Genomic DNA, 54,113 nt, shown 5'->3' on the forward strand with positions numbered 1-54,113 from the left:
TCTGCAGCCGAGTCTCGGCCAGGGGGTAGTCCTCGTCCACGGCGGGGTCATTGTGCAGCCTTGCCGCCGCAGCGCCCCCGACAAAGCCGTACCACTGCCAGCCGGTCTGCTCGCTCGCCCAGGGGTCGTCGCCCCAGTCGTCGCCGCCCCAGTCGTCCTCCGTCGATTGCGTCCCGGACCAGGTCTGCTGCGCCCATGCCGGTGCCGCCGCAAGCCCCAGGGCTAGGATCAACAGGGCACCGACCATCGGCCGGTAGCCGCGGGTATTGCCAGTCAACCGGACCATCATTCGCTGCGGCGCAGCCAGCGGCGGGGTGGGTTGCGCAGTGACCGCTCGGAGAAAATGTCATCCGGCAGTCCCACATCGTATTGCGAGAAGCGGAACTGGGTAATGGTGTAACCCCCGCTGTCGAGGTCACTCATCCGTACCTCGGTGCCGGTGGGATAACCGTCGATGGTCTCGACCCGGGTGACTTCCATGCGTCGGTAGACCTCGCCGGATTCCCTTTGATACTCGGTTTTCATGGGCAGAAAGCTCTCGCGGTCGATCCAGGTCCGGTAGCGGGCAAAGGCCACCTCGTCCGGTGCCTTGGGTGTGCTTTCGATGATGTAGTGCGCGTCGGTGGTCTCGACAAGGCGGTGGTTATCCTCATCGAGCCCGCGTCCGGAGATATCCTCGTAGAAAAAGTGCGAGCCAACGAAGCTGGTGCGCTTGTCACCGGCAGCAATGCGTTTGACCAGATCCAGTGCCGGCAGATAGAGCCACCGGTCATCGTCTGCGCCGACATGCTTTTCGACACGAAACACCGTGCCGCGGATATCCGCCGGTCGGCTGAAGACCACCAGATAGCGCTGATCCCCGCCATCGCTGACGTCCTTGCGAAGCAACGTAAATTGACGCTGCTGGCGATTGCCGTTGCCATCCTCGATGAGCATGCGGGCCGCGGAGCGGCCGTCGTCACCGGCATAGTACGAGGCGACATTGGCGCGCTCGACGATGGCGCGGGCATCCTCCATGGCCGCGACGGCCACGCTGGCATGGCCCAGCGCGAGCAACACCAGGCCCAGGTGCATGACAAGGCGTTTTTTCATGATCCTTCCTCCTGCGCAGCAGCCGGCGCGGGGGTGCGCTCCGGCATGATGAGTCGGCGGGCGATGTTCATGATCGCCGGCAACAGCATGATCGAGGCCAGGGCCGAGGCCGCCATGATGCTGGCAAGAAAGATGCCGACGGTGTTGTAGGGCACCAGCGGCGCGGCCAGCAGGGGCAGAAAGCCCACGGCAATCACAATGGCATTGCGGCTGATGGCCCGGGCGGGTTCCTGGAACATGGCGCGCATGCTCTCGCCAAAGCGCCCGGTGCGGCGGTAGAACTCGCGGCTTCGTTCGATAAAGTGAATGGCAAAGTCCACCGAGAGCCCCAGTGTCAGCGACGAGAGCACCGCAATGGGCATGTCGTAGTACTTGCCAATCAGCCCGACCACGCCATAGATCAGCGCAATGCTCACAGTCAGCGGCACCATGGCCAGCAGGCCGAAGACCAGCGAGCGGAAGAGGATGAGCATCATCACCGCCACGACCACCCAGGCCACGGCCAGGCTCTGCGCCATGCCCTTGACCATGGCGTCCTGCCAGACAACGTTGATGTAGTTGAGTCCGCCCCAGCTCATGGTCACGCCCTCGGGCAGGGGGTTGGCCTGGACATAGGCCCGGGCCCGATCGACCACGGCCTGCATGTCCTGATTGTCGCCGCTGCTCAGCTGCAACCAGAGATTGGCGGCCTGATAATCCTGGGTGACCATCCGCCAGAGGTCATGGGGCCGGTGCGAGCCCTGAAAGCTCAGCAGGGTCTGGGCAACCGCCCGGCGGCTGTCGGGGATGCGATAATCCTCGGCCTCGCCGCTTCGCAGTTCGCGGTAGACCGTCCGCACCAGATCGGCCAGCGTGTTGACCTTGCCCACCTGGGGGCTGTCGGCCAGGGCCGCCTGGAAATCGGCGATATAGCGCAGGATCTCCGGGCGCTGGAAGAAGTTCAGCTGCCCGCGGATTTCATCGATGACCTCGAGCATCGCCTGCCAATGTGGATAGGCCGCGTCGCTGGCGTTGAAAAGCCGGTCATCCACCGCCAGCGCCAGGTCATCAAGATGGGCGCTGAAATCATCCGGGTCGGCGGCGTTGTCGCGCATCGACTGCCACGCCGTCTGGATGTTGACACCCTCGCTTTCCGCCTCGCGCAACACGTCGTTGGTCCGCTGCTCGAAGGCCGCCGGTGCCGCCGCGGCGACGTCGGACTCAAGCCGCAGATAGGCGCTGTAGGTGCCGGCAAAGTGCTCGTTCAGCACCCGGTCGGCGACGCGGATGCGGTGGTCTTCCTGAAACCAGCGCACCGGATTGTCATTGACCGTGATCTGGCTGATGCCTACACCCGCAGCGGCCAGGGCGAGGGCAAAGGCGCCAACCACCAGTTTGGAGCGGGCCAGTGTCAAACGCCCCAGGCCCGCGAGCCCCCGGGCCAGCAGGGTGTGATCCGGCGCCGGCCGGTTGGCGCTTTGCTGCAGCGCGGCCAGGCGCTCGGGCTTGAGCCGCACCGTATAGGCGGGGATAAAGATCACGGTCAGTGCAAAGGCCAGCAGGATGCCGGCGGCCACAAAAAGCCCGAAAACCTGCACCGGCGGGATCGGGGTGAAGGCCAGCGAGGCGAAGCCCACCGCCGAGGTGATGGAGGTGTAGAGCATGGGGGTGAAAAGATGCTCCATCACTTCGGCCATGGTCTGGCGGGCGTCCCGCCCAGGGCGGTAGCGGTCGGCAAACTCCGAGATGATGTGCACCGAATCCACCACGGCGATGGGCATCAAGAAGATGGGGATCATCGAGCTCATGATGTGCACGGTGTAGCCCAGCCCGATGAGTGAGCCCATGGTGGTAAGCACCACGGCAAAGGCCATCAGCATGGGGGCGATGACCAGTGTTACCGAGCGGAAGAACCACCACATCAGTGCAAAGATGACCAGCGCGGCCAGGGGTGCAGATATGGCCATCTGGATGAACATCTCCACACCAAAGGTATCTTCGGCTACGGGCAGGCCAGTGATGTGGTAGTCATCGCCGGTCTCGAGCCCGGCGATGATCGTCTCGATCTCGCCGGCAATCCGGTGGCTCTGGTCCTTGGATTCGATCGGTACATAGATGGCGGTGGCCTCGCCGTCGCCCGAGATCAGTGTGTCGCGGAAAAGCGGTAGATCCAGCGTGGCCTTGCGAATCGCATCCGCCTGGGCCTGGGTCTCGGGCGGGGTGTTCATCATCCACTCAAAGCGGATGGTGCCGGGGCCGGCCTGTTCGATGTTATCCACCGTGGCCAGTGACAGCAGATCGCGCCGGATGACGCCATCGATGTCGGCGATGGCGTCGCTGAGCCGGTGCACGCCGGCGAGCGAGCGGGGCGTGAAAACCCCATTGGCCTGCTCGTCGTTGACCACACCCACCACGATCATGTCGTGGAGGTTGAACTGCGCTTTGATGAGGTTGTGCCGGACGCGGTCCTGCTGATCCGCCGGGAGCATGTTCTCCGGGTCGGTGTCGATCTGGATGAGCGGGATCAGCGCCGTCCCCAGCAACGTCATCAGCAGGGTGGCAATGAACACCATTCGTGGGTGTGTCATGGCTTGGTTGGCAATCCAACGGCCCATGTCCGGTCCTCTGGCAGCAATTTGTCATTACTATATAACTGGATAGTCATATAGTAAATATCGAAACGATGCGCTATGCTTGGAACATCGTATTCTCCGGGGAGATCCGGCATGGCGACATCAGAAGCTTCTCCGGCGGGGTCCGCCGAATCCATGGAAATCATCGCTCAGTACTTTCGCATCCTCGGTGATGCCCAGCGGCTTCGTATCCTCCACTGCCTGCAATCCGGCGAACACACCGTGGGCGAGATCGCCGGCGCCACCCAGGCCAGTCAGTCCAATGTCTCCAAACACCTGGGCATTCTGCGGGCCAACGGCCTGGTGGGGCGCCGCCAGGACGGCAACCGGGCCTATTTCGGCATCACGGCGCCGTTTATCTTCGAGCTCTGCGATATCGTCTGCTCCGGCGCCCGCCAACGACTGGAGCGCGAACGCGCGCTGCTGCCGGCGAACTCCTAGCCCCGCGACCGGGTCAGGCCGGATACCGGCAATTGGCCGCGCGATTCGATACACTGGTGGACTTTGCCTGGCGCAGCCCTGGAGGCGGACTGTTGAGCAAGCAGACAGCCACCCCATCGTCATCGATCGAGATCAACGCCCTGGTGCGCCGCTTTGCCGACGGCCACCGGGCGTTGGATGGCGTGGATCTGGACATCGCCGCGGGCGAGTTCTTCACGCTGCTGGGGCCGTCGGGCTGCGGCAAGACCACGCTGCTTCGCATTCTCGCGGGTCTGGATACACCAAGCGCCGGTGAAGTGCGCATCGGCGGGCGCGCCATGGCCGGGGTGCCGGCCCATCGGCGTAGCGTGAATACGGTGTTCCAGTCGTACGCGCTCTTCCCGCACCGCAACGTCCGCCGCAACATCGCCTTTGGGCTCGAGATGCAGCGTCTGGATGCGGTCACTATTGAAAAGCGCATCGACTCGGTGGCCGGGCTGACCGGCATCACAACGTTGCTTGACCGGCCGGTGGATCAGCTCTCGGGCGGCCAGCGCCAGCGGGTCGCGCTGGCCCGGGCGGTGGTCAACGAACCGGATGTGCTGCTTTTAGACGAGCCGCTCTCGGCGCTGGATGCCGGGCTGCGCGGTCGGCTGCAGCTCGAGCTGCGCGAACTCCAGCATCGCCTGGGGATGACCTTTGTCTTTGTCACCCATGACCAGCAAGAGGCGATGATCATGAGCGATCGCATCGCCGTTCTGGATCGCGGACGCATCGCCCAGGTGGGCACGCCACCGGCGATTTACGAACAACCCGCCACTCGGTTCGTCGCCGAGTTCATGGGCCATGAAAACCTCCTCGCGGTCACCGGCCGGGATGAACATGGCGTTATCACTCCCATCGGGCATTTCGCCGGCGCGTTTGCCGAGGGCGGCCATCTGCTCATCCGCCCCGAGGCGATCAGCCTGGGGCGGCGTCAAGCGGCCGGGCCGAGCGCGATCCCGGCACAGGTGGTCGGCCGGGTCTACCGGGGCGGCAGCACCGAGTATCGCATCGCCTGTGGCGATCACACCCTCATCGCCCGGGCATCCGATCCCGCCGCCGAGGGGTTCGAGCCCGGCGCCGAGGTCAACGCCACGGTGGCGCCCGCCGGTCTGGCGGTGGTCGCGGGTTAGCGTCGCGGGTGGCTCGCATGCGGGGCGATTCAAGGCAGCTTTTGCTAACGTTGCTCCCGGGGGTGGGGGTGATCACCGTCTTTCTGGTGCTGCCCAGCATCTATCTGGTGGGGATGGCCTTTTTGAGTACCGGCCCCTACGGCCTACCCACCGGCCCGGTCAGCCTGCAGGCATTTCGCGAGCTGGCAGGATTCGGGTTTCTGGGCTGGAGCCCCGGCAATCTCTACACCTTGCTGCGCTCGATCGGCCAGACGCTGCTGGCCACCATTGTGGTGATCCTCATCGCCTATCCGGCGGCCTACTACATCACCACCCGACCCGTGCCCTGGCGGCCGGTGCTGTTGCTTGCCGTGGTGGTGCCGTCGTGGACCAACCAGGTCATCCGCTCGGTGGGGTGGATGAACATTTTCGCCCCCGGTACCCCGGTCTCCGACCTGGCCGCAGCGCTGGGGCTGATTGCCCCGGAGATGGGGCTTTTCCCGTCGCGCTTTGCGGTCATTGTCGGGCTTGTCTACAACTTTCTGCCGTTCATGATTCTGCCGCTTTATGCGGCGTTCGAGCGCCTTGACACCCCGCAGGTCGAGGCTGCTCGCGATCTGTATGCCACACCCTGGGCGGTGTTTCGCCATGCGGTGTTACCGCAGACGTTGCCGGGGCTGATGGCCGGCACGGTGCTGGTGGCCATCCCGGCGTTTGGAATGTATGTCGTCACCGAACTGCTCGGCGGTGGTCGTTCGTTGATGGTCGGCAACTTTGTCGCCCGGCAGTTCACCCAGGCAGGCAACTGGCCCCTGGGCGCCGCCGGGGCATTGATCATGATCGTGGTCACGCTCATCGGGCTGAAGGTCCTGCGCGACCTGGGTCGGCGGCTTGGCGGCGACCGCGAGGTGGTGCTGTGAGCGCCCGGGCCGGTCACATGACCCTGCGCGGCTTTTGGTATCTGTTGCTCCTCTTTTTGTATGCCCCGCTGGCGGTGGTGGTTTTCTACTCGTTTAACAGCATCAACTCATCGGCCCGGTTCGCGGGGTTCTCGCTCAAGTGGTACCGGCAGCTTTTTGGCAACGAGGCCATCCTCGACGCCATGGCCAATACCGTGGTGCTGGCGGTGGGTTCGACGGCCATTGCGGTGGTGATCGGCGGGGCATTGGGTTACGGGCTTTATCGCTATCGCCTGCGGCGCTGGGGATGGCTGATCTGGTTGATCTATCTGCCGGTGATCATGCCGGATATTATCTTCGGCATTGCCGAGATGACCTTCTTTGTGGCCATCAACGACTGGCTGGGGCTGCTCGCGCCGGGCCTCGGCACCATGTTGATCGCCCATGTCACTTTTCAGGTGCCGTTCGTGGCCTTGCTCGTCAACGCCCGGCTGCTTGCACTCGACCCGCAGCTTTTCGAGGCCTGCGACGATCTCTATGCCCGGCCCTGGCAGCGGGCGCGGTTTTTCTTGATTCCCGTTTTGATGCCCGCAATCGCCTCGAGCCTGCTGCTGGCATTGACGCTTTCCATTGATGATTTTGTCATCAGCTTCTTTACCGCCGGGCCGGATAGCACCACACTACCAATCTTTATCTGGAGCGCCATCAAAAAGGGCGTGACACCCGAGATCAACGCCGTGGCCACGCTGCTGATCGTGGCGGTGTTTTTGATGGCGGCGGTCAGCCTGATGGCCCGTCGCCCCGCGGGCAAAAACCGTTAACCCCAAAGGAGATGGGCATGATGAGATCTTCGCTGCTGCGCCGGCATCTTGCCGCTTTGATTCTGTCGCTGGCCGCTGCGCCGGCTGTCGCCCAGTTCGAGGGTGAGACGCTTTATCTATTCAATTGGTCGCAGTATATGGACCCCTCGATCATCGAGGCCTTCGAAACCGAATACGGAGTCGAAGTGGTGGAGAACTACTTCAACTCCAACGGCGAGATGTTCGCCAAGCTCCAGGCCGGCGGCGTCAGTCAGTACGATGTCATCGTCCCGTCCAACTATTTTGTCCCGCGGCTGATCGACTCGGGGCTAGTCCAGCCGCTCGATCACGACAAGCTATCCAACCTCGACAACCTGCTTGATAAGTTCATCGACCCGGCGTTCGACCCGGGCAATCGCTACTCGGCCGCCTACCAGTGGGGAACCACCGGGCTTGTCTATGACAAAGCCGCCCTGGGCGAGGTGCCCGCCACCTGGGGCGTGCTCTTCGACCCGGCGCTCAACTCGGACCAGCCCTTTGCCGTGGCCGAGGACAGCCAGGTGGCCCTGGGCGCGGCCTGTGCCTATCAGGGCGCGGACTACGACTGCACAAGCCGAGATGCGCTCGAGGCCGCCGCCCGCGAGGTGCTCGCCGCCAAGCAGCGCGACAACTTTGCCGGGTTCATCCAGGGCACACCGGTGCTCCAGCAGCTGGTGCGCGGCTCGGTGGCGGCGGGTATGACCTACAACGGCGATTATCTTTTCTACAAGTCCGAAGACCCGGAAGGCTTTGCCGATATCGAGTATGTCATCCCCGAAGAGGGCGCCGAGATCTGGGTGGATAACATGATGATCCCCGCCGAGGCCCCCAATCCCGCGCTGGCCCATGCGTTCATCGACTTCATCCTCGATGCCGAGGTGGGGGCGCAGCTTTCGAACTGGAACTACTACTCAAGCCCCAACGAGGCGGCACTGCCGATGCTCGAGCCCATCCTCCAGGAGCCGCCGATCACGGCCACCGACGAGGAAATGGCGGTGCTGCGGTTCATCCCCAGCCTCAAGGGCGATGACCTGCAGTTTGTCCAGCAGCTCTGGCGCGAAGTGGAGTCGCGGTAGGCCCATGGCCGAGGCGCTGCACGAATGGGCTCGGTCCCTGCCGGATCTGCATTCGCAGGGCTGGAAGCGGCTGGTGCGGGGGGTGAATGACCGCCGCGCCGCCGGCCGTCACCCGACCCTGGCCACGGTGGACGCCCAGGGCATGCCCCAGGCCCGCACCGTGGTGCTGCGCGCCGCCGACCCCCAGGCGGGTATCCTGCGGGTCTACACCGACCGGCATGCGCCCAAGGTGGCGGAGGTCGGGGCGCATCCCCATGCCGCGCTCCATATCTGGGACAAGGATGCCCACCTGCAGCTGCGCATCCTTGCCGGAGTGGCCGTGCGCACCGGCGAGCCGGTGGCAGACCTCTGGCAGCGCATACCCGAGCACGCCCGCTGCAACTACGGCACGCTGCCCGGGCCGGCCCGGCCTATCGATGAGGGACTTGGCTACCAACGCGTGCCCAACTTCGATGACTTTGCCGTGCTCGAGCTCACCGTCGAGTCCATGGAGCTGCTCCATCTGGGATATCAGCACCGGCGGGCGCGGTTCCATCGATCAGATGACTGGGCGGGACAGTGGCTGGCGCCGTAGCTCGACGCCTTGGCGGAGTGTGAGGCATCGGTCGGCCGTTGGGCGGCGCTTTTCAGGCGGTCTTTCGGGGCGGTCCGCATGAGTCGCGCACCACGAGATCGGCATCCAGTCGAATGGGTTGCGCGATCGGCTCGCCGTTGACCTGCTGCAGCAGCGATTCGGCGGCGCGTCGGCCTATGGTCCGGGCGGGGACGTGGACGGTGGTGAGCGCCGGGGTCATATCGCCCACAATGTCGATGTCATCGTATCCGGTTATCGACAGATCCCGCGGAACCTCGACGCCAAGTCGCTGGCACTCGAACAACACCCCCATGGCCAGTATGTCATTGCCGCAGATGACCGCGGTGACCTCGGGTGCGGTCTGATGTAGATCGAAGTAGGCCCTCCGTGCCGCGGCGATGGTATAGGGCACCTCGCGGAAAAGCTTGGCAGGGAGGCTCAGATCACGTTCTGCCAGCGCCTCGCGAACCCCTTGTACCCGTTGCGCGGCGCGGTCGTTGCCATGTTGTTGACCTGCAATCATGGCGATGTGGCGGTGTCCCAGATCGAGCAGATAACGCGTGACCCGGCGCGCCCCCTCGGCGTTGTCAAAGCCCAGGGTGGGGTGATCACTCCTGGGGTCGAATACCCAGGCATTGAGATAGGGGATGCGCTGCTGCGCGAGCAGTTCATAGACGCTCGCGGTGTGCTGCTGGCCGATGAGCAACACCCCGTCCAGGCCGCGCTGGATCATGCTGCGCAGCTGGTTGAGCTCGCGCTCGGGGTCATAGTCGGTGTTGGTCAAAAGCAGGGTGTATCCGGCCGGATCAAGGTGATGCTGCATTGACTGGGCCGCGACGGCGAAGATGTGATTATCGAGCGCCGGGATGATTGCACCGATTGTATGGGACCGCCGGCTGGCAAGAGCCCGGGCGGCGCCATGCGGGACATAATCCAGCTCGGCAATGGCTCTCGAGACCCGCTCTCTCAGGGCCGGCTTGATGCTGTCGTCGCTTTTGAGATACCGGGAGACGGTCGCGGTGGATACCTCGGCGCGTCGGGCAACGTCCGATAGGGTCGGGAGTTTTCGGCCTTTTTGTAATCGCTTGCTTACCAAAGCAGCCTCTCGCGCCTGTTGTTGAAAGGCTTTAAGTCAGGTATCCGCCAGCGTACCGGGGGTGACTTGACAGTGTCGAGACGTGAAGATACGGTCAAAAATGTAAGCGCTTACAAAAAGGGCTTATGTGAGGAGGAGACAGTATGGATAAACGTCAACACCTTCGGCGGTGGAGCCTGCGTGGTTCTCTGGCGGCGGTATCGGTCTACATCGCGGATGTGCTGGTCGCCAAGGCAGGCGCTGCCCAGGGCCTGCTCTCAGATGGCTTTCTGCCGCGCACGGCCGAAGTCCTAACGCTCTTCCTCGCCGTCGTGCTGCTTCTCGTTGCGGCGGACTTCTCCAAAACCAAATCGATTCAGGGGAGAGATCATGTTTGACGAAAAAAATCATTCGAGCCCGACCGATCCAGAGCGCCGGCAATTCCTGCGGGCGGTTCGTCGATACGGGTTCACCACAGCCGTCCTGGGTCTCGCCGGCGGCAGCCTTTTCTCCGATTCGGCCATGGCGCAGTCGCAGCAAGAAGAGCGTGAACGCGAGGCGGCCGCCGATCACACCATGACCATCGCCACTGCCTATGTCCTGGGCGCCTCTCGTGCTTACCCGATCATGCAACGGTCGTTCAAAGAGAACATCCAGAACATGACCAATGGCCGTGTGTACGTGAAGCTGGCCCCGGGTGGGCAGCTTGGTGCCGGTGGCAGTCTCGCGCAGAAGGTCCAGGGCGGGACGATTCAGGCGGCACAGCACTCGCTTGCCAACTTCGCACCGTTTGCATCGGCGGTTGACCTGATCAATCTCCCTTACTGGTGTGGTGAAAACCAGAATTTCGTCAACCTCGTCACCTCGGATGCCTGGAAAAGCCGGGTCGACAGTGTCGTGGAGCAGAACGGGTTCAAACCGCTGTGGTACGTCACCATCGATCCGCGGGTGGTTGCGCTGCGCCGGGGCGGCGATGGACCGATCCGGACCCCGGACCAGATGGAAGGCATCAAATTCCGGGTGCCCGGCTCGGAAATCCTCCAGCAGTTCTACCGGATGCTGGGTGCCAACCCAACGCCGGTGGCCTGGGGTGAAACTCCCAGCGCCATTAAACAGGGCGTGGCCGATGCGCTGGATCCCTCGGTGGAGGCGCTGGAGGTCTTCGGGTTCAAGGATGTCCTCTCGTGGGTCACCTTCAACAAGGCGGTGCCGGACTCGCAGGTCTATTCCTGCAACATGGAGTGGTTCCGCAGCCTCCCAAGCGGTGTCCAGGACGGCATCGAGTACGCCAGCGAGGTGACCATGCAGCAGAACCTGGCCCAGGTGCCGGCGGCGCGTGCCTACGCCATGGCCGAGCTCAGAAAGGCCGGGGTGCAGTTCTACAACCCCACCGACGACGAGCTCAGTCAGTGGGTGGAGAAGGCCGGTCACCAGAATTCGGACTGGGACAGCTTTAAAACGGAGCTGGCCGGTTCGATTGCCGACTTCGATGCCTTGCTGGAAGCGGCCAACACTCGTGGGCGTTTCTACGTCAACGACGTCTAGTCGGGCCGCTCGACGGTGTCACCTCCGCCGGGGGTGGCACCGCTTCACTGATAGAACCTTAAGAGGCCGTATATGTACGGACTGATCAAGGGCATCGACCGGGGTGCCGAGCGATGGCTGCTGCTCGCTTTCTACGGAATGATCGTGGCGACGATCGGTATGGAAGTGCTGCGTCGGTTTCTTCTTTCCTACTCATCGATCTGGGGCGAAGAAATCGCACGTTATGCCTTTATCTACCTGGTCTGGATCGGTGCGGCTGCGGCCGTCCGGGACCGAGCGCATATCCGGATTAACGTCATCATCCAGTGGCTGCCGCCACGCGGCAAAGCGTCGATCTACTTTCTGGGCGATCTGGCCACGCTGGTATTCGCCGTGTTCGCGCTCTACTGGTCCATGCACCCGGTCATGACCTCAATCGAGTTTGGGTCGGTCAGCCATGGGCTGCGGGTCAGCATGGCGTTTTTTTTGATTTCTGTCCCACTCGGGTTCGCGTTGGTGGTCGTGCGGGTCATCCAGTGCATGGCCCGGGATTTTGGTGACTTCAAGGCGGGGCGGCCCGTTTTTGAAGGCCGGAAGCTTTTCGATTAGGAGCCGGACATGTTCTACGACCTTCCGGAGTACGCCACCAACCTGGGTTGGGAATTCTACGGACCATTGATTTTCATCGCGGTGCTGGTTGTCCTGGCGGTGCCCATCTGGGTATCCATCGGTCTGGGCACCGTGGTCATGCTGATCTGGAGCGGGGCCCTGCCGCTTTCTCTGCTGGGCGACTCGCTGTTTGAGGGGATCGATGCGTTTGCACTGATTGCGGTGCCATTGTTCATCCTCACCGGAGACGTGCTCGTCCGCACCGGTCTATCGGCAAGACTGCTGGATATCGCCGACGCCATTACCGGCGGCGTGCGCTCCGGATTTGGCAGCGCCACCGTCCTGGGGTGTGGCTTTTTCTCGTGCATATCCGGGTCGGATGCCGCCGGTGCGGCCGCGGTGGGCCGGATGACCATCGGTCGGTTGATCGACGAGGGCTACCCGCCGGCCCGCGCCTGTGCGCTGGTCGCCTCTGGCGCCTGTACGGGGATTCTCATCCCGCCGTCCATTGCCTACATCATCATCGGGCTCGTGCTCGGGGTCTCGGCGTCGACGTTGTTCGTCGCAGCGGTCGTGCCCGGGGTGCTGGTGCTGGTCTCGATCATGCTCACCAACGCCATTCTCAACCGCATCCACGGTTATGAATCGTCGGATCGGCGCTTCGACTGGCGAAAACTCGGCCGGGCGCTTGTCGATGGTCGTTATGCGTTGATGGTGCCGGTGATCATTCTGGGTGGCATTTACACCGGCATTTTCACGCCCACCGAGGCGGCGGCGGTGGCGGTCATATCCAGCCTGATCATCGGGTTGACGCAGGGGACGCTCGATATTTCGGATCTGCCGGACATTCTTCAGAGTTCGGCCAAAGTCAACGGCATTATCGTGCCGATCATCGCGGTTTCTCTGCCGTTCGCTCAGACCCTCGGAGCACTGGATGTGGCCGAGGGGTTCGTTGGCGTCATCAACGGCATTACCGATGAGCCATGGCTGATCATTCTGATGATGATCGGCATGCTCATTGTGGCGGGGTGCATCATGGAGGCGACGCCCAATATCGTTATCCTCAGCCCGCTTTTGTTCCCGCTTGCCCAGTCCATCGGCATGCACGAAGTGCACTTCTGCATCATGATGGTCACCGCCCTTGGTGTTGGATTCATTACACCGCCACTCGGGCTGAATCTGTTTGTTGTATCCGGACTAACGGGTACATCCGTTCTCTCTATCGCCAGTCGGGCCCTGCCCTACGTCTTCGCCATGCTGACGGTGGTCCTGTTGCTGGCATTCGTCCCACAGCTCTCGCTCTGGGCGGTTCAGTAATTTGTCCGTTATCACGATACAAAGGAGTTCGAGATAGATGATTTATCTCAAAAAAGCAAAAAAGACCGCGGCAAGCGACCATAGCGATGTCCAGTCGATTGTCCTGCGTATGCTCGATGAGATCCGGGACGGTGGCGAAGCGCGGGCACTTGCCTATGCCCGGGAGCTGGATGGCTGGGATGGGGACGTGGTGGTCTCGCAGGCGCAGATCGATGCGGCGGCGGATCAGGTTCCGGAATCGCTGAAGGCGGATATCCACCGCAGTTATGAGCGTGTGCGGCGCTTTGCCGAGGCGCAGCGCGACAGCCACAAGGAGTTCGAAACCGAAGTCTCGCCAGGGGTTTTTGCCGGCCAGCGGCTCATCCCGGTGGAGTCGGTTGGCTGTTACGTCCCGGGTGGCCGCTACTGCCATGTTGCCTCGGCGATCATGAGCGTCACCACGGCGCGCGCGGCGGGTGTCGAGCACGTCGCAGCCTGCTCGCCACCGCGGGGTGAGGGCGGCATCCACCCGGCGGTGCTCTATGCCCTTAAACTCTGCGGCGCTGACGTGGTGCTGACCATGGGCGGGGTGCAGGGCATCGCGGCCATGGCGTATGGACACTTCGGCACCCGCGCGGCGGATATCCTCGTCGGGCCGGGTAATCAGTTCGTGGCCGAGGCCAAGCGTCTGCTGTTCGGTCAGGTCGGCATCGATATGTTTGCCGGTCCGTCGGAAATCCTCGTGATTGCCGACGACAGCGCCGATCCGGAAATCGTCGCTCAAGACTTAGTGGGCCAGGCCGAACACGGCCCCAACAGCCCCGCATGGCTGGTCTGTACCTCGAAAAAGCTCGCTGAGCAGGTCATCCAGCGCGTCCCCGAGGTCATTGATGCGCTGCCCCAGCCCAATCGCGATCATGCCGAGCAGAGCTGGCGGGAGTACGGCGAGGTCATTCTGGCGGGCACCCGCGAGGAGGCCGCGACGGTGAGTGATCAGTACGCCCCCGAGCATCTGGAGGTGCAGGCCGAGGATCTGCAATGGTGGCTGGATCGGCTGCGCAACTACGGCAGTCTGTTTCTTGGCGAGGAAACCACCGTGGCCTATGGTGACAAGACCTCCGGCACCAACCATATCCTGCCAACCAAGGGGGCACCCCGATATACCGGCGGTTTGAGCGTGGCCAAGTTCGTCAAACCGGTGACTTACCAGCGCATGACCCGCGAAGCCACCCGTGATGTGGCGAGCGTGACGGCAAGGATGTCACGCAGTGAAGGGATGGAAGGTCACGCACGCACCGCGGATGTCCGGTTAGCGAAATACTTTCCGGAAGAAACGTTCGACCTTCAAAAAGCCTAAGCGCCATGGGGATTGTCGAGCGTTTCGGTATTGTTGACCGGGTGGCCGTGGTCACCGGGGCGAGCAGCGGGATCGGTCAGAGCCTGGCCGTTGCCCTTGCTAGCGCCGGCGCGGATGTGGTTTGCGTTGCCCGAAGAGAAGCCGGTCTGGCCGAGACATGCAAGCAGATCGAGGCACGCGGGCGGCGTGCCGCGGCCTGTCCATTCGACCTCGGCGATATGGATGCCGTTGCCGATGGGGCCGACCGGCTCGGCAAGCCGTTTGGGGCGCCGCATATCCTTGTCAATGCAGCGGGGATTAACGACCGGCAAAGTGCCGAGGCCGTCAGTCCCGCCAGCTGGCGTCGATCCATCGAGCTCAACCTGGGTGTGCCCTTTTTTCTGGCCCAGGCTCTGGTCCCCGGCATGATGGCGCATGGTTGGGGGCGGGTGCTGAACATCGGCTCGCTCCAGTCCGTGAGGGCCTTCCCGGACAGCGTGCCTTACGGCTCGGCCAAGGGCGGTGTCGTCCAGCTGACACGGGCCATGGCCGAGGCCTGGTCGAGCCAGGGGGTCAACTGCAATGCGATCGCGCCCGGGTTCTTTCGCACACCCCTGACCGAGGCGGTTTTTGACGACCCGGCCCGGACCGAGCGCAACGCCGCCCAGACGGCCATTGGCCGTAATGGTGAGCTCGAAGACCTGCACGGTGCCGCGGTGTTTTTGACATCACCGGCTTCCGATTACATCACCGGGCAGACATTGTTCGTCGACGGTGGATTCACGGCCAAGTAGGGATGCCCATGCAAGCGCTTGTCTATGAGGGACCGCAGCAGCTGAGACTTCGTGATCTCGAAAATCCCCGGCCGGAGGCGGGCGAAGCGCTTGTCCGGGTCGAGCGGGTCGGGATATGCGGTTCGGATCTGCATGCGTATCACGGCCACGACGATCGGCGTCCGGCGCCACTCATCCTTGGCCATGAACCAGCGGGTACCGTGGTCAGCGGCCCGGACGCCGGCCGGCGCGTTGCGGTTAATCCGCTGGTGACCTGCGGGCGCTGTCGATCGTGCCTGTCGGGGCGGCAGAACCTCTGCCCCGATCGCGAGATTCTCTCCATGCCCCCGCGTGAGGGCGCATTCGCCGAATATATCGCTGTGCCGTACACCAATCTGTTCACCGTCCCGGACGCGCTTGGCATCGCCCAGGCGGCGCTGGCCGAGCCGATGGCGGTGGCCTATCACGCCGTCCGGCTTGCGCTGGCGCAGATCGATTCCAACCTCTCCACCGGAACGGCGTTTGTCATTGGTGGCGGGGCGATCGGCCTGGGCGCGGCACTCGTGCTTCGCGCCCGGGGCCTGGGGCGGGTTGTTGTACTCGAGGCTAATCCGCTGCGACGCGAGGTGCTCAGCGCAGAACCGGGCCTGGAGGTCCGATCAGCGGATGATGCAGCCCTCTCGGGGGCCGGCGGATGCGATCTGGTGGTCGACGCCGTGGGCGGTGAAGCCACGCGAAGGATTGCCTCTGACAAAGCCCGGGCCGGCGGGGTGATCATCCATCCGGGGCTGCAGGGCGGTCTCGAAGGGCTCGACATCCGGCGGATGACGCTGCAAGAGATCACCTTCATCGGTTGTTACACCTACACGATGGTGGACTTTGCCGAGACCGTCGAGTGGCTGGCTGGGGGGCGATTTGGTGCGCTTGCCTGGATCGAGGAACGTCCGCTGGCCGAGGGGGCGACGGCGTTTGCAGAGATCGTCGATGGTCGGTGCGCCGCCCCCAAAGTGATCCTCGACCCGACCGGATCCTCGACCCGGTAGCGGCCGCCGCCGACGGGGTGGTCATTGATAGGCGTCGAGCGCGGCACTCAGCCGGTCGCGGATTGCCTCGCGCAGTGAAGCAGGGGCGATGACTTCGACATTGTCGCCCAGACCCAGCAGCCACCAGCGGATCTGGGCGGTGTCCGGCACCGTTGCCCGCAGCCGCTGGTGGCCGTTGTCGAGCGGATCCATTGTTTGATCCTGGCTCAGCGGGGTTTCCTGCAGATGGACGGCCGTCTCGGCGGCCACCCGCAGCTCCAGTTCAATCACCCCGTCACTTAAACGGAAATCCAGTCCGCCGGTTCGCACATAGGCGTCCAGATCAAAATCGGTCGGCCGGTGGACGGGGGTCTCGGTGACCCGGGCGTTCAGGAAGCGGTGCATGGCAAGGTGGACGATGCCCTCGCGGCCGTTGCGCTGACAGACCAGGTAAACCACCCCGTCACGAAAGACCACCCCCAGCGGGCTGATGACATAGTCCCGGGTCTGTCCGTCGTAGCGGCGCTGATACCGGGCCTCGACCTGACGGTCGTTGAATAGCCCTTCATAGAGCGTGTGCAGGATCTCGCGGTCAATCGCCGGCGGGATCAGGCTCTGGCCGCGGGTGATGGTGCGGATTTTCTCCGGCCAGGTCCGCACCGGGCTGGGGGTGTCGGCGAGGACCTGCTCGGCCTGGGCAAAATAGGGCGCCAGGGCATTGAGTGTGGATGGCGCCATGAGCTGGCCGGTGAAATGCTCTGCAAGCTTGAACGCCAGGGCCGTCTGCGGCTCCATCGCCGGGATGTCGATCTGCGCCGCGTCCCGATCCCAGCACCAGCCATGGGGCCGGGAGCGATCATCCAGGACCAACCCGAAAAGCCGGCCCGAGAGGGTGAGCAGATCACGCTGGACGGTCCGCTCGGTGACCGGATAGCCCTGATCGGCCAGATGAGCGGTGAGATCCTGTGCGGTGATGCGGCGTGGATGGCGCGGGATCCGGCGCAGCATCATCAATTGGCGCAGCAGTGTGTCGGACATCGGCGGCCCCTCCGTGGACAGCCTCGCACGCTATCCGACCGAGGTCCCGGTGACAACACAGGCTAAGAGCTTACGCCGGCTCACCGATCCAGCGTTCGGCGCGTTTGCTCTCGGCGACGGCGCCACCGCCCAGCGCAAAGCCGGTGCAGCGCCCGTCGCTGCGGTGGATCCACTGGTGGGTGTCGATGGGTTGCCACTCGCCGGCATGAGGCGGTGTGCGAACAGCGATTGGGTAGAGCGTTGTTTTGATATTCACCGTATCCGGCGAGCCAGTGTAGGTGTCGATGCTGGGATCGCTGCTCAGGGCCGCGGCGATGACCTCGGCCTGGCGCCGCAGGGCACGGACGTAGGGCCGCAAGATGCCCTCGAATTCCGCGCAATCGCCGAGGGCATGGATATCGGCGTCACTGGTGCGAAGCCGTTCGTCGACGGTGATTCCGCGGCCTGTGGCCAGTCCGGCATCGGCGGCCAGCCCGCGATTGGGGATCAGGCCGAGGGCGCTGACCACCATGTCACCCTGCCAGGTGCTGTGGTTGTCGAATCGCGCCAGAAAACCGGTTTCGCGCGTGCCTTTCAGCGTCACCAGGCTGCAGCCGGTCTGAATGGTGGCACCCGATGCCTCGAGTCGAGCGCGCAGCGTCTGGGCTAACTCTGCGGGAATCAGGCCGGGTAAGAGATAGTCTGCACGTTCCAGCATCGTCACGTGGTGCCCGGCCACTGTCAGGTCGTTGGCGAATTCACACCCGATGAGTCCGCCGCCGATGATAAGGACTCTAGCGGTCTTGCCGTCGATGCCAGATCGCAGTTTTCGATAGTCCGCCAGATGATTGACCGTGAGCGGCTGGCTGTCGGCCTCGCCGGTATCAGGCAGGGTTCTCTGACGCGCGCCACAGGCTAGGATAAGTTTTGCATAGGGCACGCCACCGCGGGGTGTGATGACCCGCCTTCGTTTACGGTCGATGCGCAGCACCCGTGTCTGGCTCAAGAGCGAGACCCCGAGCTGGGCGGCTTGCTCAATGCCCTTTTTGAGGATGAGGGCGTCCGGTTCTAGCGCTTCGCCTGCCGCCGTGGAAAGCCGCGGCTTGGGGTAATAATCGCCGCTATCGGCAGTGATTAACACAATCGAGCGGGCGGGATCGGCTTGGCGTAGCGACTCCGCGGCAGCCCATCCCGCCATACCGGCGCCAACGATCACGGTCTGGTTGGCGTCCGATACGACGGCGGTTTGCTCGGGAGTCGTTGCCGGCCGGTCGGCGGCCGCTGCTTCCAGGGGTACAAAATCGGCTTTGCTTACGCCGCAGTCGGGGCAGACCCAGTCATCGGGAATGTCTTCGAAGCGCGTGCCAGGTGGCAAACCACCCTCCGGGTCGCCCTCGCGCTCATCGTAAATGTAGCCGCAGACCACGCAGATGTACTGACGTGGTCCGTGCTCGTTGGGTGACGGCATGATCTAGGCGGCCTCCAGACGGGCCAACTCCTTACGGATATGCTTGATCGCTGGCGTCACGATCGCGACGAAATAGGATTCACGTAGCTTTCGCTGCACCGGTGAGTCGGCGAGATACCCTCGTGCACCGGCATGCAGCATCGCCGCCTGCGAGGCCCGTAAGCTCAACGTCGAGGCTCGCTCACGGACCTGGAGCACATCCCTGAAGAGGGCGTCACCCGAGCTTCCGGCGACCTCCTCGGCCAGGGTGTTCACCGCCATGCGTAAATCCTCGAGTTCATCTCGCAACGTCTCAGGCGGGTCATCCAGATACGCGTTGACATGCGCATGGGTCCGGTTCATGGCTTCCATGATCTCAATGCAACTCTCGATGACTCCCAGCGGCATGCCCATCTGAAGCAGCACGAAGCCTGCCCGTATGCGTGGCAGAAACGTCGCGGCATCATGGCTGATGACCTGGTCATCCGGAATGAAGACTTTATTGAAGTGACAGGCATAAGTGCCACTGCCTTCAAGGGCGATGAATTCGGCACACTGTTTCAGCTCAAAGCCAGCCTGCGAGCAGTCGACAAGGGCCATCACTTTGCGACCCGTTGCGGGTTCGAGAAAAACGGCCGCGAAGACGTGTCCCTCCGCAAGGTTCGACACCCATGGCAACGTGCCACTGGCCGTATACCCGCCGCTCACCCGCTCGACATGGATCTTGAGCTCCTCGATAGCCGCCACGTTTTTCATGCCGTTGGACAGGCCGGTGCCGCCCAGAAGTTGTCCGCTCGCCACCGGGCCAAGCCATTTCGCGCGGGTAGCGGGCTCTTCGGCGTTGTCCAGATACCAGGCCAGCGCGCTGTGGCACCAGTGGCAGAACCCGGTCGACATGCACGCCCTGGATACCTGCGCAATTGAATCAACCGCCGCCCCGAAGTCGTATCCGTTGTTCCGGATATGTCGGCTGTATGACCCATAGGCGCCGAGGCTGTGCATGAAGTCGGCCGGATATAGCCCATCCCGATCAATGCACCCGGCAAGCGGAGCCAGAGTCTGTTCGACCAGGCTTCGAACATCCTCTGGCGTGGTTGTAACTGCCTCGCTGACTGACGCCATGTTTATCACCCTCGGTTTTTGGAACAGCGCAGAGGCTATCGGTGGGGGGTTGAAGGACGGAAATATTGAATTGCGCTAATGATATTCAGAAAAAAGCTAACCCGAGAATTTTTATAACCATATGCCAAAATAATCGTTTTCATCGGGCAGAGTAGCCCTTAGCGTGGCGCAGCATTCAATCGCCATCGAGAGTCGACCTGTGTCCACGTCTGTGCATGTTGCCGAACTCACGCATCGCTTCAATAAACAAGCTGAACCCGTGCTCTCGGATGTCAATCTTCGGGTTGACGCGGGCGAAACGCTGGCCATCGTCGGTGAAAGCGGCTGTGGCAAATCGACGCTGCTCCACATGATCGCCGGTATGGTGATGCCCTCCACCGGGACGGTTTCAATCGGCAACGAGCCGGTCCGGGCACCCAATCCGCGCTGGAATATTATGTTCCAGCGCGCCGCGCTCTATCCCTGGTTGTCCATCGTCGACAATGTGGCCCTCGGGCTGGAGTTCGCGGGAGCCGGTCGGGAGCGACGCCACCGCGCGGCGGCCATGCTCGAGCGCGTCGGCTTAGGGGATCGGGTCGATGCGCGCCCGCAGGATCTCTCCGGCGGGCAGCAGCAGCGGGTCGCCCTGGCGCGATCGCTGGTTGTGTCGCCGTCGGTGATCCTGCTCGACGAGCCTTTTTCGGCCCTCGATACCTTCACGCGCAGCGACCTTCAGGCGGAGGTCCTCTCGATCGTCGCCGAACAGGGCATCACCCTCATTCAGGTAACCCACGATCTCGACGAGGCCGTGATCATGGGCGATCGCATCGCTGTGATGGAGCGAGCGCCCGGTCGTATACATAGTTTGATCGATAACCGTATGCCCCCACCGAGGCAACCGGGCCGTCCAGGCTTTGCCGGCATGCGGGATGAGCTGCTGGCAGCCTTCGGACGTGCTCGACGCAACCTATCAGGTGCCGACCCGTCGCCCGTCGCGGCGTCGGTGGCGGTCAATGCCTGACTCAACACAGCCAAAGGACCCTTCGCCATGAACGATGAAAAGAACCATCGACACACACCGGCCGACCATCGCAACGGTTGTGGCTGCAGCGATGTCGTTGGCCGCGATTACGAGATCCACGCGGACCGCCGACGATTTGTCCTCGACGGATTGGCAGCGGCCGGTGGTCTGGCGGCGGGTCTGGCCCTGCCGAGTGGTTTCGCTCGGGCGCAATCCGGGCGCGATCCCGTGTTGCGTATCGGCTATCTGCCAATCACCGATGCCACCTCGCTTCTGACCGCTCATGCCATGGGATTTTACGAAGATGAGGGGGTTGAGGTTGAAGCGCCCGAACTTATCCGCAGCTGGTCAGCCCTGGTCGAAGGTTTTGCGCGGGATCGCTTCAACCTTGTGCATCTGCTCAAGCCCATTCCGGTGTGGATGCGCTACAACAACGACTTCCCGGTAAAAATTATGGCCTGGGCGCATGTCAACGGTTCAGGGCTGGTGGTCGGCGGCCGGTCAGACATTCAGTCCTTTGCCGATCTGGGTGGCACGCAGATCGCCGTACCCTACTGGTATTCGGTTCACAATACGCTGCTGCAAATGGCGCTGCGTCAGGCCGGCCTGGAACCGGTCATTCAGGCTCAGGACGCGCCGCTCGGGCCACGGCAGGTCAACCTGCTCATCCTGCCGCCGCCGGAGATGCCCGCTAGTCTCGGTGCCGGACAGATCGATGGCTATATCGTCGCCGAGCCGTTCAATGCAGCGGGCGAGCTGCTCGCCGGCGGGCGGTTGATGCGCTTTACCGGCGATATGTGGGAAAACCACCCCTGCTGCGTGGTCTGCATGAATGAAAACCGGGTCGCCGATAATCCGCAGTGGACGCAGCGGGTCATTAACGCGGTCGTGCGTGGGGCGCATTATGCGCAGACTCACAAGGCGGAGGTGGCCGGGATGCTGTCCCGTGATGGCGATGGCTATCTGCCGATGCCCGCCGAGGTGGTACGACGCGCCATGACCCATTACGACACGCCAGCGTACCGTGACCGGGGCGCCGTGCAGCATCCGGACTGGTCGACCGGTCGCATCGACTTTTCACCCTATCCGTATCCGTCGGCCACCAAGCGGCTTGTCCGTGAGATGAACAGCACGCTGGTGGAGGGCGACCGCACCTTTTTGAACGGACTGGATCCGGATTTTGTTGCAAGTGATCTCGTCGATTACCGGTTTATCGACAAAGCCCTCAATCAGTATCCGCAGGCCAATTATCTGGGCACCCGTACCCGAGAGGAGCGGTTGTCACTGTGAGCCGACTCGCCGCAATCGACGTACTCGGTGGCAGCCGTCTGGGGCGCTTGCTCCAGCGCATCGGCTATCCGATCGCCGGTGTGGCCGCGCTGCTCGCGCTGTGGTGGCTGGGCGGCGTCTACATCGCCGCGCAGCCGGATCTGTTCGCGTTTACCCGGTTCGCGCCATCGGCGGCGTTGCCGGCGGCGTGGGGCCTCTTGGTCAGTGGAGATCTGCTCAACGCCGCGACCGCGAGCCTCCAGCGCATTGGCTGGGGTATGTTGATCGCATTGGTCATTGCAGTGCCCGCCGGCGTCGTGGTCGGGCTGTCGGAGATGTTGCAGCGAGCGACGGCCTTTCCATTCCAGCTTTTGCGGATGGTAAGTCCGCTCGCCTGGATGCCCATCGCCGTGATGGTGTTTGCTACCTGGGATGGCGCGATCATTTTTCTCATCACCATGGCGGCGGTTTGGCCGATTCTGTTTTCGACCACGTTTGCCGTCCAACGCATCGATCCGTTGCATGCCCAGGTGGCGCACAACCTGGGGGCGCCGTTCCTGGGGCGGCTGAGGCGTTTAATCTTGCCAGCCATCGCACCGGATGTCCTGGCCGGGACACGGCTCGCCCTAGGTGTTGCATGGGTCGTGCTCGTGCCCGCCGAGTATCTCGGTGTCACCAGCGGCCTCGGGTACGCGATTAACGACGCCCGTGACATCCTTGCCTACGACCGGTTGGCGGCGCTGGTGCTGTGGATCGGCGTTATCGGCTATCTGCTCGATAGCATCGTTGTCTTTTTCATGCGCCAGGTCAGCTGGCAACCCGGTAATTGATATCCCATAACACCGCGAGGAGTTCTCACCATGAGTAACGTTTCAACACAATCCACTGCTACCGCGCATCTTCGGCCCATCGACCGAGAGGGTCTGCTCGGCTTCGCCGAGAAGTGCCGCAACAACCCGAACGCGCGCGGTACCAATACGGTTCACACCGTCGTGGAAGGTCAATACCGAACCATCAGTCATGTTCGAGGCCACGAGGTGGTGGTCGACGAGCCTCTGCATTTGTTCGGTGAGGACACGGCACCGGCGCCGGCGGAGGTGGTGCTTTCGGCGCTTGGTGGCTGTCTGGCTGTGGGTATCACAGCAATCGCCACCTGGAAGCAGATACCCCTGAAAAAGCTGGAGCTGCACCTCGAAGGCGATATTGGCAACCCCGCAGCATGGGGCGCCGGTGGTCATGAAGCGGCGCCTGAGGACATGGGTATTCAGGCCGTACGCGTTCGGGTGGATATTGAGGGTGATGCCCCGCGGGAAACGCTCGATGAGATTGTCCAGCGGGCCAATTTCTATTCGCCCATCGGCAACACGGTGCGTAACCCGATCGACTTTGAGATCACGCTAGCCGACTGATGCGCCCCGGCAATAGGCCTAGGCCCGGGCTGTCAGACAGCCGGGCCTAGGCGTTGCCTTTCTCAGGACCTAGCGATCAGAAGTGATAATTCGCGCCGATCGTAAGCGCGCTCGTCTCATAGCTCGACTCGTCGAAATACTGCACCCACTCGGCATACCCCGATACGCTGTCGTTCAGGTCGACCGTGGCGCCCAGGCCGTATGAAAAGTCAGTATCATCCTCGTCGAATGAGAGTCCAAAAGCGTTGGCTGACAACTCCCCGTAGGTCAACCCGGCGAGCCCGTAGACAGAGAATGGGTCAGCCACTGGCAGATAGCCGACGACGTAGGCCCCCGCGACCTGGTCGACCTCGACGTCCACGTCCACACCGCGGATGGTGACCTCGTCGTCGGTCAGGCCAAATCCAAGGCGGCCTTCGATAGCGACATTGTCTGCAACCCCGTAACCGAGCCGGCCAATGAGCGCAGTGGGTTCAGCGTCCGCTACGCCATCCTCTTCGTAGTTGATCATCCCGAGGCCACCACCGACATAGGTCTCACCTTGCTCCACGGCAAAAGCCGGCGTGGTCAGGCCTGCCATGATGAGTGGGAGTGTGAGTGATTTCGCAATTCGCATCGCTGCTTCTCCTTTTGCGAGGGTCTGAAAACGCAAGGTCGAAGGTGAGCCAAAGATCCGACACCTCGGGTCGGACCTTCATTGCGACCATGGAGCCGACCCCTTAGGCTCTGAACCGTTTCAAGGGAATGAGGCGCGTTCATGCCGACGCCGATACTCGCTCACGCCAGTCTTGTCATTGCGGGTTGGGCCGCCGCTGCCACCGGTATGGCGTCGGCCGGCCCCATCGATGAGCGCTTTCGGCCAACAGGGCCGCATGAGGGAGTTTATTGATCGTATTCAGCAGCAGGACTGATCGATCGGGGGTGTGGCGATGACCCCAATGGTACGGTCTGTCTTTCATGCGCCCAGCCACACCTTCTCGTACGTGGTCTGGGACCCGGCGACGCGTCAGGCAGCGATCATTGATCCGGTGCTCGATTACGATCCGGCCGCCGGGCGCACCGACACGGATACGGCTCAGCAGGTCCTCGATATCGTAGAGGCAGAAAGCCTCACCGTTGTCTGGCTACTCGAGACCCACGCCCATGCCGATCACCTCACGGCCGCGGCATGGCTCAAGCCCCATTTCGAGGCGCCCGTTGGCATTGGCGAGCGGATTACCGAGGTGCAGGCGCGGTTCGTTGCGCTTTTCAACCTCAGCGCCGATTTCACCGCGGATGGTCGACAGTTCGATCGGCTTTTCGCCGACGGAGAGACCTTCACCGTGGGCGATCTGCCTGCCGAGGTCATCCACACCCCGGGGCATACCAGCGACCACGTGAGTTATGTCATCGGCGATGCGGTCTTCGTCGGGGACACGCTCTTTCTGCCCGATGCCGGAACCGCTCGCTGCGACTTTCCGGCCGGTTCAGCGGCGGAGTTGTATCATTCCATCCACCGGCTTTTGGATCGCCTGCCGGACCACCAGCGGGTGTTTGTGTTGCACGACTATGGCACCGATTACCGCGCCCCGGCGTCCGAGACCACCATTGGCGACGAGCGCCGGGAGAACATCCACGTGGGCGCCGGCGCCACCGAAACCGAGTTCGTCGCGATGCGCGAGGCTCGCGACCGGACGCTGCCCATGCCCACGCTCATCCTGCCCGCGGTGCAGGTCAACATCCGTGCCGGCGTGCTCCCGCCCGCCGAGGCCAACGGCGTGAGCTATCTCAAGATCCCCATCGATACGTTCGGCCCACATTGGCAGGGCCTGTGAGCGGGCGGTTGACCAGTCAGGCGGCCTGGGTAGTGGCACTGGGCGCCCTCGGTGCCGTTCGCGTCTGGGCAATGGTGATTAGCGGCGACGCGCAGTTACCGCACCTGGTCGCGGCGCTGACCCTGCTCGTCCCTTTGGTGCTGGCGGGGCTGTTTTTCCGCCGTGTCTGGCCGGCGGCGGTTGGATTGGCTGTTGTCGTGGTGATTGAGCTCTCGCTAAGTGGCTAGCCGTGCAGCCCTATACCTTGCTGGCGCGTATTCAGGTCGTGTCAATCGGCCATGTCCGGAGCAAGTTATCCCTGGGCGGCGAGGCGAGCTGACTGAGATGTGGTCAGGCTTGAGCGCTGATGGCGCCATTTCCCGGCCGTCATGGGCGTGAATGCCGCCCTTTCACCCAAACGCATGACGGATACCCGAAACGTTACGTTTTAAGATCGCGATCTAATTCTAAGCTGCAAGCACCAAGGCGTGGGTGCATTTTTGAGTTCCGGCAGCGCCTTCCCTCCGACACCATCTGACGGTCTTTACCGATAGGGTACGGTCTGTATGGGATGCGCCGGTGCCAGATACCGGATCCGGCCAGGGAAGGCCGCAATATAGCATCCAATCTCCAGGGCAACTGCAAGGGAGGTCAATGACTATCCGCCCGAGACCTGGTTCGAGGGGCTGATTTAGGCGAATTCAGAGGCAATGGAAGAAGAGATCGGGGATCTGCGAGCATTGGCGGAGTACGTGGCAACACTCGGTTAAACGTTCAAGGAAACCCGGAGCCCCATGAACCTGCGCCAGAAATCCCGCGCGACCTCCGCGATCCTAACGTTCCTTTTCGGTCCGCTTGGGGTGTTCTACTCGAGTGCGGCAGGGGGCATCGTGTTGATCCTGATCGCGATTGCGAGCGCAGGGACGGTTATTGGCCCGATCCTTTGCTGGATTGCGGCGATCATCTGGGGCGACCACACCGTCCGGCGCCATAACGAGTCCCTGGACCGCTTGCTGAATCGCCCCTCAGATGGTGATACTTAGTCGAGCGCCTCAAAGCGCTGATGGCACATCCGCCTTGGGAAAATCATCGCCAGTGTAGAGCAGCGGCAGGTTGTTGGCCTTGGCTCAGACGTAGGCAAAGCAGTCACCAAAGTTAAGTCCTGCCGGATGGGCCCCTTTTCCCCATTTTGCGCACGCACCAGCGCTGGCGACGGCTTTAGCTGCATCCAATACGTCAACATCTGCGTCGATGGCAAGGCCTAGCAGGATGGGGAATCTTACGTCTTGACGCGGTTGCGCAACGCGCTACACTAATGCCAATGATCATGTCTTTCAAGCACAAGGGATTGCGCCGTTACTACGAGACAGGGAGCACCCGCGGTATCCAGACAGACCATGCCAAACGGCTGAGAATGCAGCTGGCAGCCTTGGATACCGCAGTTGAGATTGCTGATCTGGATATTCCTGGATACGGGTTGCACCCCCTAAAAGGGAATCGAAAGGGTATATGGGCCATTACCGTAAGCGGTAACTGGCGCTTGACCTTCGAGTTTTCAGACGGCAATGCGTACCTGCTTGATTATGAGGATTACCACTAATGTCTATGTACAACCCTCCACATCCTGGTGAGTTCATTCTGGCGACGTACATGGAGCCCCACGGACTGAGCTGCCGTTATCTGGCCGAGCGGTTGGATGTATCCCCATCCACGTTGAATCGGATCCTGAAACAGCAGAGCGGGGTCAGCCCGGAGATGGCGTTAAGACTTGCCAAGGCACTAGGCCGTACACCGCAGAGTTGGCTGGCCATGCAGGACGCTTACGACCTCTGGCATGCGGGTCAGACCATAGCACTGGATAAGGTCCACAAGGTGGAACTCACTGCGGCGTAGCATCTGCCGACTTAAACGCTCAGCTTGCTACCCTTTCTGAATGAGTTTGATTAAAGGCCTCCACCATATAACCGCCGTGGCCGCCGACCCGCAGTGCAATCTCGATTTCTACGCCGGCGTCCTCGGCCTGCGGCTGGTGAAAAAGACCGTCAACCAGGACGATCCGTTTACCTATCACCTCTACTACGGCGATGCCCTGGGCCGACCCGGAACGGCGATGACGTTTTTCCCGTTTCCGGGTGTGCCGGCGGGGCAACCCGGGCGGGGACAGCCGCTGGAGACGCGGTTTGCGGTGCCAGCGGAATCCTTGCCTGAATGGCGGGCGCGCCTGACACAGGCCGGGGTTCAGGTGCGGAGTGGTTCAATAAAAGAGGGAACACCTTCTCTGCATTTCACCGACCCCGACGGCCTCCCGCTGGCGCTGGTGGGACAGGGCACGACGGAAGGCGTTCCCGCCGATGCAGACGCAGACATCTGGCAGGCGCCGGGTCTGCCCGCCGGCATGGCCATTCAGCGGTTTGCCGGGATGACGCTCTCCAGCTACCGGCCGGACGCTACCGCGCAGGTGCTGACTGAATTACTAAGCTATGCCGAGGGCGCCGCGGATACCGATGGCCGCTGGTTTCGCGCTCCGGGGGAGGGCACTGGGGATCAGCTGTATTTATTCAATGAGGCCGCCCCCGGCCAGCCAGGCTATGGCACGGTGCATCACATTGCGTTCCGTGTCGCGGACCGCTCGGCACTGCTCGAGATGCTCGAGCGCGTACAGGCCATACGCCTGCCGTCGTCCGGGGAGGTGGACCGGTTTTATTTCAAGTCCGTCTATTTCCGCGAGCCCGGCGGTATGCTCTTTGAGATCGCCACCGATGACCCGGGCTTTGCGGTGGATGAGCCGGCCGAGTCCCTTGGCGAGGCGCTTAAGCTCACCGACGCGCATGAACCGATGCGCGCGGCTATCGAGGCCCGGCTACCGGTGCTGCAGATGTTTGCCCGGCCGGCCAATCTTTGACCTTGCCTGAGTAAGGATTGAGCAAGGGGGTTTCCCTTGATAATCCGCATGCCTCAAGTGACCAGCTTTTTGAGGCGGCCACTCGCCGGAAGCGGGCCCGAGAGCAATCCGTGACGTTGAACACCCGTGGTGAATCGTCGGATCGGGAGTGGACACGGGAGGCGCTGGTCGGACAGTGACCTCCAGTGACCGACTTCTTCGCAACCGCTCCGCGCGGGCTCGAAGCGCTGCTGGCCGGTGAGGGGACGGCCCTACGCCGTCAGGATCATCTTGATCGCCTTCTGGTTGGCTGCATCGCCGAAGACGTCGTAGGCCTTTTCGATCTCATCCAGCCCGAAGTGATGCGTGATCAGGCTTTGGGCGTCGACACCGCCGGATTCGAGGATCCGCATTAGCACCGGAATGGTGTTCGTATTCACAAGGCCCGTGCGGATGGTCACGTTCTGGATCCACAGGTCCTGAATCTGCAGGTCCACGCTGGTGCCATGCACGCCGATGTTGGCGATATGACCGCCGGCGCGGACGATGCGCTGACAGGTGTCGAAGGTCTCGGGGATGCCGACCGCCTCCATGGCCACATCAACGCCTTCCCCGCCGGTCATCTCCATGATGGCCTCCACCGGGTCGTTACTGATGATGTCGGTCGCACCCAGCTGGCGGGCCGTCTCGAGGCGGTTCCCATCCGGGTCGATCATGATGATCCGCGCTGGCGAGTAGAAGCGCGCGGTAAGCAGCGCGGCAAGGCCGATGGGCCCCGAGCCGACGATGGCAACCGTATCGCCAAGGCCGACCTCGCCGTTGAGGGCGCCGATCTCATGGCCCGTGGGCAGGATGTCGCTCAGCATCACCGCGGATTCCGGGTCGAGGCCCTCGGGCAGCTTGTAGAGGCTGTTGTCGGCGTGGGGGATGCGCACGGACTCCGCCTGGGTGCCGTCGATCATATGGCCCAGGATCCAGCCCCCGTCGCGGCAGTGCGAGTACATGCCCTGCTTGCAGTAATCGCAGCGGCCACAGGAGGTGATGCAGGCGATCAACACCTGATCGCCGGGCTTGAGCGTGGCGACACCGTCGCCGACGGATTCAACCACGCCAACCCCCTCATGTCCGAGTGTCCGGCCGGGCTCACAGGTGGGGACGTCGCCCTTGAGGATATGCAGGTCAGTGCCGCAGATGGTGGTATGGGTAATGCGCACGACGGCGTCGGTCGGGTGCTCGATTGCCGGATCGGGTTTGTCTTCCCACTGCCGTTTGCCGGGGCCGTGATAGACGAGTGCTTTCATGGCTTGTTCCTCTCGTTGGCGTATGGATGCCATGAGCTTAGACAAGCCGAATGCGGTTTTGGTTGACTCTGATCAGGCGGGAGGCATGGTGACTAGGCCCGGCGTTCAAGGCCCATCGCCCAGAAGTCGATCTCGAGCCGGGTCGCGTCACGGAAGACCATGACCAGTTCCTGGAAACGCGCCGGGGTGACCTCGGCCAGCCGGGCGTCGAGCCATTCCTGCTCGGCCCGCATGGCGTCCTGGAACTCGGTGCTCGCGTACATGGCGATCCAGGCGTCGTAAGGGTTGTCCGCGCCACGCACGGTGCTGGGGCGCTGGTTGATCCAGTTGGCGATCTCGCCATAGCCGATGACGCAGGGGGCGAGGGCCACATGCAGATCCAGCAGATCGCCGCGATGGCCGGTGTCCAGCACATAGCGGGTATAGGCCATGGTGGCGCGGGCCTCGGGCAGCGCTTCAAGCTCGGCCTCACGGATGCCCCATTCCTGGCAGTAGTCCACATGCAGTCCCAGCTCGAGATCGACGATGGCCTTCAGCCCCTCGTGGGCCTGACGCAGGTCGGCGAGGGTGCGGCTTTTGTAGGCGGCAAGCGCAAAGGCGCGCGCGAAGTGAATCAGGAAGAGATAGTCCTGCTTGAGGTAGTGCTCAAAGGACGCGCGGGGCAGCGTGGCGTCGGCGAGCTGGGCGACGAAGTCGTGCCGGATGTAGGCCCGCCAGTCCTCGGCGCAGGCTGATCTGAGATCATCGAATCGGTATTGGGTCGTGTCCGTCATATGCACCTCGGCGCAACTGGCTGTCGCCGCTGCCAATGCCGTTAGCCATCGACCTTCAATGTCGCCATATCAATGACAAAGCGGTACTTGACATCGCCTTTTTTGACCCGCTCGTAGGCTTCGTTGATGTTGCGGATATCGAGCATCTCGACATCGCAGGCGATGCCGTGCGCCGCACAGAAATCGAGCACCCCCTGGGTCTCGGGCATGCCGCCGATGAGCGAGCCGGCCAGTACCCGGCGGCCGAAAACCAGGTTACCGGCGTTGAGCGGCGGCTCCACCGGCTCGAGCAGGCCGACCAGGATATGCGTGCCATCGTGCCGCAGCAGCGCCAGATAGGGGTTGAGATCGTGCTGCACGGGGACGGTGTCGAGCATGAAATCAAACGAGCCGGCCGCGGCTTCCATCTGCGCTTCGTCCGTCGAGACAATGACCTGCGAGGCGCCCTGGGCCCTGGCTTCGTCGACCTTCTCCGGCGAGCGGGTGAAAACCGTCACCTCGGCCCCCAATGCCTTGGCAAACTTAATCCCCATATGTCCCAGGCCGCCCATGCCGATCACCCCGACCTTGTCGCCGGCTTTCACGCCATAGTGGCGTAGCGGCGAATAGGTGGTGATCCCGGCGCAGAGCAGCGGCGCGGCGGCGGCGGGATCCAGCGCCTCGGGGATGCTGACCACAAACCGGTCACTGACCACGATCGCCTCGGAATAACCGCCAAAGGTGACGGTGTGATCGTGTCGATCCTGTCCGTTGTAGGTCAGCGTCGGGCCTTCGAGGCAGTACTGCTCAAGCCCCTCCTGGCAGGGGTCGCAGTGGCGGCAGGAATCGACCATGCAGCCAACGCCGACCACGTCGCCGGGCTTGAAGCCGCTGACCGCGCTGCCGACCGCCGTGACGCGGCCGACGATCTCGTGGCCCGGGACGACCGGGTACTGCGTCATGCCCCAGTCGTTCTGGGCAAAGTGGATGTCGGTGTGGCAGACGCCGCAGTAGTCGATCGCGATGGCCACGTCATCGGGGCGCAGCGCGCGGCGCTCGATGGTGTGCGGGGCAAGAACGGACTGCTCGGACTGGGCGGCGTAGGCATTGGCCTGGGGCATGGATGATCTCCAATAAAACGAGGGATGATATCCACCCACGGTGGTGGCCGTCGGTCAGGATGTCAAAGCCGGTCTGAGCCAAGCGGTGATTGCGGCCGTCGTGCCGGATGGCCGAAGCTGTACCGATGTGTGGTCGTTTTGCCCTTCATGCCTCCGGTCAGCAGCTCGCCGAAGCCGTCGGTGCGGCTCAGGCGCCGGCCGTTGAGTCATCCTTTAATATCCCGCCGGGCACGGCGCAGTGGGTGACCCACGCCGATCGCGAGGGCGGGGTCGTGTTCGAGACACTCGGGTGGGGATACCGCCCGGTCTGGGCCGGGGAGGATGCCCCACAACCGATCAATGCCCGGGCCGAGAAAGTGGCGACATCCGCGTTTTTTCGCGATGCCTTTGCCCGCTACCGCTGCCTGGTACCGGCGAGTGGCTGGTTTGAGTGGCAAAAGGGTGAGTCTGGCAAAACCCCCTTCTACATCACCGCTGCACACGGCCCGCTTTTCTTTGCCGGGATCTACGATCCACCCCGCGAGCACAGTGCCGGCAGCTTTGCCATCATCACCCAGCCGGCGGCGGCGCCGATCCGTCGCATTCACCCGCGGATGCCGCTGGTACTGGATCCGGCTTGCTACAGCGCCTGGCTGGATCCTGACCGGAACACCCGCGATGCGGTCAAGGCTGCGGCCCGGGCCCTGACGCCGACGGCACTGAAGGCCTGGTCGGTGGATACGCGGGTCAATCGTCCCGCCAACGATGATCCCGGCTTGATCGAGCCGGTCGCTGACTCGCCTGGCTGTCCCTGGGCATTGCGGGGGCGATAAGATGCGCGGGTTATGGGCAACGACGTGTGCTGAATACCGTGACCGCCATTCGCATTGATACCGCTCGATCCCTTGCCGCTGCCGCCCTCGAGCGCGCCGGCACCTCGCCGGAGAATGCCGCCTCGGTGGCCGAGGCGCTGATCGCCGCCGAGCGCGATGACATCGCCTCGCACGGGCTATCCCGGGTGGCGTTTTATGCCGACCAAGTGGCGGCGGGCAAAGTGGCCGGGCAGGCCACACCGAGCGTAGATACTAAGGGTGGCGTGGTCAGGGTCGATGCCGGCACCGGCTTTGCCTATCCAGCGCTTGATGCCGGGTCTCAGCCGTTACTCACCCAGGCGCAGCGGCACGGGATTGCGGCGGTGGCCATCACCAATTCCCATCACTTCGGTGTCGCCGGTCATTTTGTCGAGCGACTGGCCGACCAAGGGTTGGTCGGGCTTGGCTTTGGCAATGCACCGGCGGCGATCGCCCCGTGGGGCGGCAAGCGGCCGCTTTTCGGCACCGACCCCATCGCCTTTGCGGCGCCCCGGACCGGGGAGGCGCCGCTGGTGGTAGATCTGTCGGTCAGCCGGGTCGCCCGGGGCAAGATCATGATGGCCCAGCGCCGGGGCGATCCTATCCCCGAGGGCTGGGCCCTGGATGCCGAGGGACGGGCCACCACCGATGCCGATGCCGCGATGGCCGGCAGCGTCCTGCCCATGGGCGAGGCCAAAGGTGCGGCGCTGGCCCTGATGGTCGAGCTCCTCGCCGCCGGGCTGACCGGCTCGTCTTTTGCCTACGAGGCCTCATCGCTATTCGACGCCGAGGGCCCGGCCCCGCGGCTGGGGCAATTATTCATCGCCATCGACCCGGCGTTTTTCCAGGCCGGCGCCGGCTTCGCCGACCGGGTGAATGCCATGTGCGCGATGATCGCCGACCAGCCCGAGGCCCGCCTGCCGGGCGCCCGCCGGCTGGCCGCGCGACAGCAGGCACAGATGCATATCAAGGTGGGCGAGGCCATTCTTGCCGATCTCAAAAGCCGCGCCGGGCAGACCGACTAGGCCGGTGCTCGATACTTAAAGGGCAGATACCCGCCGCGGTTGCGCGCCGGGCACAAGGCGCTTTGGTTGAACCGTTCAAAAAAATTGGTCTACAGTTAAGCGCAGCTGGATACCTGATCCGGCTCTTTTCCTTTCGTATGACCCGAGCGCAACCGTCTCTCGCCGGTCAGGATCCAGCTGACATGGGTGTCAGGACGGTTTGGTCAAACGCAAGGAAAAAGGAGTTGATCTATGAACAAGCGTTCCCTGTACGCCTTGGCCCTTGCCGGTGCGCTGTCCCCCGTGGCGGCAAACGCCGACTGTGGCAAAGTCTCCGTGGGAGAGATGAACTGGACCTCTGGCGGCATCATTGCCTCGATCACCGAGTTCATCCTCACGCAGGGGTACGGTTGTGATGTCACCGTTGTCCCATCCGCCACCACAACGGCCATTACATCGCTGGCCGAGAACAACGAACCGGATATCGTCCCCGAGTTCTGGCCCAATGGCGCGCCCGCTTACTATGACCTTGCCGAGGAAGGCAAAGTCGTGAAGGCCTCGGACGCCTTCTCACAGGGCGGCACCGAGCACTGGCTGGTACCGGCGGATCTGGTCGAAGCGCATCCGGAGCTGGCCACCATCGAGGGGGTGCTCGCCAACCCCGATCTGGTCGGTGGAGTGTTCCATAACTGCCCGGACGGCTGGGGCTGTCGTATCAACAACGACTCGCTCATCGAGGCCTTTGACTTTGAGGCCCACGGCATGGATGTCTTCAACCACGGCTCGGGCGAGACGCTGAAATCGGCGCTGGTCTCCGCCATGGAAAACGACGAGCCTTACTTCGGTTATTACTGGGGGCCGACGGCGCCGCTTGGCAAGTACGACCTGGTGAGCGTCGACCTGGGCCCGGTCAATGAGTCGGTGTACGAGTGCAACATCGATCCGGAGTGCGGCGAAGTGGGCGTCAGCGGCTACCCCGCCGCGCCGGTGTTCAATGTGGTGACCACCGATCTTGCCGATCGTGAGCCCGAGGTGTTCGCGTTCATGCAGAACATGTCATTTAGCAACGACGCGATGAATGCGCTGCTTGCCTGGCATGAGGACAACAACGCGACGCTGGATGAGGCGGCCGTCCACTATCTCGAGAACAACAAAGACGAGTGGATGAGCTGGCTCAATGACGAGGCCCGGGAGAGCATCCAGGGCGTTTTCTAGACCACCGGCTCTGCTGGTGACAACGCCGGGGCCTTCGGGTCCCGGCGTTTTTTGTGGGTGATAGGATGAACGGCGTTTTACTCAAGACAAAGGACGCCCATGACCACCGACACCACCTACGCCGGGCTCACCCAGCTGGGCCAGGACAGCGGCCTTCCTGCCTCGCCCGACGAGGCCACCCTCGAGCGTGTACCCAACCCGCAGGCCGGTTTTGGGTATGTGGCGCGGTTTACCGCGCCGGAGTTCACCTCGATCTGCCCGATGACCGGACAGCCCGATTTTGCCCAGCTTGTCATCGACTACGTCCCAGGCGAATGGCTGGTGGAGAGCAAATCGCTCAAGCTTTTTCTTTTCTCGTTCCGCAACCACGGGGCTTTTCACGAGGACTGCACCATGACCGTGGCGCGGCGGCTGGTGGAGCTGCTCGAGCCGCGCTGGCTGCGCATCGGCGGCTACTGGTACCCGCGCGGGGGCATCCCGATTGATGTTTTCTACCAGACCGGCGAGCCGCCGGCGGATGTCTGGATCCCCGAGCAGGGTGTCACCCCTTACCGCGGCCGCGGTTGAACCAACCCAGAGGTTTGAATGACAGCACCCACCCGGCAGACGCAGGCAACGGATGGCCTTCGCATTGCGGTGATCGGCGCCGGTCTGGCCGGCACCTCGGCCGCCCGGCATCTGGCGCAAGCGATGCCCGATCAGGTCGAGGCCATCTCACTCTACGAGATCGGCCGCGGCCCCGGCGGCCGAGCGGCGACCCGCCGGACACGGGCCGTGCCGGAGTTTCGGGTCAACCACGGCGCGCCCTATGCCGATATCACCACCGCCTCGGGCCGGGCGCTGATCGATGCGTTGGGCGAGGCGGTCGAACCGTATACCGGGGCGCGCGTGGTCATCGATGCGGCCTCGGGCGACTGCCGGGATCGCCCCGTGCCGGACGGGGTCGCGTTGATCCGCGGTGCGGATGGCGAGATGGCCAACCTGGCGCAGGGGCTGTTACAGGACGCCAAGGGCCAGCCGATTGATGCCATCCAGCCCCGCTATACGGAAATGGTCCGCGGGCTCCACCGCTCCCCGGAGGCAGGCAGCCGATGGCATCTCACGGACAAGCAGGGCGAGGCCATCGGCAGCGCCGACTGGCTGGTGGTCGCCGGCAGCGGTATAGCCCATCCACGGTGGTCGAAAACCTTTGGTGGCCAACCGCCGCTGGTCCAGGCCGCCGCCGGGCTCTCGGATGCGCGTCTGGATGAGGCGCTGGCGGTGATCGCCGGCCAGGGGGCGGCGCCGGTTTTAACGGTGTTTTGCCACTTGACCGGTCAAGCCGCCGAGCCCTGGCGGGCGCTGGGCTTTGAGGACGGGCTGATCGAGGGGCACCCTACGCTTGCCAAGGTATCCATCCAGCCCCTTGAGGGGCAAAGCTGCGCGGTGGTGCTGCACTCCACCGCGGAGTACGCCCGCAGTAATGCCGGGGTCTATGGTGCCTCCTCGAGCGCGGCCCGGGTGGGGGATGCCTCATCAAGCGCCGATCGCGAGGGCGAGATCATCGACGATCTGCTCGCCGCCCTGGCCGGGATGCCAGGCCTGCCAACGCCTGACCCGGCTGATTGCGCATTCGGCCCGCTGATGCACCGCTGGGGCAACGCCTTTGCCGAAGGCGAACCGCTGCCCGCCGCCCTCGCGGTCTGCCCCGAGGCCCGGGTGGCCTTTTGCGGGGACTACGTCGCAACCGATGCGCGCATGGCGAGTGTCGAGTCGGCCCTTGTCTCGGGTGCCCAAGTGGCCGATGGTGTGGCGGTTGCTGTGTCGAGTTGATGTGATGTCGCCTAGACCTGCCCCGGTCCTTGTTTTTGATGTCAATGAAACGCTGCTCGACCTGCGCGTGCTCGAGCCGTTTTTCAACGAGTTGTTCGGCGAACCACGGGCCCTGCGCGACTGGTTTGCCGAGCTCATTCTCTACTCGCAGACCCTCACTGTTGCTGGTTATTACCGGCCGTTCAATGAATTGGCCGCCGCCGTTTTGCGTATGCGCGGTGAGGTGGCGGGTGTCGAGATAACCGACGCCCATACCCGATCCCTTGGCGAGGCGATCCGCCGCATGCCGGCCCACCCGGATGTGGCCCCGGGTCTGTGGCGTCTGCGCGAGGCGGGCTTCCGCCTGGTGACACTGACCAACTCGCCGCCGCCGGCCGGACCTTCGCCGCTGGACGATGCAGGGGTCGCGGATTACTTTGAGGATCACTTCAGCGTCGATACGGTGGGGGCGTTCAAGCCGGCCCCGGCGTGTTATCAGCAGATCGCGCAGCGGCTGGGGGTGGGCACCGGCGATCTCTGTCTGGTGGCCTGCCACGTCTGGGATACCATTGGTGCCCAGGCCCTGGGCTGCCAGGGGGCGTTTGTCCGGCGACCCGGGAATGCGGTGATCGACGTCGCGGCGGTGCCCACGCCGGATTTCATCGCCGATGATCTGATATCGCTTGCCACCCAGCTGGGATGTGATTGATGCGCGGGTTTTCGCGTTGGTGGTGGATTGGCGCCGCCCTGTTGTTGTCCGCCGGACTGCCATCGGCCCACGCGCTTGTCTTTGAGCCTCAGGTGGCGGTGGTCACCCGCGTGGTGGACGGCGACACACTGGTATTGCGATTCCCCGACGCGCCACAGCGCCCCGGCGTCGAATACCGCGCCAATTTACTGGGCGTTGACGCCCCGGGCCGGGGCGAGGCGGAATGCGCCGCCGCCTACGTCGCCGACATCGCCCATCGACTGCTTCAGGGCCGGCGGGTGTGGGTGGAGTGGGATAGCCGGGACCGGCGTACCGGCGATGGTCGCTTGCTCGTCTATATCCACCACCTGGATGAGCGCGACGCCGATCTCAATGCCACCTACATCGAGCAGGGCTGGGGTTGGGTGCCCCGGGCCTATCCGGCCGATCGCAAGGTGCAGTACCTCAAACTCGAGCAACAAGCCCGGGCCGCGCAGCGGGGGCTATGGGGCATGGCCTGTGCTCCGGCACGCTAGATGAGCATGCACCTGTGGGTCGATGCCGATGCCTGTCCGGGGGTCATCAAGGAGATCCTCTTTCGCGCCGCTGAGCGCGTGGGGATACGGCTTACCTTGATCGCCAATCAGCCCATCCAGACGCCGCCATCGAAACTCATCGACAGCGTCCAGGTGGCGGCCGGGTTTGATGTGGCCGATGACGAAATCGTCCGCCGTGTCTCAAGCGGGGATCTGGTGGTGACCGCGGATATTCCGCTGGCAGCCGAAGTCATCGAAAAGGGGGCATTGGTGTTAACGCCCCGCGGCGAGGCGCAGACCCGCGAGAACATCCGCAGCCGGCTGCAGATGCGGGATTTTATGGAAACGCTGCGGGGCAGTGGCATCCACACCGGTGGCCCCTCGGCGCTGACCGCCGCCGACCGAAAACGCTTTGCCGACGCGCTGGATCGTTATCTGGCAACGGCGGGGGAGTGAGCGGGCCTTGCCGTTGGGCCGAAAACAATCCTGCAAACCGAGCTATTGGATTTATTGGCGTCATCGGCGCTGATCATGTCACGCGCCGAGACGCCCTGAGCCGCGACGGAGAAGACGATGGCATCGTTTTTTGACAATCGTGCGGTCTGGTGGGCACTCGCGCTTGGCGCGTTGGCGGGGGTGCGCATTTGGACCATGGCCCTTTCCGGCGTCGCGCAGCTGCCGCATATCATGGGGGCACTGACGCTGCTCGTCCCCCTGGTGGTCTTCGCCCTGTTGATCCGCCGGATCTGGCCGGCGGCCGCAGGGCTTGTCATCGTCGTGATCATCGAGCTTTCACTGTTGTGAGCGCATGGCCGAGGGCAATCAGACAGACGAGATCGCCATTTACGAGGCCGAGAACGGGATATTCGAGGTTCGACTCGAAAAGAGGACCTTCTGGCTATCGCAGGCCCAGCTTCAGCGAGCTTTTCCGGCGGGATCAGTCCGTTATCTCCCGCCACATGAGCAATGCCTTCGGGAAAATCTCGGCGGTCTCAACACCGCCTTGCCTGATCCCGGTGAGCTGCGTGCAAAAAGGCGTTAGCAGCCGATTTCCAACCGACTTTACAAAGCACTGGAACTGGCCGGCCACCTGAAAGCGATTGTCCAAGCGCAACGCCCCGCCAGGTTATGGCCACAACAGCGCATGCGGCACCCGATAGCCCTGACCGGACTGCATGCAGGTCACCGTGCAGGTGACTTTATTGACCCGATCGATGTGCGCGGTGATCACCTGGCCCTGTGGCGTCGCAAAGCAGACCTGCTGGCCTTTGCAGAATTTCGTCGCCGGGTTGATCGGTGCGCGAGGGTCTGGCTTGCCTTCCGCGCCCGTCACACCGGCGCTCGCTCTGCCCTGAACAAAGGCCCGCTCTAACTGCCGGGTTCCGTCCATGAGGCGGTCGCGCCCAAGCGCATCATAGAGATCGCCCACCGCCTTGTAGAAGGCGGCATTGTGGACGCTGCCTCGCCGGCGCCCGCCGCGGTGGCTTTGCAGGGCGTGCGCGGTCTCATGGATAGCGATATGAGCGAGGGCACAGGGCGGCGATGTATTGCCATCGACGAATCGGTGGCGGGCGATCTCGCGGGTGTGGGTCCATTGATGATGGTTGCCGCACAGGTGGTCGGCGACCATGCCAACCCCATAGGTGATGGTATGGCCCCTGCCACCAGGTTGATGCCGATAGCAGGTCTGCCGGCCGCAACCAATGCGGTAGCGAACCCCCGGATAGCCGGGCGCGTGGGCATCACACAGCCTCATTAACACCGGGTCGATGACATCGACTGACCAGTCAACCAGGCTGGCAGCCAGCTCCCGGGCGGCGGCCATGAGTGAGGGGCTTTGTGAGGACGCTTTTGGGGGCATGGAATCTTTGGAGTTTTGCGGTGTGTAATTTTGACAGGGCGCTAGCGCTTTCGGCTTTTCCAGGTGCCGCCGTACTATAGGTCTCGGGATGGGGGGTTTTGACGACATCGAGGCAAGCACTACAGAGGAAAACCCAGTCACTGACCGCGCCGTACCGACACCGGTAGAGCGCGTCCTTGGTCTCGCCGCAGTCAGCGCATTGTCTCGTTCGGTATCGCATTCGGCAGCAGGTTATCGTGTTTGATTGGAGTCTGTCGGTTTTAAAGTAGGGGCAAGGTGGCCCCGTCACTTGCGCGCAGGATACGGGTAAGGGGTGATGGTTGCATTGCCTAACGATAAGATTCTCAGACACGGTGGCCACATTACGGCGCGGTCCTTCCAGGCGGAGCCTAGCGGGCTTTCCGATAGAGGAGAAAAACGTCTGGTTGCGCGCGGCGTGGGAGGCGGGCATCGCAAGTCCGCGAAGCGGTGCTCTCAGCCTATGATTATCGGTGTGCAATCTCCAACCTACCCGAGGAGCGTCTGCTCGATGCTGCACACATCACCGCAGATGGCGACGAACGCCTGGGGCAACCCGAGGTGGTCAATGGTTTACCGCTATCAAAGGTCCATCACGCTGCCTTTGACGGCCACCTGATTGGGATGGACCCGGATTATCGATCACATCTCGGAAGCGCTGATGACGCAGAGCGATGGCCCCACGCTTCAGGGCGCAATACAGCCCGGAGGAGACTCAGCTTAGCCCCATCCACTCCGCAATCTGCTGATTCTGCTTAAGGCGCCTGCGCTGGTGCTGCAGGCCCTCAAAGACCGCCTCGGGCCGGCTAGCGTCTTCGACCATCGGCAGCGCTGCGTCGGCTTCGATCATGAATTGTGCGCGACGTCCGGTTTGCAGGTAGCTTGTCTCCCACCACTCGAGGATCCGGTCACGAGCATCGTCCAAAAGACGGGCAGCCGGCAGACGATCCCGCTTCTCGCGGTTGGCGCGGCGGGTGGCCGGGAGCAGATTCCACAAGTCGTTATTGCTCCAGTGGGTCCAGGGCAGGCAGTGGTCGACCTCATAGCGATCGGACTGCAGTGGTGTAGCCGTCCATGCGCACTGTGGCCGGGGGCGTTCGGCAAGCCGTGACTCGATCAGCGCTCGCACCGCATCGGTCTGGCGGATCGGTTCCCGCCACCGTAGCGCCTCACGGGTTGGCTCGCTGCGGTATCGCATTTCGTAACGACCCATCAAATCGAACCACTCATTGACGATAGCGGGCTCCAGCCAGCAGGCATAGCGGCTGGCACAGTCCCAGATGGGGCGGGGGATGTGGAACACACCAAAACGCGATAGTGTCTCGAGATCCAGCCGGACGGGTTGTTGTCGCAGCCGTAGGGATGAGGGCTCGGCGATGAATATGGGTTCGATCGAGCCCGGCCAGGTCGTGTAATTGGCGGGCATTTTGCGGACGGTGTGACAGGCGTCCCGTATCGCTTCCAGCACTGTCCTGCCGGTCGCACCATCAAAGGCCTGCCCGACACGAAGGTCCAATGCTGAAAGCGAATGCAGCCCCCAGAACGCCGCTTTGGCGAAGCCATAGCCGACATTGCCTTGAATCTGGGGCAGTTTCTTTCCCTGGATCAGCGGTTTGTAGAGCCTGATCCAATAGAGGCCGACCAGCCCGAAGGGCACGGTGACGTAGTCTTCGGTGCGCTTTAGAACCATGCCCGGCAGGCCATCGGTGATGCGGGTGATGGCCCGCAGAAGCCCCAGCTTGTAGGTGGATGACTTCTGATCGTTGACGATGATGTGGCGCAGCACCGGCAGGGCACCGGTCCCATCGTCCGGTAATCGCAGGCAGACGGTCTCCCAGGCGACGTCACTGCGGCCCTGGCAGTCCGCTCTTGCCCCACGCGCTTTTGTCGGCGTGATGTCCACCAGGGCGCGTTGGCGGGCCAGGTGTTCGATCTCCCCGCGGCTCACCGGGTGGAAGTCGCGCTCGCCGTCTCCGGGGCCGTATCGCAGGGTGATGCAAATCCGTCCGCCCGGCGCCAGCAGATCGCCCAGCACGCGCATGGCCCGCTCTCGCTGGGTGCCTGGCACATGCATCCAGACCGCCGAGACTAGAATGAGGTCGAAACGCTCCGACAGGGCGCGGACCTTCTCGAGCGCCGGCAGCCGGTCATCCATCCACTGGACGGCCTGGCCTTCAGTATAGGACGCCCCCAATTGCCGAAGCCGCTGGGCGGGTTCCACAGCGACGACCTCCCAGCCCCGCTTGGCCAGCGCGAGCGCATCCCGACCGGCACCTGCGCCGATATCCAGTGCGGCCCCCGGCGTATCCGGCATACAGGGCAGCAGATTCGCATGCACCGCCTCGAAATCAAGTGCGGTGTAACGCTTGAAAAGGGCGTTGGCGTTATCCGAGTAGTAATCGGCCATGGTTGCGTCCCTGAATCCCGCATGCACAGGATGTACGGTTTGGGGCATTCAAGCCAAACATGATGAACATTGGAGCCACTCCCTCATGACGGACACCCCCTCGTTGACTTTTCTCGCCGGCAGCGCCCGTGAGGATTCGGTGCACAAGAAGATCGCCCGGGTGGCTGCGGCCAGGGCCACCGCGGCAGGTGCGAGTGCCACCTTTATCGATTTACGCGACTATCCAATGCCGCTCTACGACGGTGATCTGGAAGCGCGCGAGGGACTGCCAGCCGCAGCGCTGGAGCTAAAGGCACTGTTTCGCGCCAGTGATGGCTTTTTCATTGCCTCGCCGGAGTACAACAGCTCGTTCTCGCCGCTTTTAAAGAACACCATTGATTGGGTGTCCCGTCGGGCCACGCCGGACGAACCGCCTCGAGTCGCCTACCAGGGTAAGGTGGCGGCGATTGCCGCCGGATCCGGCGGCGGCCTGGGTGGGATGCGTGGGCTAGTGGCTTTGCGCATGCTGCTGGGCAATATCGGCGTGCATGTCGTGCCGCAACAGCTGGCCATTGCCGGGGCACCGGCGGTGTTTGACGACCACGGCCAACTCACCGATACCAATCAGATGCAGGCGCTGGAAGGCGTTGTGGGGCAGTTGGTTAGCACAGCCAGCGCGCTCAAGGCCTGAGCATTGGCGTTCCTCCTGCGTGATCCCGTTGCGGAACGGAGGGATAGCGATGAACCGACCAATCTCCGAGCAGACACCGTTGGGTCGGGTGACCACGCCGGAGGAGCTGGCAGATGCGGTGTTGTTCTTCGCCTCACCCTCGGCCCGGGCCGTCACCGGACAGACGCTGATTGTGGATGGCGGGCTGGTATGCGGCTAAGTACTGCCCGCCAATGATAATGCGGCGTTGATCCTGCCCTCTGCTAACCTTGGGCGCTGCCATCCAACCCAATGAGCCCATACCCATCAATGACCGACTTTTTCGCCACCGCCCCGCGCGGCCTTGAAGAGTTGCTGGCCGCTGAACTGCGCGATCTGGGCCTCGCCAGCGCGCGTGTACAGCGCGGCGGGGTCGCCTTTAGCGAGTCGCTGGCCGCGGCCTACCGTGCTTGTCTGTGGTCACGGCTTGCCAACCGCATCCTCCTGCCCATTGCCCGTTTTGAGGCGCAGGACGAGCAGGCCCTGTATGACGGCGTGCAGGGCATCGACTGGTCGGCACATCTGGGGGTGGATAACACCCTGGCGGTGGACTTTACCGGCGTGCGGGCGCGCGTTGGCCACGGTCGCTTTGCCCAGCAGCGCGTCAAGGATGCCGTGGTCGATCAGCTGCGGGATGCCAGTGGGGCGCGGCCGTCGGTGGACACCGACCAGCCCGATGTGCGCGTGAATGTGCACATGATGGACGCCGCGGTCACCGTCGCCATCGATTTATCCGGCGACAGCCTCCATCAGCGTGGCTATCGGCGCGAAGGCCGACGCGCCCCGCTAAAAGAGAACCTGGCCGCGGCTATGCTGCTGCGCGGCGACTGGCCCGCACTGGCCGCAGAGGGCGGGGCACTGGTGGATCCCATGTGTGGTTCGGGCACGTTGTTAATCGAGGCGGCGTGGATGGCGACCGACACGGCGCCGGGTCTGTTGCGGACCCGTTTTGGCTTTCATTACTGGCGTGGCCACGACGATAGCCTCTGGAAACCGCTGATCGACGAGGCGCTGGAGCGCCAGGCCCGCGGTGCTCAAACGCCCCCGACGATCCTCGGGTTTGATCAGGATGAAGAAGCGGTCACGGTCAGTCGCGATCACCTGCGTCGCGCGGGTCTGACCGATTGGGTGCAGGTCGAGTGCGGCGAGCTGTCTCAATTGCAGCGACCGGCCGAGCGGCCACATGGCCTTGTCATCACCAACCCGCCCTATGGCCAGCGCCTGGCCGAGCAGCATGAGTTGGTGCCGCTTTACCTGAGCCTGGGTCAGACCCTGAAAACGCAGTTTGCGGGCTGGCGCGCCATGGTGTTGAACGGCTCGGGCTGTGCCCTGGGGTTGAAACCCGCGCGCAGCTGGCAGCTGTTCAATGGGCCCATTGAATGCCGTCTTGAGCGCTTCGAGGTGCAGGCCGGGATTGGTGAGGCACCACCCGCGCAGGATCTCGTCAATCGCGTGCAGAAAAACCAGCGGCAATTAAAGAAATGGCTGGCGCGTGAGGATGTGCATGCCTACCGGGTGTACGACGCCGATATCCCGGAATACGCACTGGCTGTCGATGTGTACAACACCCAGGCGGGCCGGTGGCTGCACGTCCAGGAATACGCCGCCCCCGCCAGTGTCGATGCCGGCAAGGCGCAGGCCCGCCTGCGGGCGGCTTTGACTGTGTTGCCAAGGGCCCTTGAGACCGCGCCTTCAAAGCTCGTCTACAAAGTCCGCCAGCGCCAGCGTGGCGAGCGGCAGTATCAGCGCCTGGCGCAACAAGACCAGTATCTGGAGCTACGGGAAGGCCCCTGCCGCTTATTGGTCAATCTCACCGATCATCTGGATACGGGGTTGTTCCTCGATCATCGGCCGGTGCGGCAGTGGATTGGTGAAAACGCCCGCGGCAAGCATTTTCTCAACCTCTACGCCTACACCGGTGCTGCCACCGTGCAGGCGGGCCTGGGGGGCGCGGCCAGTACCACCAGTGTCGATCTATCAAAAACCTACCTCGCCTGGCTTCAGCGCAATCTGCACCGCAATCAACTCAACAGCCCCGCGCATGCCCACATCCAGGCGGATGTAATGGCGTGGTTGCAGCACTGCGACCAGCGCTATGATTTGATCTTTCTCGACCCACCGAGTTTTTCCAGCTCGAAGCGCATGGACGGCAACCTGGACATCCAACGCGACCATGGGGCGCTGATTCGGGCGGGGGCCGCGTGTCTGAGCGAAGACGGTCTGCTGATTTTCTCCACCAACCGCAAGGGCTTTAAGCTCGACCCGGCGCTGCAGACGCAGTTTCGCATCGAAGACCGCACCGCGTGGTCCATCCCCAAAGATTTTCAGCGCCGCGCCTGGGTGCATGGGTGTTGGTTCATTCGTTGATGCAAGGCCCGCCCATCATTGGTGGTTTGCCAGGCTGAGCGACCTGGTCTGGCCGGCTCCTATCCTGACTCATACGCGATCTGCACTACCTCTTGTACCGAAATCGCTGCGACAGGGCTTGAATATGCGCCGGGCCGATCTCGCAGCAGCCGCCGATGAGGCTCGCGCCGGCCTCGACCCAGCCCTCGACGTGTTCGACATAGCGCTCGGGCGTCAGGCTCTCCCGGGCCTTCAGGCCATCCACCATGCCGCCGGGCTTGAGTTCCGCGGCGGCTTCGAAACCATTGGCATAGCCGCCAAACGGCACGCCCACCCGCGCCAGAATGGGCATGGCGGTGGTCACCGCCTCGGGCGCCGAGCAATTGATCAATACCGCATCGGCGCCGGCGGCAACGACTGCCTGCGCGGCGTCCGCCAGTGGTTCACCGGATCGCAGTTGGCCGCCGTCGTGGTCATCCACGGTCAGCGCCGTCCACACCGGCAGCCCGCTTTGTTTGCCCGCGCGGGTGGCGGCGACCGCTTCGCGCGTCAGGCTCATGGTCTCGGCAATGAAAAGATCAACGGCGTCGCGCTGGGTCTCAACAAGGCGGGTATAGTCCCGCCGGCAGGTGAGTTCATCCGGGACCTGATCGGCGTGATAGCTCGCCACTAGCGGCGGCAGGCAGCCGGCGACGCGGACGCGCCGGTCACTTGTGGAAGCGGCCTCGTGGGCCGCCCGCAGCGCCGCCTTGTGCAGGGCCGCGAACCCGTTGGGATCGCCGTCGCGGGCCAGCCGCTGGGGGGTGGCGGTGTAGTTGTTGGTGGTGATGACCTCGGCGCCGGCGGCGATGTACGCCCGGTGGCTGTCCACCACCAGCTGAGGCTCGTCCAGCATGACCTGAGCCGACCAAAGTGGCGAGGCCGGTTGCTGGCTGCGCTTGCGAAGTTCCTGTCCCATCCCGCCGTCAAGCAGTATCAAGCCATGGTCGGTTTGCATGTCATTGAAGCCTTAGAAGTTCGCCGTTGGCATGGTCGGTGAGTATGTACAACGCCCCGTCCGGGCCCACTTCGATGGCGCGAATGCGCCGGCTGCGCTCGGTGAGCCGCTGTGTTTCTTTCTCGACACGGGGGCCGTCGAGCTCGAGATGCGCCAGATGCACCTTGGCCAGCGCGCCGACGAAAAGATCGCCCTGCCAGCCGGGAATGACATCGCCGGTGTAGAACGCCATGCCGGAGGGCGCGATGGAGGGCGTCCAGTGGTAGATGGGGGCCACCGTTCCGGGCATCGAGTCCGGGCCGATTTCCGGGCCCCAGTATTCGCGGCCATAGGTGGTCTCAGGCCAACCAAAATTCCCGCCGGCAACCGGCAGGTTGATTTCATCGCCACCCCGGGGGCCATGTTCATGAATCCACAGCGCGCCGGTTTGCGGGTGAATGGCAGCGCCCTGAGGGTTGCGATGGCCATAACTGTAGATCGCAGGCAGGGCGTCGTCGCGGTCAACAAACGGGTTATCGGCCGGGATACTGCCATCGTCGTTGAGACGAAGGACGGATCCGTTGTGATCGCCAAGATCCTGGGCGCGGTCGCGTTCACCGCGATCACCCACGGTCATGAAAAGATCGCCGTCGCGGTCGAAGACGATCCGCGAGCCGAAATGCTTGGTGCTTTGCACACAGGGGGTGGCGATAAAAAGCGTCTCGAAATCCAAAAGCCGATCCCCGTTCAGCCGGCCGCGGCCCAAGTGGGTGGCGTTACCGCGCTCGCAGGCGCCGGCCCAGGTCAGATAAACCCAGCGGTGATCGGCAAAATCGGGGTGGAGCTCGATATCCAGCAGCCCGCCCTGGTTGCGGGCGTCGACTTCGGGTGTTCCCGTAATGACCCGGCGCTCGCCGGTGGCCGGGTCGAGGCGCAGTAAACGACCCGGCCGCTCGGTCACAAGCACATCCCCATCGGGCAGAAAGGTCAGTGCCCAGGGGTGGTTGAGCCCTGTGGCCGCCGTCTCCACCGCGGGTTGCGCCAGGCCCATGGGAGCGAGCAGGAGCAGGGCGAGGGTGATGATCAGTCTCCGGCGCATGGGCATTGTCGATTCCTAGGCCCGATCGCCGAGCGCTTTGTACGCCCCGGGGATGCGCTCGTTGCTGCCGTACATGAAGTGGTTTTCCATGCGCTCACGGTAGCGGGCCGCCGGCGGGATGCGGCCGCAGGCCTCGGCAATCTCGCGGATGTGTACCGGGGAGGCCCCGCAGCATACGCCCAGAAAATTGATCTCGGCGGCCAGGCAGCGCTCGGCGAATGCCCGAATCTCATAACGGTTGCAGTAAAGCGGATCCAGCGCCGTCGGGAAGGTTCGGCCGTGGGGCGCTGGACACTGGCAGTTGCCGTGATCGTTTAAATTGAAAAACGTGGGCTGTTCGGCGGTGGTGCGGTACGGTACCGGAAGCGCCGCGACGGGGCAGCTCACCGCTGCGCGGACCTCGCTTAGCAAAGGCCACATGGTCTGCGGGCCGCGGAAGCAGTTCATCCCCACCACCGCGGCACCCTGGGCCTCCAGTCGCCGGCTGCATTCGGCAACGCTTGTGCCCTCTTGCATGGCGTCATTCGCCATCGGCGCAAGCATCATCACCGCCGGCAGCCCGACGCTGCGGATCGCGGCAAGCGCCGCCTCGGCCTCGGCGGCCCAGTAGAAGGTCTCACCAATGATGAAATCGGCCCCCTCGTCGGCGGCCCACCCGGCCATCTCATCGAACATGCGCCTGGCCTCGGCGCATGCCTCGGGATCGTCCGGGTCCCAGATGTTGGTGTTGGAGATATTACCCGCGATCAAGGCATCGGGCAGGCCATCCATGGGCTCGGTGGCCACGGACTTGGCGATCTTGAGCGCGTTGCGGTTGAGCGGCTCTAACAGGTCCTCCTTGCCGATGACCCGCATCTTCTCGCGGTGGCCGTTATAGGTGAACGCCTGGATGACATCGCTGCCGGCATGCCGGAAATCACGATGGATCTGCGCAAGCACCTCCGGGTGCTCAAGCGCGATCTGGGGGACAAATTCCCCGGCGGAGAGATAGCCGCGGCGCTCGGCCTCAAAGAGATACCCCTCGGCGCAGATGAGTGGGCCCTTATCGAGTCGTTCCAGCAAGCCTTCGGGCATGGATGTTGCTCCGGCCGTGGAGAATGAGATGAGGTCGGCAGCTTAAACACGGCTGTCGCGTTTTCGCCATAGGCTGGACATCGATTTGCAATGGAACCGCGACGGACCGGCCTCCATTATCCAGTCTGCTCGGCCCTCGAGGGCCCGCCCACAGACTCGATTGAAACTCCGGCCCTGTCGCTTTGGTCCGGAGTAATACCAAAGGCGAAAGGACACCATCATGACTGCACCCGTTCTGATTATGGGCGCCCACGGCGGTATCGGCGAGGCGCTGGCGCGCCGGCTATCGGCGGCCAGCTATCCGCTTGTGCTCTCCGCCCGCGATCCTTTAACCATTCAACCCCTGGCTGAGGCAACGGGGGCGTCCGCCGTGGCATGCGATGTCATGGACCCCGAATCGATCCGCAGCGCGGTTGAAAGCGCCCAGGCCGAGCAGGGGTTGGCGGGGCTCGCATACTGCGTTGGCAACATCGTTCTCAAGCCGCTTAAAAGCATCAAAGAAGCGGACCTGATCGACTGCTTTCGGCTTAATACCGTCGGTGCGGCGCTTGCCGTGCAGGCGGCGACCCCGGCACTCAAGCAAGCGAGAGGCAGCGTGGTGATGTTCTCCACCGTCGCGGCCGGGCAGGGTTTTGGTAACCATGCGGTCATCTCGGCAGCTAAAGGGGGTGTGGAGGCGCTTGCGCGATCGCTTGCCACCGATCTGGCCCCTGAGGTGCGGGTGAACTGCATCGCCCCCAGCATCACCGATACCGGCATCGCCAGTTCGTTGCTCTCGAGCGAGCCCATGGCCAATGCGCTCGCCGGCGCCCATCCACTCAAGCGGGTGGGGGCGGCCGATGACCACGCCGCGATGGCGGCATTTTTGCTGGGTCCGGACGCCGGTTGGATCACCGGTCAGGTGTTCCCGGTGGATGGCGGTCGGGGCGCGTTACGGGCCAAAGGCCAGTGACCCGGGTCAGGCGGGCTTGTCCGCTTTGCCCATGTAGAGGATCGCGGTCAGCGGCAGGCGGCCGAACGTGATGTCACCCCGGCGGTTGATGCCTCGGGGGCCTAGGCCGGTGAAACGGCCCGGGGTGAGGCCGGCGGCTTCGAGTTGATCGCGCAGTTCCTGCGGGCGGATGAACAACGCCGGGTCGTGGGTGCCTTTCGGGAGGAGGCGCAGTACATCCTCGGCGATGGTGATGGTGGCAAGCTGCGCGAGGGGGTTGCGGTTGATGGTGTCAAAAAGCAAGCACCCGCCGGGCCGCAATACACGGCAGACTTCGGCGAGCACTTGCCCGAGATCCTGGACGTGCTCGAGCACATCCACACACACCACCGCGTCAAACTGGGCGCCGGCGTAGGGCAGGGCCTCGCCGACGCCGGTTTGATAGGCAATGTCCAGATCCTGCTGCTGGGCGTGGTCCCGGGCCGCGGCGATGGCGCCGGCGCTCGGGTCAATTCCGCTTACCCGTGCACCGCGCGCATCCAGCGCCTCGGCCATGAACCCACCGGCACAGCCAAGATCCAGGACATCACGGCCGGCCCACTCAAACTGTCGATCCATCCACCGCAGGCGGGCCGGCACCAGGTTTTTAAGCGTCCGCACCCAGCGGATCTCATCCGACCACCACTGGGCGGCCACATCGTCATAAATGCTCTGATCATTGCGCATGGGGTCGGTCCTGTTTGGGTTTGAGCGTTGGCATCGCCAGGCGGACGGATCGTCGCTTTGGAAGCTTGAGCATCCTGTCGATCGGTTTCGTCATCGAACCATCACAAAGTATGTTGCATTGCACAAGTCGGGTTGTTATTGTGCATCGCAACAAGGCAGCAAAAGCGGCCTTAACACGCAGCAAAACGAGGATGAACCGATGTACGACATGATGAAAACCCTGATGAACAACGAGATGTTGACCAAGTATAACGAGCAGGCCGAGCAGCTGGTGATGGGCCCGAGCCGCAGCTATGCCAAGCTCGCCGTGGACTATGCCGAGAAGATGGTCAACGCGCAGATGGAAGCGGCCAAGACCTACACCGACATCGGCATGCGCCAGGCCCGCGCAGCGCTCGATATCAAGGATGCCGAGGCGCTCAAGGCCTATGCCGACGAGCAGCAGGCGGTTGCCAAGGATGTCAGCGAGCGGGTCAAGTCTGACGCCGAGAAAGTGGTGGGCATGAACCAGCAGTTCGCTGACGAGGCCCGTAAGCTGGTCGAGTCGAGTGTCAAGGCCGCTTCGGAGACGGCGACGGAGAACGTCAACGCCGCCCAGAAGGCCGCCAAGGCCAGCTAAAGCGGCTTGCTCCGGGCGCTCACCCGGAACCTGCCAACCGCCGGTCATCGACCGGCGGTTTTTTTTGCGCGCAAACCACTAAATCGGTCGGGTAGTCAGCGGGCGTTGGCCATTGACTCGAGTGCCATGTAAGCCACGTCGAGGGCATACGCGGCCTCCGCCAGTTTTTGGTCCGCGGTGAGCAGGCAAGCTTGCTGTTGAGCGGCCGCTGCGAGGTGGAGGGCATCCAAAGCTCGTAGGCTCGTCTCACGCAACGAGAGCCAATGCAGCGCCTGCTCGAAAACCTCGCCTGGCAGGGGGACGTGTTGAAAGCGGTCAGCCGCGATATCGGCTTCCAACGCGGACTCGATCTGTCGGGCCTGTGATGCGGTAATTTCGCCTGTGCGGTGCCAACGGGCGATAGCCGAAGCCGCCTCCACGCGCACGAGCGGGCTCAGGCCGATTTGCCCAGGATTTTCCATGAAAATTGCCTCTACAGCTGCGCTGTTCCCTTCCGTTCGATAAAACGGTAGGACGACGCTCGTATCGGCATAAAACATTATCGGCGGTCGTCCTCTTCTCGCAGTGCGCGGATCGTGTCAGCAGCCGGCTCTTGCATTGGCGGCAGACGATCACGCAGCGTGGCCCGCGAAGTGAAGGGCACCGCCGTGCCCCGCTCGATCCTTGTCACGCGCGCGATCGGCTTGCCATGACGCAGAATGATGACCTCTTCGCCGTCCTGTTCCACGCTTTTCAGCATGCCGGCAAACTGCTCACGGGCATCCCGCACAGTCATTTTTTTCATATCCCACTCCCAGCCGGTGTGTACACAAAGGGTGTACCAATCGAGCGGGACCTGTCGAGCAAGGCGTCGTAGCGGTGGTGCGGGTGAACCCGACACGTGGTCGTGCATCGCATTCGATACGACAGTGCGGAGCGCCGGGTCTGGTACCGATGAGCTCTAGCGTTGTGATCCATATCGATGCGGCGATGAGGGGGTAGGGTCATCTGTTCAAAAAAGCGTATGACCAGCCTTGAGGACTCAAAAGGGCGGTTCCATAAGGGCGGGTGTATCGCTCGGGCCTGGGTTAGGACAGAAACTTGTGATCGCGTTACGCTCAAGCCGTCTAGGTCAATGACGGGAGTCGTATGAGCGAGCGGAAAATCACTGAGACCGAGATCCTCAACCGGGTTTATAACGCCGCCGATCACGAGACACTCATGAGTGCCTACCGCGATTGGGCGGCCCACTACGACAGCGACCTGCTCGGTCGGTTTGGCTATGTCGCTCACATCGCCACGGCGAAGGCCCTCCACGAAGCGCTGAAGGGCGTTACCGAGGCGCGCATCCTTGATGCCGGCTGTGGCACCGGCTTGGTCGGCGAAGAGCTGGTCAAGCTCGGTTATCGGCATTTGGACGCCCTCGATTACTCTGCAGAAATGCTCGCCCAGGCGACGCAAAAGGCCATTTATGACAAGCAAATGCAGGCCGATATGACAAAGCGGCTGCCGATCGACGACGATCGCTATGACGCGGTTGTGTGTACCGGGACGTTTACCTACGGCCACGTCACCGGTGCGGCTTTTGACGAGCTGGTGCGCATTACCCGCCCGGGTGGCGTCATTGTCTTTACCATCCGAGAGGGCGCCTACGAGGAATATGGCTACCGCCGCCGCATGCTCGATCTGGAGACGGCCGATGCATGGGAGCTGGTGAGCTTCTATGACACGCCCTATCAGCTCGAGGAGGGGAACACTTGTAAAATGTGCACCTACAGGATTGCTTCTTAGGGGTCGTCCGCTCGGCGGAAACGCCTAGCTGTGATCATTGAGCGATCATAAAAAACCCCGCCGCAGCGGGGTTTAAGGGGGTATTGGTGGAGACGGCGGCCACGCGTGAAGCGTAACACGGCGGAACACCCTGTGTCCTGAAACCCGCCAGTGGCGCGGGTTCTGGCCGTTCTGGCCAAAAAATCACCGGCCCTATTGTCCCTTTCTGTAGCGTCCTGTTGCATCCAATATCATCCATTTTGGGTATACAGGATGAGATACACCAAGCGCCCAGGTTTGGTGAAGAGAGAGGGAATCGAACCCATGCCAAAGACGGTGAGGGAATTATCAGCGGTCGAGGTGAAGCGCCTGAGTCGACCCGGCATGCACGCGGTGGGCGGCGTCACCGGGCTATTGCACCGCATAACCGACACGGGCGCGCGCGGCTGGGTTCTGCGGGTGCGCTATGCCGGCAAGCGGCGCAATTATGGCCGAGGCGGTTTCCTTGACGTGACCCTTGTCCAAGCGCGTGAGCGCGCCCGCAAGATCAAGGATGATCTGTTAAAGGGCATTGACCCGATATCCGAGCGCCGAGCCGCTGCCGGAGACCCTATCGGTGTGCCCGGATGCCCGGGTGGCATTCTGTGGTGACTATGTTCACACCCCCGCCCGTATGGGCAGTTGCAAGTGTGCGCTGTTGTCGGGCGCTCGTATCGCAGACGTGTTGCGGCGGTTATCGAGTTAACTCGCCGCGTCGGCCAGGATCATCTCTGCGGCCTTCTCGGCAATCATCAGGGTCGGGGAGTTGGTGTTGCCGGAGGTGATGGTCGGCATGACCGAGGCATCCACCACGCGAAGGCCGGGCACGCCGTGTACCCGCAATCTGGCATCGACCACCGCACCCGTCTCGGGGGACGGGCCCATGGCGCAGGTGCCCACGGGGTGAAAGATCGTTGTGCCGACATCCCCAGCCGCGTGGGCCAGCGCCTCATCCGAGTCGATGTCCGCGCCGGGGAGGAGCTCGGCCGGCTGATGCGCAGCCAGCGCGGCGCTTCCCATGATCCGACGGGTCAGCCGGATGGCCTCCACTGCCACCGCGCGGTCCCCCTCTGTTGAGAGATAGTGTGGCTCGATGCAGGGCGTCGAGGCCGGATCGGCATCGCGAAGACTCACACGCCCTCGGCTTTCCGGGCGTAAATTGCAGACCGACGCGGTAATCGCCGGAAAGGGGTGCAGCGGATCACCGAGGCGGTCCGTGCTCAATGGCTGGACATGGTACTGAAGGTTCGCACGGGGCTGATCCGGGTTGCTTCGCGCGAAGCAGCCCAGCTGGCTGGGTGCCATGGATAAGGGGCCGGTGCGGCGCAGGGCGTACTCAAGGCCCATGAGCACCCGGCTCGACAGGCGATGGACCCTTTCGTTCAGCGTGGATGCGCCCTGGATGCGATAAACGGTGCGCAACTGCAGGTGATCCTGGAGATTCTCGCCAACGCCCGGCAGGTCTTGCTCAACGCCAATTCCCAAGGCATCTAATGCGTTGGCGGCGCCGATCCCCGAGCGTTGCAACAGAGCAGGGCTGTGGACCGCGCCGGCCGCGACGATGAGCTCGGCCCCGGCGCTGGCGCGCAGGCGCTGGCCATTCTGGCGGAAACGCACGCCGGTCATCCGTCCGTTGACCCGGTACAGCGTCTCCACTTCCGCGTGGGTGAGCACGGTGATGTTTTGGCGATGACGAATCGGGCGCAGGAAGGCCCGGGCGGCGCTGACGCGCACGCCTTTCCGCTGATTGACATGGAAATACCCGCAACCCGCGTTATCACCGGTATTAAAATCATTAACGGGCGGGATGCCCTGCTCAGCGGCCGCCTGCTGGAAGGCCTCGAGGATCGGCCACGACAGCCGTTGGCGCTCGATCCGCCACTCACCGCCCTGTCCATGCCACTCATCGGCGATAAAGCCGTGGTCCTCATGGCGACGGAAATACTCGAGCACCTCGGCCCATCCCCAGCCGGGATTGCCGGCATTCACCCAGCTCTCGTAGTCTGCCGCCTGGCCGCGCATGTAGATCATGCCGTTGATCGAGCTGCTGCCGCCCAGAACCCGGCCCCGGGGGTAGGTGAGCGCACGGCCGTTGAGGCCCGG

The 54,113-nt window shown here is 63.3% G+C and carries 60 protein-coding genes and 1 pseudogene (2 of these 61 only partly in view); 40 read left to right on the plus strand and 21 right to left on the minus strand.

The annotated features are described in order from the left end of the window. The 3 genes in view from V6X73_RS05045 to V6X73_RS05055 are tightly spaced (each overlapping or abutting the next) and all read right to left on the minus strand, a layout consistent with a single transcriptional unit that may run on beyond the window. On the minus strand, positions 1 to 286 hold the beginning of the coding sequence (locus V6X73_RS05045; RefSeq protein ID WP_367981271.1) for a hypothetical protein. The gene continues 1,076 nt to the left of window position 1, outside the view; 286 of the gene's 1,362 nt are visible here — the first part of the coding sequence; its start codon is at positions 284 to 286; the stop codon falls past the left edge of the window. Beyond that, complete coding sequence (locus V6X73_RS05050) at positions 286 to 1,092, minus strand: outer membrane lipoprotein-sorting protein (protein WP_367958684.1); 807 nt, start codon at positions 1,090 to 1,092, stop codon at positions 286 to 288. Before V6X73_RS05050 ends, V6X73_RS05045 begins: the two co-directional genes overlap by 1 nt. Next, positions 1,089 to 3,659 carry an efflux RND transporter permease subunit gene (locus V6X73_RS05055; RefSeq protein ID WP_367958683.1) on the minus strand — a complete coding sequence of 857 codons (2,571 nt, stop codon included), beginning with the start codon at positions 3,657 to 3,659 and terminating at the stop codon, positions 1,089 to 1,091. The genes V6X73_RS05050 and V6X73_RS05055 overlap by 4 nt, the downstream gene beginning before the upstream one ends. A gap of 138 nt (positions 3,660 to 3,797) precedes the next feature. Here V6X73_RS05055 and V6X73_RS05060 point away from each other — a divergent pair, with 138 nt between their 5' ends. The 6 genes from V6X73_RS05060 to V6X73_RS05085 all read left to right on the plus strand — a co-directional run bounded on the left by V6X73_RS05060 (position 3,798) and on the right by V6X73_RS05085 (position 8,666). Then, the gene (locus V6X73_RS05060) at positions 3,798 to 4,145 is read left to right on the plus strand and encodes an ArsR/SmtB family transcription factor (RefSeq protein ID WP_367958682.1); all 348 of its coding nucleotides are present in this window, start codon (positions 3,798 to 3,800) and stop codon (positions 4,143 to 4,145) included. A 92-nt stretch (positions 4,146 to 4,237) separates the two neighbouring features. Beyond that, a complete protein-coding gene (locus V6X73_RS05065; RefSeq protein WP_367958681.1) occupies positions 4,238 to 5,299 on the plus strand; it encodes an ABC transporter ATP-binding protein in 1,062 nt (353 codons plus the stop codon). Between the two features lie 41 nt (positions 5,300 to 5,340). After that, the gene (locus V6X73_RS05070) at positions 5,341 to 6,198 is read left to right on the plus strand and encodes an ABC transporter permease (protein ID WP_367958680.1); all 858 of its coding nucleotides are present in this window, start codon (positions 5,341 to 5,343) and stop codon (positions 6,196 to 6,198) included. Then, positions 6,195 to 6,998 carry an ABC transporter permease gene (locus V6X73_RS05075; RefSeq protein WP_367958679.1) on the plus strand — a complete coding sequence of 268 codons (804 nt, stop codon included), beginning with the start codon at positions 6,195 to 6,197 and terminating at the stop codon, positions 6,996 to 6,998. The genes V6X73_RS05070 and V6X73_RS05075 overlap by 4 nt, the downstream gene beginning before the upstream one ends. Before the next feature lie 17 nt (positions 6,999 to 7,015). Continuing rightward, on the plus strand, positions 7,016 to 8,092 hold the full coding sequence (locus tag V6X73_RS05080; protein WP_367958677.1) for a polyamine ABC transporter substrate-binding protein: 1,077 nt from the start codon (positions 7,016 to 7,018) through the stop codon (positions 8,090 to 8,092). A 4-nt stretch (positions 8,093 to 8,096) separates the two neighbouring features. After that, the gene (locus V6X73_RS05085; RefSeq protein ID WP_367958675.1) at positions 8,097 to 8,666 is read left to right on the plus strand and encodes a pyridoxamine 5'-phosphate oxidase family protein; all 570 of its coding nucleotides are present in this window, start codon (positions 8,097 to 8,099) and stop codon (positions 8,664 to 8,666) included. 52 nt (positions 8,667 to 8,718) lie between these two features. Here V6X73_RS05085 and V6X73_RS05090 read toward each other — a convergent pair whose 3' ends face one another. Next, a complete protein-coding gene (locus V6X73_RS05090) occupies positions 8,719 to 9,762 on the minus strand; it encodes a LacI family DNA-binding transcriptional regulator (RefSeq protein ID WP_367958674.1) in 1,044 nt (347 codons plus the stop codon). A 143-nt stretch (positions 9,763 to 9,905) separates the two neighbouring features. Here V6X73_RS05090 and V6X73_RS05095 point away from each other — a divergent pair, with 143 nt between their 5' ends. The 7 genes from V6X73_RS05095 (at position 9,906) to V6X73_RS05125 (ending at position 16,322) form a co-directional block, all read left to right on the plus strand. Next, the gene (locus V6X73_RS05095) at positions 9,906 to 10,139 is read left to right on the plus strand and encodes a hypothetical protein (RefSeq protein ID WP_367958673.1); all 234 of its coding nucleotides are present in this window, start codon (positions 9,906 to 9,908) and stop codon (positions 10,137 to 10,139) included. Next, complete coding sequence (locus tag V6X73_RS05100; protein WP_367958672.1) at positions 10,132 to 11,286, plus strand: TRAP transporter substrate-binding protein; 1,155 nt, start codon at positions 10,132 to 10,134, stop codon at positions 11,284 to 11,286. The genes V6X73_RS05095 and V6X73_RS05100 overlap by 8 nt, the downstream gene beginning before the upstream one ends. Before the next feature lie 72 nt (positions 11,287 to 11,358). Next, positions 11,359 to 11,874, plus strand: coding sequence for a TRAP transporter small permease (locus V6X73_RS05105; protein WP_367958671.1), 516 nt, complete (start codon positions 11,359 to 11,361; stop codon positions 11,872 to 11,874). Positions 11,875 to 11,883: 9 nt separating this feature from the next. Then, on the plus strand, positions 11,884 to 13,191 hold the full coding sequence (locus V6X73_RS05110) for a TRAP transporter large permease (RefSeq protein WP_367958670.1): 1,308 nt from the start codon (positions 11,884 to 11,886) through the stop codon (positions 13,189 to 13,191). A gap of 37 nt (positions 13,192 to 13,228) precedes the next feature. After that, entirely contained in the window at positions 13,229 to 14,527 is a 1,299-nt protein-coding gene (gene hisD, locus V6X73_RS05115; protein ID WP_367958668.1) for a histidinol dehydrogenase, read from the plus strand. Positions 14,528 to 14,532: 5 nt separating this feature from the next. Then, complete coding sequence (locus V6X73_RS05120) at positions 14,533 to 15,300, plus strand: SDR family NAD(P)-dependent oxidoreductase (protein WP_367958667.1); 768 nt, start codon at positions 14,533 to 14,535, stop codon at positions 15,298 to 15,300. 8 nt (positions 15,301 to 15,308) lie between these two features. Continuing rightward, positions 15,309 to 16,322, plus strand: a complete 1,014-nt coding sequence (locus tag V6X73_RS05125; protein ID WP_367958665.1) for a zinc-dependent alcohol dehydrogenase — start codon at positions 15,309 to 15,311, stop codon at positions 16,320 to 16,322. Between the two features lie 21 nt (positions 16,323 to 16,343). Here V6X73_RS05125 and V6X73_RS05130 read toward each other — a convergent pair whose 3' ends face one another. From V6X73_RS05130 to V6X73_RS05140, 3 genes are all read right to left on the minus strand, one after another. Then, positions 16,344 to 17,339 (minus strand): helix-turn-helix transcriptional regulator, encoded by a 996-nt coding sequence (locus tag V6X73_RS05130; RefSeq protein WP_367958664.1) that lies wholly within the window; start codon positions 17,337 to 17,339, stop codon positions 16,344 to 16,346. Positions 17,340 to 17,409: 70 nt separating this feature from the next. After that, the gene (locus V6X73_RS05135; RefSeq protein ID WP_367958663.1) at positions 17,410 to 18,786 is read right to left on the minus strand and encodes an FAD-dependent oxidoreductase; all 1,377 of its coding nucleotides are present in this window, start codon (positions 18,784 to 18,786) and stop codon (positions 17,410 to 17,412) included. A gap of 3 nt (positions 18,787 to 18,789) precedes the next feature. Next, positions 18,790 to 19,887: an acyl-CoA dehydrogenase family protein gene (locus V6X73_RS05140; RefSeq protein ID WP_367958662.1), complete on the minus strand. Its 1,098-nt coding sequence runs from the start codon at positions 19,885 to 19,887 to the stop codon at positions 18,790 to 18,792. A 199-nt stretch (positions 19,888 to 20,086) separates the two neighbouring features. On the opposite strand from V6X73_RS05140, the gene V6X73_RS05145 reads away from it, so the two are divergent. The 4 genes from V6X73_RS05145 to V6X73_RS05160 are packed head-to-tail and all read left to right on the plus strand — an operon-like array spanning position 20,087 to position 23,565. Beyond that, the gene (locus V6X73_RS05145; RefSeq protein ID WP_367958661.1) at positions 20,087 to 20,887 is read left to right on the plus strand and encodes an ABC transporter ATP-binding protein; all 801 of its coding nucleotides are present in this window, start codon (positions 20,087 to 20,089) and stop codon (positions 20,885 to 20,887) included. Between the two features lie 27 nt (positions 20,888 to 20,914). Then, positions 20,915 to 22,177 (plus strand): ABC transporter substrate-binding protein, encoded by a 1,263-nt coding sequence (locus V6X73_RS05150; protein WP_367958660.1) that lies wholly within the window; start codon positions 20,915 to 20,917, stop codon positions 22,175 to 22,177. Then, positions 22,174 to 22,986, plus strand: a complete 813-nt coding sequence (locus V6X73_RS05155) for an ABC transporter permease (protein ID WP_367958659.1) — start codon at positions 22,174 to 22,176, stop codon at positions 22,984 to 22,986. The genes V6X73_RS05150 and V6X73_RS05155 overlap by 4 nt, the downstream gene beginning before the upstream one ends. A gap of 30 nt (positions 22,987 to 23,016) precedes the next feature. Further along, positions 23,017 to 23,565, plus strand: coding sequence for an OsmC family protein (locus tag V6X73_RS05160; protein ID WP_367958658.1), 549 nt, complete (start codon positions 23,017 to 23,019; stop codon positions 23,563 to 23,565). A gap of 76 nt (positions 23,566 to 23,641) precedes the next feature. Here V6X73_RS05160 and V6X73_RS05165 read toward each other — a convergent pair whose 3' ends face one another. After that, complete coding sequence (locus V6X73_RS05165; RefSeq protein WP_367958657.1) at positions 23,642 to 24,181, minus strand: porin family protein; 540 nt, start codon at positions 24,179 to 24,181, stop codon at positions 23,642 to 23,644. Positions 24,182 to 24,503: 322 nt separating this feature from the next. On the opposite strand from V6X73_RS05165, the gene V6X73_RS05170 reads away from it, so the two are divergent. The 6 genes from V6X73_RS05170 (at position 24,504) to V6X73_RS05195 (ending at position 28,260) form a co-directional block, all read left to right on the plus strand. Next, positions 24,504 to 25,379, plus strand: coding sequence for an MBL fold metallo-hydrolase (locus V6X73_RS05170; RefSeq protein WP_367958656.1), 876 nt, complete (start codon positions 24,504 to 24,506; stop codon positions 25,377 to 25,379). Next, positions 25,376 to 25,606 carry a hypothetical protein gene (locus tag V6X73_RS05175; RefSeq protein ID WP_367958654.1) on the plus strand — a complete coding sequence of 77 codons (231 nt, stop codon included), beginning with the start codon at positions 25,376 to 25,378 and terminating at the stop codon, positions 25,604 to 25,606. The genes V6X73_RS05170 and V6X73_RS05175 overlap by 4 nt, the downstream gene beginning before the upstream one ends. Positions 25,607 to 26,152: 546 nt before the next feature. Beyond that, positions 26,153 to 26,401 carry a hypothetical protein gene (locus V6X73_RS05180; protein WP_367958653.1) on the plus strand — a complete coding sequence of 83 codons (249 nt, stop codon included), beginning with the start codon at positions 26,153 to 26,155 and terminating at the stop codon, positions 26,399 to 26,401. A 278-nt stretch (positions 26,402 to 26,679) separates the two neighbouring features. Further along, entirely contained in the window at positions 26,680 to 26,958 is a 279-nt protein-coding gene (locus V6X73_RS05185; RefSeq protein WP_367958652.1) for a type II toxin-antitoxin system RelE/ParE family toxin, read from the plus strand. After that, entirely contained in the window at positions 26,958 to 27,251 is a 294-nt protein-coding gene (locus tag V6X73_RS05190; RefSeq protein ID WP_367958651.1) for a HigA family addiction module antitoxin, read from the plus strand. Before V6X73_RS05185 ends, V6X73_RS05190 begins: the two co-directional genes overlap by 1 nt. 40 nt (positions 27,252 to 27,291) lie before the next feature. Continuing rightward, the gene (locus tag V6X73_RS05195) at positions 27,292 to 28,260 is read left to right on the plus strand and encodes a ring-cleaving dioxygenase (RefSeq protein ID WP_367958650.1); all 969 of its coding nucleotides are present in this window, start codon (positions 27,292 to 27,294) and stop codon (positions 28,258 to 28,260) included. Positions 28,261 to 28,511: 251 nt separating this feature from the next. Here the strand turns inward: V6X73_RS05195 and V6X73_RS05200 are convergent, their stop codons facing one another. The 3 genes from V6X73_RS05200 to V6X73_RS05210 all read right to left on the minus strand — a co-directional run bounded on the left by V6X73_RS05200 (position 28,512) and on the right by V6X73_RS05210 (position 31,413). Further along, positions 28,512 to 29,540, minus strand: a complete 1,029-nt coding sequence (locus V6X73_RS05200) for a zinc-dependent alcohol dehydrogenase family protein (protein ID WP_367958649.1) — start codon at positions 29,538 to 29,540, stop codon at positions 28,512 to 28,514. A 92-nt stretch (positions 29,541 to 29,632) separates the two neighbouring features. Beyond that, positions 29,633 to 30,313: a thiaminase II gene (gene tenA, locus V6X73_RS05205; RefSeq protein WP_367958648.1), complete on the minus strand. Its 681-nt coding sequence runs from the start codon at positions 30,311 to 30,313 to the stop codon at positions 29,633 to 29,635. A 41-nt stretch (positions 30,314 to 30,354) separates the two neighbouring features. Then, complete coding sequence (locus V6X73_RS05210) at positions 30,355 to 31,413, minus strand: NAD(P)-dependent alcohol dehydrogenase (protein WP_367958647.1); 1,059 nt, start codon at positions 31,411 to 31,413, stop codon at positions 30,355 to 30,357. Positions 31,414 to 31,520: 107 nt separating this feature from the next. Here V6X73_RS05210 and V6X73_RS05215 point away from each other — a divergent pair, with 107 nt between their 5' ends. The 9 genes from V6X73_RS05215 (at position 31,521) to V6X73_RS05255 (ending at position 38,281) form a co-directional block, all read left to right on the plus strand. Next, positions 31,521 to 32,225 (plus strand): SOS response-associated peptidase, encoded by a 705-nt coding sequence (locus V6X73_RS05215; protein ID WP_367958646.1) that lies wholly within the window; start codon positions 31,521 to 31,523, stop codon positions 32,223 to 32,225. Positions 32,226 to 32,251: 26 nt separating this feature from the next. Then, on the plus strand, positions 32,252 to 33,268 hold the full coding sequence (locus V6X73_RS05220; RefSeq protein WP_367991061.1) for an Ldh family oxidoreductase: 1,017 nt from the start codon (positions 32,252 to 32,254) through the stop codon (positions 33,266 to 33,268). A gap of 231 nt (positions 33,269 to 33,499) precedes the next feature. Then, complete coding sequence (locus V6X73_RS05225; RefSeq protein WP_367958644.1) at positions 33,500 to 34,462, plus strand: glycine betaine ABC transporter substrate-binding protein; 963 nt, start codon at positions 33,500 to 33,502, stop codon at positions 34,460 to 34,462. Between the two features lie 99 nt (positions 34,463 to 34,561). Further along, the gene (gene queF / locus V6X73_RS05230) at positions 34,562 to 35,029 is read left to right on the plus strand and encodes a preQ(1) synthase (protein WP_367958643.1); all 468 of its coding nucleotides are present in this window, start codon (positions 34,562 to 34,564) and stop codon (positions 35,027 to 35,029) included. An 18-nt stretch (positions 35,030 to 35,047) separates the two neighbouring features. Next, positions 35,048 to 36,274 carry an NAD(P)-binding protein gene (locus V6X73_RS05235; RefSeq protein ID WP_367958642.1) on the plus strand — a complete coding sequence of 409 codons (1,227 nt, stop codon included), beginning with the start codon at positions 35,048 to 35,050 and terminating at the stop codon, positions 36,272 to 36,274. A 4-nt stretch (positions 36,275 to 36,278) separates the two neighbouring features. Further along, entirely contained in the window at positions 36,279 to 36,962 is a 684-nt protein-coding gene (locus V6X73_RS05240; RefSeq protein WP_367958641.1) for a haloacid dehalogenase type II, read from the plus strand. Beyond that, the gene (locus tag V6X73_RS05245) at positions 36,962 to 37,477 is read left to right on the plus strand and encodes a thermonuclease family protein (RefSeq protein ID WP_367958640.1); all 516 of its coding nucleotides are present in this window, start codon (positions 36,962 to 36,964) and stop codon (positions 37,475 to 37,477) included. The genes V6X73_RS05240 and V6X73_RS05245 overlap by 1 nt, the downstream gene beginning before the upstream one ends. A 6-nt stretch (positions 37,478 to 37,483) precedes the next feature. After that, positions 37,484 to 37,933 carry a YaiI/YqxD family protein gene (locus V6X73_RS05250; protein ID WP_367958999.1) on the plus strand — a complete coding sequence of 150 codons (450 nt, stop codon included), beginning with the start codon at positions 37,484 to 37,486 and terminating at the stop codon, positions 37,931 to 37,933. A gap of 117 nt (positions 37,934 to 38,050) precedes the next feature. Further along, a complete protein-coding gene (locus V6X73_RS05255) occupies positions 38,051 to 38,281 on the plus strand; it encodes a hypothetical protein (protein ID WP_367958639.1) in 231 nt (76 codons plus the stop codon). A 133-nt stretch (positions 38,282 to 38,414) separates the two neighbouring features. On the opposite strand, the gene V6X73_RS05260 is transcribed toward V6X73_RS05255, so the two are convergent. After that, on the minus strand, positions 38,415 to 38,591 hold the full coding sequence (locus V6X73_RS05260; RefSeq protein ID WP_367972352.1) for a hypothetical protein: 177 nt from the start codon (positions 38,589 to 38,591) through the stop codon (positions 38,415 to 38,417). 12 nt (positions 38,592 to 38,603) lie between these two features. Beyond that, complete coding sequence (locus tag V6X73_RS05265) at positions 38,604 to 39,338, minus strand: hypothetical protein (protein WP_367991063.1); 735 nt, start codon at positions 39,336 to 39,338, stop codon at positions 38,604 to 38,606. Between the two features lie 468 nt (positions 39,339 to 39,806). Between V6X73_RS05265 and V6X73_RS05270 the strand changes: the two genes are divergently transcribed. Next, complete coding sequence (locus V6X73_RS05270; RefSeq protein ID WP_367958637.1) at positions 39,807 to 40,115, plus strand: HNH endonuclease; 309 nt, start codon at positions 39,807 to 39,809, stop codon at positions 40,113 to 40,115. Here V6X73_RS05270 and V6X73_RS05275 read toward each other — a convergent pair. After that, complete coding sequence (locus V6X73_RS05275) at positions 40,072 to 41,763, minus strand: methyltransferase domain-containing protein (protein ID WP_367958636.1); 1,692 nt, start codon at positions 41,761 to 41,763, stop codon at positions 40,072 to 40,074. The two genes, V6X73_RS05270 and V6X73_RS05275, sit on opposite strands and share 44 nt — an antisense overlap. Positions 41,764 to 41,848: 85 nt before the next feature. Here V6X73_RS05275 and V6X73_RS05280 point away from each other — a divergent pair, with 85 nt between their 5' ends. The 3 genes from V6X73_RS05280 (at position 41,849) to rlmKL (ending at position 44,818) form a co-directional block, all read left to right on the plus strand. Further along, entirely contained in the window at positions 41,849 to 42,433 is a 585-nt protein-coding gene (locus V6X73_RS05280) for an NADPH-dependent FMN reductase (RefSeq protein ID WP_367958634.1), read from the plus strand. Positions 42,434 to 42,482: 49 nt separating this feature from the next. Beyond that, a complete protein-coding gene (locus tag V6X73_RS05285) occupies positions 42,483 to 42,632 on the plus strand; it encodes an SDR family oxidoreductase (protein WP_367958633.1) in 150 nt (49 codons plus the stop codon). Positions 42,633 to 42,721: 89 nt separating this feature from the next. Then, the gene (gene rlmKL / locus V6X73_RS05290; protein ID WP_367958632.1) at positions 42,722 to 44,818 is read left to right on the plus strand and encodes a bifunctional 23S rRNA (guanine(2069)-N(7))-methyltransferase RlmK/23S rRNA (guanine(2445)-N(2))-methyltransferase RlmL; all 2,097 of its coding nucleotides are present in this window, start codon (positions 42,722 to 42,724) and stop codon (positions 44,816 to 44,818) included. 85 nt (positions 44,819 to 44,903) lie between these two features. On the opposite strand, the gene V6X73_RS05295 is transcribed toward rlmKL, so the two are convergent. Genes V6X73_RS05295 through V6X73_RS05305 form a run of 3 tightly spaced genes read right to left on the minus strand, consistent with a single transcriptional unit; the run spans position 44,904 to position 47,946 of the window. Next, positions 44,904 to 45,794, minus strand: a complete 891-nt coding sequence (locus tag V6X73_RS05295) for a homocysteine S-methyltransferase family protein (RefSeq protein WP_367958631.1) — start codon at positions 45,792 to 45,794, stop codon at positions 44,904 to 44,906. A 1-nt stretch (position 45,795) separates the two neighbouring features. Continuing rightward, a complete protein-coding gene (locus V6X73_RS05300; RefSeq protein ID WP_367958630.1) occupies positions 45,796 to 46,872 on the minus strand; it encodes a PQQ-dependent sugar dehydrogenase in 1,077 nt (358 codons plus the stop codon). A gap of 15 nt (positions 46,873 to 46,887) precedes the next feature. Continuing rightward, on the minus strand, positions 46,888 to 47,946 hold the full coding sequence (locus V6X73_RS05305) for a homocysteine S-methyltransferase family protein (RefSeq protein WP_367958629.1): 1,059 nt from the start codon (positions 47,944 to 47,946) through the stop codon (positions 46,888 to 46,890). A gap of 220 nt (positions 47,947 to 48,166) precedes the next feature. Here V6X73_RS05305 and V6X73_RS05310 point away from each other — a divergent pair, with 220 nt between their 5' ends. Beyond that, the gene (locus tag V6X73_RS05310) at positions 48,167 to 48,898 is read left to right on the plus strand and encodes an SDR family NAD(P)-dependent oxidoreductase (RefSeq protein WP_367958628.1); all 732 of its coding nucleotides are present in this window, start codon (positions 48,167 to 48,169) and stop codon (positions 48,896 to 48,898) included. A 6-nt stretch (positions 48,899 to 48,904) separates the two neighbouring features. Here V6X73_RS05310 and ubiG read toward each other — a convergent pair whose 3' ends face one another. Then, a complete protein-coding gene (gene ubiG, locus V6X73_RS05315; protein WP_367958627.1) occupies positions 48,905 to 49,603 on the minus strand; it encodes a bifunctional 2-polyprenyl-6-hydroxyphenol methylase/3-demethylubiquinol 3-O-methyltransferase UbiG in 699 nt (232 codons plus the stop codon). A gap of 199 nt (positions 49,604 to 49,802) precedes the next feature. Between ubiG and V6X73_RS05320 the strand changes: the two genes are divergently transcribed. Then, positions 49,803 to 50,222 carry a phasin family protein gene (locus V6X73_RS05320; RefSeq protein WP_367958626.1) on the plus strand — a complete coding sequence of 140 codons (420 nt, stop codon included), beginning with the start codon at positions 49,803 to 49,805 and terminating at the stop codon, positions 50,220 to 50,222. Positions 50,223 to 50,317: 95 nt separating this feature from the next. On the opposite strand, the gene V6X73_RS05325 is transcribed toward V6X73_RS05320, so the two are convergent. Together V6X73_RS05325 and V6X73_RS05330 are read right to left on the minus strand one after the other, a co-directional pair. After that, entirely contained in the window at positions 50,318 to 50,761 is a 444-nt protein-coding gene (locus V6X73_RS05325) for a type II toxin-antitoxin system VapC family toxin (protein WP_367958625.1), read from the minus strand. Next, complete coding sequence (locus V6X73_RS05330) at positions 50,761 to 51,006, minus strand: type II toxin-antitoxin system Phd/YefM family antitoxin (protein WP_367958624.1); 246 nt, start codon at positions 51,004 to 51,006, stop codon at positions 50,761 to 50,763. The genes V6X73_RS05325 and V6X73_RS05330 overlap by 1 nt, the downstream gene beginning before the upstream one ends. Before the next feature lie 344 nt (positions 51,007 to 51,350). Here V6X73_RS05330 and V6X73_RS05335 point away from each other — a divergent pair, with 344 nt between their 5' ends. After that, positions 51,351 to 51,992, plus strand: coding sequence for a class I SAM-dependent DNA methyltransferase (locus V6X73_RS05335; protein WP_367958623.1), 642 nt, complete (start codon positions 51,351 to 51,353; stop codon positions 51,990 to 51,992). A gap of 303 nt (positions 51,993 to 52,295) precedes the next feature. Continuing rightward, positions 52,296 to 52,571, plus strand: a pseudogene (locus tag V6X73_RS05340) (Arm DNA-binding domain-containing protein); the annotation flags it as partial. Positions 52,572 to 52,712: 141 nt separating this feature from the next. On the opposite strand, the gene V6X73_RS05345 reads toward V6X73_RS05340, so the two are convergent. Next, positions 52,713 to 54,113, minus strand: partial view of a GMC family oxidoreductase gene (locus tag V6X73_RS05345; RefSeq protein ID WP_367958622.1) — the 3' portion only. Its footprint extends 231 nt past the window's final position; 1,401 of the gene's 1,632 nt are visible here — the last part of the coding sequence; its start codon lies off the right edge, out of view; its stop codon occupies positions 52,713 to 52,715.

The sequence above is a fragment of the Spiribacter pallidus genome, from assembly GCF_040838495.1.
Taxonomy (GTDB): Bacteria; Pseudomonadota; Gammaproteobacteria; order Nitrococcales; family Nitrococcaceae; genus Spiribacter; species Spiribacter pallidus.

What these genes read in the sequence shown, in the direction of transcription:
- V6X73_RS05160 (WP_367958658.1), top strand. Translation starts at nt 23,017, where the DNA reads ATGAGTAACGTTTCAACACAATCCACTGCTACCGCGCATCTTCGGCCC.
- V6X73_RS05300 (WP_367958630.1), bottom strand. Translation starts at nt 46,872, where the DNA reads ATGCGCCGGAGACTGATCATCACCCTCGCCCTGCTCCTGCTCGCTCCC.
- V6X73_RS05320 (WP_367958626.1), top strand. Translation starts at nt 49,803, where the DNA reads ATGTACGACATGATGAAAACCCTGATGAACAACGAGATGTTGACCAAG.
- V6X73_RS05190 (WP_367958651.1), top strand. Translation starts at nt 26,958, where the DNA reads ATGTCTATGTACAACCCTCCACATCCTGGTGAGTTCATTCTGGCGACG.
- V6X73_RS05310 (WP_367958628.1), top strand. Translation starts at nt 48,167, where the DNA reads ATGACTGCACCCGTTCTGATTATGGGCGCCCACGGCGGTATCGGCGAG.
- V6X73_RS05255 (WP_367958639.1), top strand. Translation starts at nt 38,051, where the DNA reads ATGGCATCGTTTTTTGACAATCGTGCGGTCTGGTGGGCACTCGCGCTT.
- V6X73_RS05150 (WP_367958660.1), top strand. Translation starts at nt 20,915, where the DNA reads ATGAACGATGAAAAGAACCATCGACACACACCGGCCGACCATCGCAAC.
- rlmKL (WP_367958632.1), top strand. Translation starts at nt 42,722, where the DNA reads ATGACCGACTTTTTCGCCACCGCCCCGCGCGGCCTTGAAGAGTTGCTG.
- V6X73_RS05100 (WP_367958672.1), top strand. Translation starts at nt 10,132, where the DNA reads ATGTTTGACGAAAAAAATCATTCGAGCCCGACCGATCCAGAGCGCCGG.
- V6X73_RS05060 (WP_367958682.1), top strand. Translation starts at nt 3,798, where the DNA reads ATGGCGACATCAGAAGCTTCTCCGGCGGGGTCCGCCGAATCCATGGAA.
- V6X73_RS05285 (WP_367958633.1), top strand. Translation starts at nt 42,483, where the DNA reads ATGAACCGACCAATCTCCGAGCAGACACCGTTGGGTCGGGTGACCACG.
- V6X73_RS05125 (WP_367958665.1), top strand. Translation starts at nt 15,309, where the DNA reads ATGCAAGCGCTTGTCTATGAGGGACCGCAGCAGCTGAGACTTCGTGAT.
- V6X73_RS05120 (WP_367958667.1), top strand. Translation starts at nt 14,533, where the DNA reads ATGGGGATTGTCGAGCGTTTCGGTATTGTTGACCGGGTGGCCGTGGTC.
- V6X73_RS05105 (WP_367958671.1), top strand. Translation starts at nt 11,359, where the DNA reads ATGTACGGACTGATCAAGGGCATCGACCGGGGTGCCGAGCGATGGCTG.
- V6X73_RS05200 (WP_367958649.1), bottom strand. Translation starts at nt 29,540, where the DNA reads ATGAAAGCACTCGTCTATCACGGCCCCGGCAAACGGCAGTGGGAAGAC.
- V6X73_RS05225 (WP_367958644.1), top strand. Translation starts at nt 33,500, where the DNA reads ATGAACAAGCGTTCCCTGTACGCCTTGGCCCTTGCCGGTGCGCTGTCC.
- V6X73_RS05335 (WP_367958623.1), top strand. Translation starts at nt 51,351, where the DNA reads ATGAGCGAGCGGAAAATCACTGAGACCGAGATCCTCAACCGGGTTTAT.
- V6X73_RS05210 (WP_367958647.1), bottom strand. Translation starts at nt 31,413, where the DNA reads ATGCCCCAGGCCAATGCCTACGCCGCCCAGTCCGAGCAGTCCGTTCTT.
- V6X73_RS05080 (WP_367958677.1), top strand. Translation starts at nt 7,016, where the DNA reads ATGATGAGATCTTCGCTGCTGCGCCGGCATCTTGCCGCTTTGATTCTG.
- V6X73_RS05140 (WP_367958662.1), bottom strand. Translation starts at nt 19,887, where the DNA reads ATGGCGTCAGTCAGCGAGGCAGTTACAACCACGCCAGAGGATGTTCGA.
- V6X73_RS05215 (WP_367958646.1), top strand. Translation starts at nt 31,521, where the DNA reads ATGGCCGAAGCTGTACCGATGTGTGGTCGTTTTGCCCTTCATGCCTCC.
- V6X73_RS05165 (WP_367958657.1), bottom strand. Translation starts at nt 24,181, where the DNA reads ATGCGAATTGCGAAATCACTCACACTCCCACTCATCATGGCAGGCCTG.
- hisD (WP_367958668.1), top strand. Translation starts at nt 13,229, where the DNA reads ATGATTTATCTCAAAAAAGCAAAAAAGACCGCGGCAAGCGACCATAGC.
- V6X73_RS05235 (WP_367958642.1), top strand. Translation starts at nt 35,048, where the DNA reads ATGACAGCACCCACCCGGCAGACGCAGGCAACGGATGGCCTTCGCATT.
- V6X73_RS05185 (WP_367958652.1), top strand. Translation starts at nt 26,680, where the DNA reads ATGATCATGTCTTTCAAGCACAAGGGATTGCGCCGTTACTACGAGACA.
- V6X73_RS05265 (WP_367991063.1), bottom strand. Translation starts at nt 39,338, where the DNA reads ATGCCCCCAAAAGCGTCCTCACAAAGCCCCTCACTCATGGCCGCCGCC.
- V6X73_RS05110 (WP_367958670.1), top strand. Translation starts at nt 11,884, where the DNA reads ATGTTCTACGACCTTCCGGAGTACGCCACCAACCTGGGTTGGGAATTC.
- V6X73_RS05250 (WP_367958999.1), top strand. Translation starts at nt 37,484, where the DNA reads ATGCACCTGTGGGTCGATGCCGATGCCTGTCCGGGGGTCATCAAGGAG.
- V6X73_RS05170 (WP_367958656.1), top strand. Translation starts at nt 24,504, where the DNA reads ATGGTACGGTCTGTCTTTCATGCGCCCAGCCACACCTTCTCGTACGTG.
- V6X73_RS05275 (WP_367958636.1), bottom strand. Translation starts at nt 41,763, where the DNA reads ATGGCCGATTACTACTCGGATAACGCCAACGCCCTTTTCAAGCGTTAC.
- tenA (WP_367958648.1), bottom strand. Translation starts at nt 30,313, where the DNA reads ATGACGGACACGACCCAATACCGATTCGATGATCTCAGATCAGCCTGC.
- V6X73_RS05195 (WP_367958650.1), top strand. Translation starts at nt 27,292, where the DNA reads ATGAGTTTGATTAAAGGCCTCCACCATATAACCGCCGTGGCCGCCGAC.
- V6X73_RS05280 (WP_367958634.1), top strand. Translation starts at nt 41,849, where the DNA reads ATGACGGACACCCCCTCGTTGACTTTTCTCGCCGGCAGCGCCCGTGAG.
- V6X73_RS05295 (WP_367958631.1), bottom strand. Translation starts at nt 45,794, where the DNA reads ATGCAAACCGACCATGGCTTGATACTGCTTGACGGCGGGATGGGACAG.
- V6X73_RS05330 (WP_367958624.1), bottom strand. Translation starts at nt 51,006, where the DNA reads ATGAAAAAAATGACTGTGCGGGATGCCCGTGAGCAGTTTGCCGGCATG.
- V6X73_RS05135 (WP_367958663.1), bottom strand. Translation starts at nt 18,786, where the DNA reads ATGCCGTCACCCAACGAGCACGGACCACGTCAGTACATCTGCGTGGTC.
- V6X73_RS05095 (WP_367958673.1), top strand. Translation starts at nt 9,906, where the DNA reads ATGGATAAACGTCAACACCTTCGGCGGTGGAGCCTGCGTGGTTCTCTG.
- V6X73_RS05050 (WP_367958684.1), bottom strand. Translation starts at nt 1,092, where the DNA reads ATGAAAAAACGCCTTGTCATGCACCTGGGCCTGGTGTTGCTCGCGCTG.
- V6X73_RS05085 (WP_367958675.1), top strand. Translation starts at nt 8,097, where the DNA reads ATGGCCGAGGCGCTGCACGAATGGGCTCGGTCCCTGCCGGATCTGCAT.
- V6X73_RS05240 (WP_367958641.1), top strand. Translation starts at nt 36,279, where the DNA reads ATGTCGCCTAGACCTGCCCCGGTCCTTGTTTTTGATGTCAATGAAACG.
- V6X73_RS05180 (WP_367958653.1), top strand. Translation starts at nt 26,153, where the DNA reads ATGAACCTGCGCCAGAAATCCCGCGCGACCTCCGCGATCCTAACGTTC.
- V6X73_RS05325 (WP_367958625.1), bottom strand. Translation starts at nt 50,761, where the DNA reads ATGTTTTATGCCGATACGAGCGTCGTCCTACCGTTTTATCGAACGGAA.
- queF (WP_367958643.1), top strand. Translation starts at nt 34,562, where the DNA reads ATGACCACCGACACCACCTACGCCGGGCTCACCCAGCTGGGCCAGGAC.
- ubiG (WP_367958627.1), bottom strand. Translation starts at nt 49,603, where the DNA reads ATGCGCAATGATCAGAGCATTTATGACGATGTGGCCGCCCAGTGGTGG.
- V6X73_RS05055 (WP_367958683.1), bottom strand. Translation starts at nt 3,659, where the DNA reads ATGACACACCCACGAATGGTGTTCATTGCCACCCTGCTGATGACGTTG.
- V6X73_RS05130 (WP_367958664.1), bottom strand. Translation starts at nt 17,339, where the DNA reads ATGTCCGACACACTGCTGCGCCAATTGATGATGCTGCGCCGGATCCCG.
- V6X73_RS05245 (WP_367958640.1), top strand. Translation starts at nt 36,962, where the DNA reads ATGCGCGGGTTTTCGCGTTGGTGGTGGATTGGCGCCGCCCTGTTGTTG.
- V6X73_RS05305 (WP_367958629.1), bottom strand. Translation starts at nt 47,946, where the DNA reads ATGCCCGAAGGCTTGCTGGAACGACTCGATAAGGGCCCACTCATCTGC.